Genomic DNA, 42,604 nt, shown 5'->3' on the forward strand with positions numbered 1-42,604 from the left:
CGGGGCCGCCGTTTTTATTTGCCCCTTTTTCGAGCCGGGTTGCCGGAACCACCCGGGCGGCGTCCGATTGCGCGGCCAACGGAATGTCGCTATAGTCTTCGGCATGACTGCATTTCCCCGCCTCTCCCTCCTTCTAGCCGGTGCGCCGCTACGCGCGCTAGCGTTGGCGCGCCTGCCGCGCTGACCGTTCTCGCCCCCCGTCAAGCTTCGTCTGTTGTTGAGCGTCGCCAGCGGTGGCGCGATCTCATTACGTTTGACTTCCGTATAAAGAGCCCTGGAGCCCCCCCATGACAGACAAGCTGATCATTTTCGATACGACGTTGCGTGACGGTGAACAATCGCCCGGCGCGTCGATGACGAAGGAAGAGAAAATCCGCATCGCGAAGCATCTCGAGCGGATGAAGGTCGACGTGATCGAAGCCGGCTTCGCGGCCAGCTCGAACGGCGACTTCGACGCGATCCACACGATCGCCGGTCTCGTGAAGGACAGCACGATCTGCTCGCTGGCCCGCGCCAACGACAAGGACATCCAGCGCGCGGCCGACGCGCTGAAGCCGGCCAACAGCTTCCGGATCCATACGTTCATCGCGACGTCGCCGCTGCACATGGAGAAGAAGCTTCGGATGACGCCCGACCAGGTGTTCGAGCAGGCGCGCCTCGCGGTGCGCTTCGCGCGCAAGTTCACCGACAACGTCGAATTCTCGCCGGAAGACGGCAGCCGCTCCGATCTGGATTTCCTCTGCCGCGTGCTGGAAGCCGTGATCGCCGAGGGCGCGACGACGATCAACATCGCCGACACCGTCGGTTATGGCGTGCCGGAGCTTTACGGCAACCTCGTGAAGACGCTGCGCGAACGCATTCCGAACTCGGACAAGGCGATTTTCTCGGTGCACTGCCATAACGACCTCGGGATGGCCGTCGCGAACTCGCTCGCCGGTGTGAAGATCGGCGGCGCGCGTCAGATCGAGTGCACGATCAACGGTCTCGGCGAGCGTGCAGGCAACACGTCGCTCGAGGAAATCGTGATGGCCGTGAAGACGCGCAAGGACTATTTCGGCCTCGACGTCGGCATCGACACGACGCAGATCGTGCCGACGTCGAAGCTCGTGTCGCAGATCACCGGTTTCGTCGTGCAGCCGAACAAGGCGGTGGTCGGCGCGAACGCGTTCGCGCATGCGTCGGGCATCCACCAGGACGGCGTGCTGAAGGCGCGCGACACCTACGAGATCATGCGTGCGGAAGATGTGGGCTGGACCGCAAACAAGATCGTGCTCGGCAAGCTGTCGGGCCGCAACGCGTTCAAGCAGCGCCTGCAGGAACTCGGTGTGTCGCTCGACAGCGAATCCGAACTGAACGCCGCGTTCATGCGCTTCAAGGATCTGGCCGACCGCAAGGCCGAGATCTTCGACGAGGACATCATCGCGATCGTGTCCGAGGAATCGGCGCTCGCGCACGAGCAGGAACATTTCAAGTTCGTGTCGCTGTCGCAGCGTTCGGAAACGGGCGAGCAGCCGCAGGCGAAGATCGTGTTCGCGGTCGAAGGCAAGGAAGTGACGGGCGAGGCACGTGGCAACGGGCCGGTCGACGCGACGTTCAATGCGATCGAAGGTGAAGTCGGCAGCGGCTCCGAGCTGCTGCTGTACTCGGTGAACGCCATCACGACGGGCACGCAGGCGCAGGGCGAAGTCACCGTCCGTCTGTCGAAGAGCGGGCGGATCGTCAATGGCGTCGGCACCGATCCGGACATCGTCGCCGCGTCGGCGAAGGCGTACATCTCCGCGCTGAACAAACTGCATTCGAAGGACGACAAGCTCAACCCGCAGCGCTCGTAAGCGCCGCGCGCTGCGCATCTCCGGAACGCCCCGTGCGGCCTTGCGCCGCCGGGGCGTTTTTTCATCCGCCGCTCATTCGGCAGCCGGTGCGCGGAACAGCCAGCGGCGCGTAGCGGGGCGTGTCGCCGGGCTGCGCCGGCGGAACTCGACGGCGATCCCGCGCCGCGGCGCATCGGCGACGAACGCGTCGAGCAGTTCGAGCACGTCGTGATCGATGTAGTCGGCGCGGGTCGCGTCGATGATCACCGCCGCGTGGTCCGGAATGTGCCGCAGGTGGTGCTTGACCTGAACCTTGCCGAGGAACGACACGTCCTTGCGGAACGACAGCAGGTAGTGGTCGTCGTGCTGCGCGAGCGTGACGGGGCTCTTCAGGTTCGCGACGGCGACTGCCAGTACGCTGCACGCCAGGCCGAGCGCGATCCCGAACAGCAGGTCGACCGCGAGCACGCCGATGATCGTCGCCGCGAACGGCACGAACGCGGCCGGCCCTTGCTTCATCACCGAACGGAACAGCGCCGGCTTCGCGAGCTTGAAGCCCGTATGGATCAGGATCGCGGCCAGGCTCGCGAGCGGGATCAGGTTGATGAGGCCGGTGAGCGCGAACACGCTCGCGAGCAGCAGCATCCCGTGGACGATGGCCGACATCCGGCTTTGCGCACCCGCGTTGACGTTCACCGAGCTGCGTACGATCACTGACGTGATCGGCAGCCCGCCGACCGCGCCCGCGACGAGATTGCCGACGCCCTGGGCCTTCAGTTCGCGGTCGGGCTGCGTCGGCCGGCGCTTCGGGTCGATCTGCTCGACCGCTTCGAGGCTCAGCAGCGTCTCCAGGCTCGCGACGACCGCGAGTGTGATCGCGACGCGCCACACGTCCGGATTGACGAGTTGCGCGAAGTTCGGGCCGAGCTCCGCATGCTTGAGCGATGCCGCGAACGCCGCGAACGATCCGAGCTCGGGCAGCGTCACGCGATGGGCGGCGCCCGGCGCAACGGCCGGTGCGACAAAGCCCAGCACGAGCGTCGCGCCGATCCCGAGCACGACGACCGCGAGCGGCGCCGGTACCGAGCGCACCAGCGCGAAGCGGCGCAGCGCGGGCGTGTCCCACGCGATCAGCAGCGCGAGCGACGCGAGCGCGATGGCCGTGGCGGCCCACGCGACCGGCAGGCCCGGCCAGTTCGCAAACGATTGCGCGGCCGAGCCGCCGATACCGAATGCGAACGGAATCTGCTTCACGATCAGCAGCAGGCCGATCGCGGCGAGCATGCCCTTGATGACGGGCGACGGTACGTAGGCGGCGAAGCGGCCGGCGCGCAGCATGCCGAACCCGAATTGCAGCACGCCGGACAGCAGCACCGCGAGCAGGAACGCGGAGAAGCTGCCGAGTTGTGCGATCCCTTCGACGACGATCACCACGAGGCCGGCTGCCGGCCCGCTGACGGACAGCGACGACCCGCTCAGCAGCGCGACGACGATACCGCCGACGATGCCGGACACGAGCCCGGCGAACGGCTCGACGCCGGAGGCGTTGGCGATGCCGAGACAGAGTGGCAGCGCGACGAGGAAAACGACGATGCCGGCGACGATGTCGCGCGGCAGGGTGGACAGGCGCTCGTTCAGTTTCATGGTTGGGGCGATTTCGTGGGCGTTGGGGCGGGGGATGAATCAGCCGAGCGCGGCGGCGGTCGTGGCCAGCGCGGGTTCGACGTCGACGGGCGGTGTCGCGTAGCCCGAATCGAGCTCCAGCAGGCGGCCGTCGGCGAGCGAGAAGATCCAGCCGTGCACGAGCGGCGGCCGTTCGCGGCCGCGCACGATCGGCGATGCGCGGAGCAGCCGCACCTGTTCGAGCACGTTCAGTTCGGCGAGGCGATCGGCGGCGGCCGTGTCGTCGAGCCCGTCGAGCGTGTCGCGATGGCGGCGTGCGAGCGCGCAGAGCGGCGCGATGCGGCGCGCGACGTGCGGCAGGTCGGCCGGCGGCGGCAGCAGCGACGCGCGCACGCCGCCACAGCCGTAGTGCCCGCACACGATCACGTGGTCGACCTTCAGCACGCGCACCGCGTACTCGAGCACGCTGGCGGAATTGTCGTCGTCGGGATGGAACAGGTTCGCGATGTTGCGATGAACGAACAGTTCGCCGGGCGCGCAGTGCGTGATGGTTTCGGCCGGCACGCGGCTGTCGGCGCAGCCGATCCACAGCACGCGCGGGTTCTGGCCGCGCGCAAGCGCGTCGAAGAAACCGGGCGTGTGTTCACGCGTCTCGCGGGCCCAGGCAATGTTGGCAACCAGCATGCTCTTTGGGCGATTCATGAGGACTCCTTTCTGATAAAGGCAAATAAATATCGGCGAAATGACGCAATTGCAATCTTTCTAAATTGAAAGGTTCGGTTTCGACTGATATTAGGGGTATGCCCTAGCACTCCGGGTGCATTGAAACAAATTGTTTCAAATTGATTTGGCGTAGTGCATTGCGTGCACCAACCCAACGCATGACATGCATCGGGTATGCCTGTTTCGGCGCAATGGCCCGCATGACGGGGCGTTCAGCGGATTGCCATCGGAATGTCATCGATCGGAAAAGTTTTCCGCCATATTTCCTGAATTAAATAAGGCAGCGGAAAAAAGGAAATGGCCATTCACGCAATAATTCGTGAATGGCCATTGCGAAAATTGCGCGTAAATGCGTAATCGGTCAGAACAGGTTGCGGCGGTCGGGATCGTGCAGCGGGTCCGGGGTTTTCTGCGTGATGCGCAGGATGCCCTGCGGATCGAAATAGAAGCTGTACATCATGTACCAGACGTTGTCCTCGAGGTACCGGTACGTCCACACCTCGCGCTTCATCAGCGGGAAGTAGGATGTCTCGACGGGGCGCCCGAAATTGACGAGCACGTCGGTCTTCGTCCACTTGCCGATTTCCGCACGATAGAACTCGTTCGGCTGCAGCACCTGGCGCACGTTGACGATCTTGTGGGCCGCGTCGACGTCGGCCGCGATCGTGATTTCGCCCATCGGCTGGGTCGGCCACATCAGCCGCTTGCCGCCGCCGGGCAGATCGTAGATCTCGCGCGGCGGGCCCATGCGCGCGACGATCGCCGACTCGTCCTGGCCGGCCTGGTATTGCTGCCACGGTTGCGCGCAACCGGCGAGCAGTGCGGCGGCACCGGCGACCAGCACCGGCAGGCGCGCGGGAATGCGAATGCGCATGGGATCCTCCAGAACACGGAAACAGGTCCCGTTGTATCACGGACGGCGCGCGACGGTGCATCGGGCGGAAAAAATCGGTGCGGATCGCCGGCATGGCCACGCTTGCGGGCGGCGGGTGCGCCGGCCTATGATCCGCGCTTCTCGAGCAGATTGAAGGGCAGGTGGCCGATGCAGGGGTGGAAGCGGTGCGCGCTCGCATTGAGCGCAGGGTGGATGCTGGTGTCGTCCGCGTTTGCCGGCGGCGAGCCGGTGCGGATCGCGCTGATCGAAGGGATGTCGGGCCCGTTCGCGAACGCAGGCGCGGCCGTCGAGCGCAACCTGCGCTTCGGCGTCGAGCAGGTCAACGCGGCGGGCGGCGTGAAGCTGCGCGACGGCGCGCACCCGCTCGAGCTCGTCGTGCTCGACAGCAAGGGGAGCCCGGAGGAGGCGCTCGTGCAACTGCGCGTGGCTGCGGACCGCCATATCGGCTTCGTTGCGCAGGGCAACAGTTCGGCCGTCGCGGCTGCGCTCGTCGCGGCGCTCGACAAGCTGAACGCGCGCGATCCGGACAACCGGATGCTGTTCCTGAACTATTCGGCCGATGATCCGGCGCTGACCGGCGCTCGCTGCAGCTTCTGGCATTTCCGCTTCGACGCGCACGCGGGCATGCGGATGGCCGCGCTCGCGGACGTGATGGCGCGCGATCGCGCACTGCGCAAGGTCTATCTGCTGAACCAGGACTACAGCTTCGGCCACGACGTCAGCACGCTTGCGCGTCAGGCACTGGCCGCGCGGCGCCCGGACGTGACGATCGCCGGCGACGAATTCCACCCGATCGGCCGGATCAAGGATTTCGCGCCGTATATCGCGAAGATCCGGGCGAGCGGCGCGGACGCCGTCGTGACCGGCAACTGGGGCAACGACCTGACGCTGCTCGTGAAGGCGGCGCGCGAGCAGGGGCTGAACGCGAAGTTCTATACGTTCTACGGCAACAGCCTCGGCGCGCCGGCTGCCCTCGGCGATGCCGGTGTCGGGCGCGTCGTGGCCGTGGCCGACTGGCACCCGAACGCGGGCGGCGCGAAGTCGGACGCGTTCTACCGCGCGTTCCGAACCCGTTTCCCGGCCGCGCAGGACGACTATCCGGTGCGGCGGATGAGCCTGATGATCGAGATGCTGGCCGCGGCGATGAACCGCGCGGGCTCGGCCGACCCCGTCGCGGTCGCGCGGGCGCTCGAGGGCCTGTCGTTCGACGACGGCTTTCATGCGTCGCGGATGCGCGCGCAGGATCATCAGCTGATCCAGCCCCTTTACGTGATGGAGATGGACAAGGCCGGCACGCCGGGCGTGCGCTTCGACAACGAGGGGTCGGGGTACGGCTTCCGGACGGTGCTGGCGGTGCCGGCACAGCGCACGGAGATGCCGTCGACGTGTTCGATGACGCGTCCGTGACAGGGGGCGGTAAGAACGGCGCGGAGTTGTGCTACAATGCGCGCCGGTTGTAAGTCACGGCACGGCCATTCTTCCGTGTCCGCCTGTTCAGTTAGAAAGGAAATCACATGTCTGTTGCAGATATCAAGAAGTCGGAAGTCGTTGCTCAGTTCGCCCGCGGTACCAATGACACGGGGTCGCCCGAAGTCCAGGTCGCACTGCTGACCGCGCGTATCGTCGAACTGACGGGTCACTTCAAGTCCCACGCGAAGGATCACCACAGCCGCCGCGGCCTGCTGCGCATGGTGAGCCGCCGCCGCAAGCTGCTCGACTACCTCAAGGGCAAGGATGCCGACCGTTACCGCGCACTGATCGAGAAGCTGGGTCTGCGTAAGTAATCGAGGCGATTGCCGCCAGCAAGATGCCTGTGTCAGTCCGCTGATACAGGCATTTTGTTTTTGCGCGGTGCGTAGCGTCACGCGCATCGCAGGCTGTCCGGCACTTCGTGCGGGGCTGCCGCAACGACTGATACCGGGGCAGGATTTGTGTCATTCCAGCGCGTCGCTGCACGAGCGCCGCGCTGGAATGGCATAAAAAACACACCTTGCTCCGGGTGATTCGGTCGGGACGCCGCCGTGCCGGATGGCCGGCGCGGCGAATGAAATGCATGAATTCAAAGGAGCAACCATGTCCATGTTCAACAAGGTCGTGAAGGAATTCCAGTGGGGCCAGCACAAGGTGCGCCTCGAAACCGGTGAAGTCGCTCGCCAGGCGAGCGGTGCGGTGATCGTCGACGTCGAAGACACCGTCGTGCTGGCAACCGTCGTCGGCGCGAAGTCGGCGAAGCCGGGCCAGGATTTCTTCCCGCTGACCGTCGACTACCTCGAGAAGACCTACTCGGCCGGCAAGATCCCGGGCGGTTTCTTCCGCCGCGAAGGCCGTCCGTCGGAGCATGAGACGCTGACGTCGCGCCTGATCGACCGCCCGCTGCGTCCGCTGTTCCCGGAAGGCTTCTACAACGAAGTCCAGGTCGTGATCCACGTGCTGTCCGTGAACCCGGAAATCCCGGCGGACATCCCCGCGCTGATCGGCGCATCGGCTGCGCTCGCCGTGTCGGGCCTGCCGTTCAACGGCCCGGTCGGTGCCGCGCGCGTTGCCTACATCGACAACGCCTACGTGCTTAACCCGACGCGTGACCAGATCAAGGCATCGAGCCTCGACCTCGTCGTCGCGGGTACGGAACGCGCGGTGCTGATGGTCGAATCGGAAGCCGATCAACTGTCGGAAGAAGTGATGCTGGGCGCGGTCGTGTTCGGTCACGAGCAGATGCAAGTCGCGATCGACGCGATCCACGAACTGGTGCGCGAAGGCGGCAAGCCCGAGTGGGACTGGCAGCCGGCGCCGAAGAACGAGGCGCTGATTGCGCGTGTGACGGACCTGGCGCAGAACGACCTGCTCGCCGCTTACCAGCTCCGCGACAAGCAGGCTCGCTCGACGAAGCTGAAGGAAGTCTACTCGGCGACCTCGGCGAAGCTCGAGGAAGACGCGCAGGCAGCCGGTACGGCAGCGGCCGACAAGGCCACCGTCGGCAACGTCCTGTTCGACATCGAAGCAAAGATCGTCCGTTCGCAGATCCTGAACGGCGAGCCGCGTATCGACGGCCGCGACACGCGCACCGTGCGCCCGATCGAGATTCGCACCGGCGTGCTGCCGCGTACCCACGGCTCGGCGCTGTTCACGCGCGGCGAGACGCAGGCGCTGGTCGTCGCGACGCTCGGCACGAAGGGTGACGAGCAGATCATCGACGCGCTCGAAGGCGAGTACCGCGAGCGCTTCATGCTCCACTACAACATGCCCCCGTTCGCAACCGGCGAAACGGGCCGCGTCGGCTCGCCGAAGCGCCGCGAAATCGGCCACGGCCGCCTCGCGAAGCGCGCGCTGGTCAAGTGCCTGCCGAGCGCTGACGAATTCGGCTACTCGATCCGCGTCGTGTCGGAAATCACCGAGTCGAACGGTTCGTCGTCGATGGCATCGGTGTGCGGCGGCTGCCTCGCGCTGATGGACGCCGGCGTGCCGATGAAGGCACACGTCGCGGGTATCGCGATGGGCCTGATCCTCGAAGGCAACAAGTTCGCGGTGCTGACCGACATCCTCGGCGACGAAGATCACCTCGGCGACATGGACTTCAAGGTGGCCGGTACGGAACAGGGCGTGACCGCGCTGCAGATGGACATCAAGATCCAGGGCATCACGAAGGAAATCATGCAGGTCGCGCTCGCGCAGGCGAAGGAAGGCCGCATGCACATCCTCGGCAAGATGACGTCGGCGGTCGCGGGTGCGAACACGCAACTGTCGGAATTCGCGCCGCGCATGATCACGGTCAAGATCAACCCGGAAAAGATCCGCGACGTGATCGGCAAGGGCGGTTCGGTGATCCGCGCGCTGACGGAAGAAACGGGCACGACCATCGACATCTCGGATGACGGCGTCGTGACGATCGCGAGCACGAGCAGCGAAGGCATGGCCGAAGCGAAGAAGCGCATCGAGCAAATCACGGCTGAAATCGAAGTCGGCCAGGTGTACGAAGGTACGGTGCTCAAGCTGCTCGATTTCGGCGCGATCGTGAACCTGCTGCCGGGCAAGGATGGCCTGCTGCACATCTCGGAAATCGTCAACGAGCGTGTGAAGGACATCAACGACTACCTGAAGGAAGGCCAGCAAGTGAAGGTCAAGGTCATCCAGACGGACGAAAAGGGTCGCGTGCGTCTGTCGGCGAAGGCGCTGCTGAATGAAGCAGCGGCAGCGTCGCAGTCGGACACGCCGCCGCAGCAGTAAGCGGACAGGCGGACCAACGGCCGGCAGTGCGAAAGCGTGCCGGCCGTTTTTTCTGTAGCATCGTTGTGCGGCGCAGCAGCGCCGGCGAGGCGTCCGTGCCGCGTGCCCGGGCGCGCCATCCGATTCCGATCCTGGAGCCTCCCTCACCATGAAAGCCATCGAAATCACCGAATTCGGCGCCCCCGACGTGTTGAAGCTTGCGGAGCGTCCGCGCCCCGAACCGAAGCGCGGCGAGGTGCTGATCAAGGTGGCGGCTTCCGGTGTGAACCGGCCCGACGTGTTCCAGCGCAAGGGCGCTTATGCGCCGCCGCCGGGTGCGTCGGACCTGCCGGGCCTCGAGGTGGCGGGCGAGATCGTCGGCGGCGACCTGTCCGATGCCGCGCTGAACCCGTTCGGCCTGAAGCTGGGCGATCGCGTGTGCGCGCTGCTCGCGGGCGGCGGTTATGCCGAATATGCGGTCGCACCGTTGCCGCAGTGTCTGCCGGTGCCTGAAGGGCTCACCGATATCGAGGCTGCGTCGCTGCCCGAAACGTTCTTCACCGTGTGGAGCAATGTGTTCGACCGTGCGCAGCTCGGCGCGGGCGAGGGCGGCGAGCAGGAGACGCTGCTCGTGCAGGGTGGCTCGAGCGGTATCGGCGTGACGGCCATCCAGATCGCGCATGCGCTCGGCTTTCGTGTGTTCGCGACGGCCGGCACCGCCGACAAGTGCCGCGCGTGCGAGGCGCTCGGCGCCGAACGCGCGATCAACTACAAGACCGAGGATTTCGTCGAGGTCGTGAAGTCACTGACGCACGATCGCGGCGTCGACGTGATCCTCGACATGGTGGCGGGCTCGTACGTGCCGCGCGAACTGTCCGCGCTCGCGGACGGCGGCCGTCTCGTGCTGATCGCGCTGCTCGGGGGCGCGAAGGCCGACGTCAACCTGGGCGAGATCCTGCGCCGCCGGCTCACCATTACGGGTTCGACGCTGCGCCCGCGCCCGGTCGAGTTCAAGGCGCGCATCGCCGCGCAACTGAAGGCGCGCGTGTGGCCGCTGATCGCCGACGGGCGCATCAAGCCGGTGATCTACCGCGTGCTGCCGGCCGCGGATGCCGCGCAGGCGCATGCGCTGATGGAAAGCAGCGAGCACACCGGCAAGATCGTGCTCGATTGGGGTGCGAACGCCTGATGGCCCGTGTGGCCGGGCTTGACATGCGCGGTTTGACCGGTTCAAGCCGTGCGCAGTAAAATCGCGGGTTTGCTTCGCCAGATCAAACCTGACGGCCGGTTTCCGGCGCGTCGATGACGAGACAGACACGATGTCGAAACAGAGAACTAAGCGGGTGATCGGCAACTGGAAGATGCACGGCCGGCTGGCCGGCAACCAGGCGTTGCTGAACGAAGTGGTGCAGGGCGCGGGCGCGGTGGCGGCCGAAACCTCGGTCGGCGTGTGCGTGCCGTTCCCGTATCTCGCGCAGGTTCACGCGCAGCTCGACGGCGGCCGTGTCGCCTGGGGTGCGCAGGACGTGTCCGCGCACGAACAGGGCGCGTTCACCGGTGAAGTGGCGGCGGCGATGGTCGCGGAGTTCGGCGCACGCTATGCGATCGTCGGTCACTCGGAACGCCGCGCGTATCACGGCGAAAGCAACGAGACGGTCGCGGCGAAGACGCAGCGCGCGCTCGCAGCCGGCCTCACGCCGGTCGTGTGCGTCGGCGAGACGCTCGACGAGCGCGAGTCGGGTGCGACCGAGCAGGTTGTCGGTGCGCAGCTCGACGCGGTGCTGGCCGTGCTGACGGCCGAAGAGGCGGTGCGCATCGTTGTCGCGTACGAGCCGGTCTGGGCGATCGGCACGGGCAAGAGCGCGACGTCGGCGCAGGCACAGGACGTACACGCGTTCCTGCGCGCGCGCCTCGCGGCGAAGGGTGCGGCGGACGTATCCGTGCTGTACGGCGGCAGCGTGAAGCCGGACAACGCGGAAGAACTGTTCGCGCAGCCGGACATCGACGGCGGCCTGATCGGCGGCGCGTCGCTGAAGGCGGAAGATTTCCTGGCGATCTGCCGGGCCGCGCGATAAGCGGTCCGAGATCGAATTGAACCATGACGGCGGCCGGACGGTCCGGTCGCCCGATCCAATCGGGTGGGTGTGATGCTGTTATTCAAGACGCTGATTATTGTGGTGCAGGTGCTGTCTGCACTCGGTGTGATTGGTCTCGTGCTGCTGCAGCACGGCAAGGGTGCCGACATGGGCGCTGCGTTCGGCAGTGGCGCGTCGGGCAGCCTGTTCGGTGCAACGGGCTCCGCGAACTTCCTGTCGCGCACGACGGGCATTCTCGCGACGATCTTCTTCGTCGCGACGCTCGCACTGACGTACCTCGGTTCGTACAAGTCGACGCCGTCGGCCGGCGTGCTCGGCGCGGCCGCGACTGCGCCGGCTTCGGCACCTGCAGCATCGGCACCGGCAGTCGCGGCATCCGCCGCCGTTGCGGGTTCGGCTGCAAGCGCGCCGGGCCAGGATGTCCCGAAATAAAAAGTTAAATTTTTTGTGTTTGTGCGTTGAACAAATCTGGAACTCGGGTTAGAATTTAATTCTTGAAGCGATTCGCGGGAACAAGCAGCACAACCCGAGTTGCATGCAGTGCCGACGTGGTGAAATTGGTAGACACGCTATCTTGAGGGGGTAGTGGCGAAAGCTGTGCGAGTTCGAGTCTCGCCGTCGGCACCAAAGTTACTCAATGCCAGCCGCTTCTAGTGGCTGGCATTTTTCATTTCTGGGATGGGCTTGCGGTTGTCTTGCGATCGCCTGCACTCCGAAATGATTCCTTCCGCCGGAAGTGGTATTCTCCGGACGCTCAGAACCAACCGATAGAGGATTGCCTTGAACCTCGCAGCCTATTACCCCGTCTTGTTGTTCCTCCTCGTGGGCACTGGTTTAGGTATAGCGCTGGTCAGCATCGGCAAGCTCCTTGGTCCCAACAAGCCGGACGTCGAGAAGAACGCACCGTACGAGTGCGGCTTCGAAGCCTTTGAAGACGCCCGGATGAAATTCGACGTCCGGTATTATCTCGTCGCTATCCTGTTCATCATCTTCGATCTCGAAACCGCATTCCTGTTTCCGTGGGGCGTCGCGCTCCGGGACATCGGCTGGCCGGGTTTCATCGCAATGATGATTTTTCTGCTCGAATTCCTGCTGGGCTTTGCCTATATCTGGAAGAAGGGCGGGCTCGACTGGGAGTGATGGGTTAATCGCCGGTTTGCATGGGCGGCCACGCTCGGTCGCTCGTCTGGAGTGGAAAGCAAATGAGTATCGAAGGGGTCTTGAAGGAAGGGTTTGTCACCACGACGGCTGACAAGCTGATCAACTGGACGCGTACCGGCTCGCTGTGGCCGATGACGTTCGGGCTCGCGTGTTGCGCCGTCGAGATGATGCATGCGGGCGCGGCCCGTTATGACCTGGACCGGTTCGGCGTCGTGTTCCGTCCGAGTCCGCGTCAGTCGGACGTGATGATCGTCGCCGGCACGCTCTGCAACAAGATGGCACCCGCACTGCGCCGCGTGTACGACCAGATGGCCGAGCCGCGCTGGGTGATCTCGATGGGATCGTGCGCGAACGGCGGTGGTTACTACCACTACTCGTATTCGGTGGTCCGCGGCTGTGACCGGATCGTGCCCGTCGACGTCTACGTGCCGGGCTGTCCGCCCACGGCAGAGGCGCTGGTCTACGGCGTGATCCAGCTTCAGGCGAAGATCCGCCGCACCAATACCATCGCCCGTCAATAAAGCCCCGAGCGTCCCCTCAATATGGCAAGCAAAATCGAGACCCTCAAGGCAAACCTCGAAGCCGCGCTCGGCGCGCGCGTGGTGAGCCTCACCGAAGCGATCGGTGAACTGACGCTCGTCGTGAAGGCGAGCGATTACCTCGAAGTCGCAAAGACGCTGCGCGACGATCCGAAGCTCCGTTTCGAGCAGCTGATCGACCTCTGCGGCGTCGACTACCAGACCTTCGGCGACGGCGCCTACGATGGCCCGCGCTTCGCGGCCGTGTCGCACCTGCTGTCGGTCACGAACAACTGGCGCCTGCGCCTGCGCGCATTCGCACCGGACGACGACCTGCCGATCGTGGCATCGCTGGTCGACATCTGGACCTCCGCGAACTGGTACGAGCGCGAAGCGTTCGACCTGTACGGCATCGTGTTCGAAGGCCACCCCGACCTGCGCCGCATCCTCACCGACTACGGCTTCATCGGTCACCCGTTCCGCAAGGACTTCCCGGTGTCGGGCTATGTCGAAATGCGTTACGACCCGGAAGAGAAGCGGGTCGTGTACCAGCCGGTGACGATCGAGCCGCGCGAAATCACGCCGCGCGTGATCCGCGAGGATCGCTATGGCGGTCTGAAACATTAAGGGGGCGTCATGGCAGAAATCAAGAACTACACGCTCAACTTCGGCCCGCAGCACCCGGCAGCGCACGGCGTGCTGCGCCTCGTGCTCGAGCTCGACGGCGAAGTCATCCAGCGTGCCGATCCGCACATCGGCCTGCTGCACCGCGCGACGGAAAAGCTCGCGGAATCCAAAACCTTCATCCAGTCCGTGCCGTACATGGACCGTCTCGACTACGTGTCGATGATGGTCAACGAGCACGGCTACGTGCTCGCGATCGAAAAGCTGCTCGGCATCGAAGTGCCGGAGCGCGCGCAGTACATCCGCGTGCTGTTCGACGAGATCACGCGCGTGCTGAACCACCTGATGTGGATCGGCGCACACGCACTCGACGTCGGCGCGATGGCCGTGTTCCTGTACGCATTCCGCGAACGCGAAGACCTGATGGACGTGTACGAAGCGGTGTCCGGCGCCCGGATGCACGCGGCGTACTACCGTCCGGGCGGCGTCTATCGCGATCTGCCTGACGCAATGCCGCAATACAAGGCGTCGAAGATTCGCAACGAGAAGGCGCTCGCGAAGATGAACGAAGCGCGCAGCGGCTCGGTGCTCGACTTCATCGACGACTTCTTCACGCGCTTCCCGAAGTGCGTCGACGAATACGAAACGCTGCTCACCGACAACCGGATCTGGAAACAGCGTCTGGTCGGGATCGGCGTGGTCAGCCCGGAACGTGCGCTGCAGATGGGCCTGACGGGCCCGATGCTGCGCGGCTCGGGCATCGCGTGGGATCTGCGCAAGAAGCAGCCGTACGAAGTGTACGATCGCATGGATTTCGACGTGCCGGTCGGCGTGAACGGCGATTGCTACGACCGCTATCTGGTGCGCGTCGAAGAAATGCGCCAGTCGATCCGCATCGCGAAACAGTGTATTGAGTGGCTCCGCAAGAATCCGGGCCCGGTGATGGCGGACAATCACAAGGTTGCACCGCCGTCGCGCGTCGGCATGAAGACCAACATGGAAGACTTGATTCACCACTTCAAGCTCTTCACCGAAGGTTTCCATGTGCCGGAAGGCGAAGCGTACGCGGCGGTCGAGCACCCGAAGGGTGAATTCGGCATCTACCTCGTGTCGGACGGTGCCAACAAGCCGTATCGCCTCAAGATTCGCGCGCCGGGTTTCGCTCACCTGGCGTCGCTCGACGAAATGGCGCGCGGTCACATGATCGCCGACGCCGTCACGATCATCGGTACGCAGGACATCGTGTTCGGCGAGATCGATCGCTAATGGTTGCGCCGTCCGCACGTGCGGGCGGCGAGCAGTAAGTCACATGCGATGCGCGCTGAACCGGCGCGGCTTCGCAAGCTGTCAACAGAGTGAGCGCCAGGTCTGCCGTCCATGCACCCCAGTGTGCGGCAGGTTGTTCGTTCGGTAGGAATTGAAAGAGTCGTGTCTGAAAATGATCTCAGCTGAAGGCCTGAAGGAAATCGATCGAGCGTTGACGAAGTATCCCGCCGATCAGAAACAGTCCGCCGTGATGTCGGCGTTGGCCGTTGCTCAGGAAGAGCACGGCTGGCTGTCGCCCGAACTGATGCAGTTCGTTGCGGACTATCTCGGCATGCCGGCCGTTGCCGTGCAGGAAGTCGCGACGTTCTACACGATGTACGAGCTCAACCCGGTCGGCAAGCACAAGATCACGCTCTGTACGAACCTGCCGTGCCAGCTTGGCCCGCACGGTGGCGCGGAAGCGACTGCCGACTACCTGAAACAGAAGCTCGGCATCGGCTTCGGCGAGACCACGCCCGACGGCAAGTTCACGCTGAAGGAAGGCGAATGCATGGGCTCGTGCGGCGATGCGCCGGTGCTGCTGGTGAACAATCACAGAATGTGCAGCTTCATGAGCCGCGAGAAGATCGACCAGCTGCTTGAGGAGCTCTCGAAATGACGTCCCTCCACGACCGTCACATCAAACCGCTGATCCTCGCTGGTCTGAACGGCGAGAACTGGCATCTCGAAGATTACGTTGCGCGCGGCGGCTACAAGCAGCTGCGCCGCATTCTCGAAGAAAAGATTCCGCCCGAGCAGGTGATCGCCGACGTGAAGGCGTCGGGCCTGCGTGGCCGTGGCGGTGCGGGCTTCCCGACCGGCCTGAAGTGGAGCTTCATGCCGCGCCAGTTCCCGGGGCAGAAGTACCTCGTCTGCAACTCGGACGAAGGCGAGCCGGGCACGTTCAAGGATCGCGACATCCTGCGCTGGAACCCGCACGCGCTGATCGAAGGCATGGCCATCGGCGCGTACGCGATGGGCATCACCGTCGGCTACAACTACATCCACGGCGAAATCTTCGAAGTGTATCGACGCTTCGAAGCCGCGCTCGATGAAGCGCGCGCAGCCGGGTTCCTCGGCGACCACATCATGGGCTCGGAATTCTCGTTCGAGCTGCACGCGCACCACGGTTACGGCGCGTACATCTGCGGCGAGGAAACGGCGCTGCTCGAGTCGCTCGAAGGCAAGAAGGGCCAGCCGCGCTTCAAGCCGCCGTTCCCGGCGAGCTTCGGCGTGTACGGCAAGCCGACCACGATCAACAACACCGAGACGTTTGCCGCGGTGCCGTTCCTGCTGTCCATCGGGCCGCAGAATTACCTCGAGATCGGCAAGCCGAACAACGGCGGCACGAAGATCTTCTCGGTATCGGGCGACGTCGAGCGTCCGGGCAACTACGAAGTGCCGCTCGGCACGCCGTTCGCGACGCTCATGGAGCTCGCCGGCGGGATGCGCGGCGGCAAGAAGATCAAGGCCGTGATTCCGGGCGGTTCGTCGGCGCCGGTGATCCCGGGCGACATCATGATGCAGACGGATCTCGACTACGATTCGATCGCGAAGGCCGGCTCGATGCTCGGTTCCGGCGCGGTGATCGTGATGGACGAGACGCGTTGCATGGTGCGCTCGCTGCTGCGCCTGTCGTACTTCTATTACGAGGAATCGTGCGGCCAGTGCACGCCGTGCCGTGAAGGCACCGGCTGGCTGTATCGCGTCGTGAACCGTATCGAGCACGGCGAAGGGCGCCAGGAAGATCTGGACCTGCTGAACTCGGTTGCCGAGAACATCATGGGCCGCACGATCTGTGCACTCGGCGATGCGGCGGCGATGCCGGTACGCGGGATGCTCAAGCACTACTGGGACGAATTCGCGTACCACGTCGAACACAAGCACTGCATGGTCGGCGGCCACGCGCACGCGGCGGCAGCCTGAAGCGAACCCGGTTGCGGAATTTGAGCGCACGGTCGGGCGAAGGCGCGAACGGGCGGAAATAGGTTAAGGACCATTCACCATCATGGTTGAACTTGAAATAGACGGCAAGAAGGTCGAGGTGCCCGAAGGCAGCATGGTGATCCAGGCTGCGCACAAGGCGGATACGTACATTCCTCACTTCTGCTATCACAAGAAACTGTCGGTCGCGGCCAACTGCCGGATGTGTCTCGTCGAAGTCGAGAAGATGCCGAAGGCCGTGCCTGCCTGCGCGACCCCCGTGTCGGCCGGCATGATCGTCCACACGCAGTCCGACAAGGCCGTGAAGGCGCAGCAGTCGGTGATGGAATTCCTCCTCATCAATCACCCGCTCGATTGCCCGATCTGCGATCAGGGCGGCGAATGCCAGCTGCAGGATCTGGCGGTCGGCTACGGCAAGTCGTCGTCGCGCTACTCGGAAGAAAAGCGCGTGGTGTTCCACAAGAACGTGGGCCCGCTGATCTCGATGGAAGAAATGTCGCGTTGCATCCACTGCACGCGCTGCGTCCGCTTCGGCCAGGAAATCGCCGGCGTGATGGAGTTCGGCATGCTGGGCCGCGGCGAGCACTCGGAAATCACGACGTTCGTCGGCAAGACGGTCGATTCCGAAATGTCGGGCAACATGATCGACCTGTGCCCGGTCGGCGCACTGACCAGCAAGCCGTTCCGCTACAGCGCCCGTACGTGGGAACTGTCGCGCCGCAAGTCGGTGAGCCCGCACGATTCCGTCGGCGCGAACCTCGTCGTGCAGGTGAAGAACAACCGCGTGATGCGCGTGCTGCCGTTCGAGAACGAAGCAATCAACGAATGCTGGATCTCGGACAAGGACCGCTTCTCGTATGAAGGCCTCAACAGCGAAGAGCGCCTGACGAAGCCGATGCTGAAGCAGGGCGGCCAGTGGATCGAAACCGACTGGCAGACCGCGCTCGAATACGTCGCGAAGGGCCTGAAGGGCATCGCCGCGGATCACGGCGCGAACGCGCTGGCGATGCTCGCGAGCGCGCACAGCACCGCTGAAGAGCTGTTCCTCGTGAAGCAGCTCGCCAACGAACTGAAGACGCCGAACGTCGACTTCCGTCTGCGTCAGCAGGATTTCTCGGCGCCGGTCCAGGGCGCACCGTGGCTCGGCATGCCGATCGCCGACCTGTCGAACGTGGACGCCGCGTTCGTCGTCGGGTCGTTCCTGCGCCGCGACCACCCGCTGTTCGCCTCGCGCCTGCGTCAGGCCGCGAAGAACGGCGCGAAGCTGCATTTCCTGCACGCGACCGGTGACGACGCACTGATCCCGACCGCACAACGCATCGTGGCTGCACCGTCCGCATGGCTCGACGAGCTGGCCGGCATCGCCGCGGCCGTCGCGCAACTGCGCGGCGTCGCGCTGCCCGACGCGCTGGCAGGCGTCACCGCATCGCCGGCCGCGCAGGCTGTCGCGCAGTCGCTCGCGAACGGCGAACGCCGCGCGGTGCTGCTCGGCAACGTTGCGGTCCGTCATACGGAATTCGCTAAGCTGCATGCCGTCGCCAAGTGGATCGCCGACAACACCGGCGCCACGTTCGGCTTCCTGACGGAAGCGGCGAACACGGTCGGCGCGCACGTCGTCGGCGCACTGCCGGGCGAAGGCGGCCTGAACGCACGTGAAGCGTTCGCGCAGCCGCGCAAGGGCTACGTGCTGCTGAACGTCGAGCCGGAGTTCGACACCGCTGATCCGGCGCAGGCACTGGCCGCGCTGAACCAGGCGGAAATGGTCGTCGTGATGTCGCCGTTCAAGCACGGCCTCGACTACGCCGACGTGCTGCTGCCGGTCGCACCGTTCACCGAAACGGCCGGCACGTTCGTCAACGCGGAAGGCACCGTGCAGAGCTTCACCGGCGTCGTGCGCCCGCTCGGCGACACGCGTCCGGGCTGGAAGGTGCTGCGCGTGCTCGGCAGCCTGCTCGGCCTGCCGAACTTCGAATACGAGACCGCGGAAGAAGTGCGTCTCGCGGCGCTCGGCGACGCCGGCGTCGCAGGCCGCCTGTCGAACCAGACGTCGGTCGCGCCGGTGCGCGCCGCGGCAAACGCCGCGAATGGCGGTTTCGAGCGTCTGGCCGATGTGCCGATCTATCACGCCGACGCGCTCGTGCGCCGCGCAGGTGCGCTGCACCTGACGGTCGCTGCGAAGGCGGCGAACGCCGCAGCCCTGCCGGCCGCGCTGTTCGACAAGCTGGGCTTGAAGGAAGGCGACGCCGTGCGCGTGCGCCAGGGCGAGCGTGCGGTGCAGTTGCCGGCTGTGCGCGACGCGAATCTTGCGGAGACGGTCGTTCGCGTGTCGGCGGCAACGCCTGCCGGCGCAGCGCTCGGCAGCCTGTCCGGTGAACTGGTGGTGGAGAAGGCGTAAATGAGCTTGTTCGATACGATCAACGCGGGCGGGGCCGAGCTTCTCGGCTTCGCGTGGCCGACGGTGTGGGCAGTCGTGCGCATCCTCGTCGTCTCCGTCGTCATCCTGCTGTGCGTCGCGTACCTGATTCTGTGGGAACGCAAGCTGATCGGCTGGATGCACGTGCGTCTCGGCCCGAACCGCGTCGGCCCTGGCGGCCTGCTGCAGCCGATCGCCGACGTGCTGAAGCTGCTGCTGAAGGAAGTCATTCAGCCGAGCGCCGCCAGCCGCTGGCTGTACCTGATCGCGCCGGTCATGACCGTCGTGCCGGCGTTCGCCGTGTGGGCCGTGATCCCGTTCCAGGCGGAAGCCGTTCTCGCGAACGTGAACGCGGGCCTGCTGTACGCGATGGCGATTTCGTCGATCGGCGTGTACGCGGTGATTCTCGCGGGCTGGGCATCGAACTCGAAGTACGCGTTCCTCGGCGCGATGCGCGCTGCGGCACAGATGGTGTCGTACGAAATCTCGATGGGCTTCGCGCTGGTGCTGGTGCTGATGACGGCCGGCAGCCTGAACCTGTCGGAAATCGTCGGTTCGCAACAGCACGGCTTCTTCGCAGGCCACGGCGTGAACTTCCTGTCGTGGAACTGGCTGCCGCTGCTGCCGGCGTTCGTCGTGTACTTCATCTCGGGCATCGCCGAAACGAACCGCCACCCGTTCGACGTGGTGGAAGGGGAGTCGGAGATCGTCGCGGGTCACATGATCGATTACTCGGGTATGGCGTTCGCGCTGTTCTTCCTCGCCGAGTACATCAACATGATCGTGATCTCGGCGCTGGCTGCGACGCTGTTCCTCGGTGGCTGGGACGCACCGTTCGAATTCCTGTCGTTCATCCCGGGCATCTTCTGGCTGGTGCTGAAGGTCTTCGCACTGCTGTCGGTGTTCATCTGGGTCCGCGCGACGTTCCCGCGCTACCGTTACGACCAGATCATGCGTCTGGGCTGGAAGGTGTTCCTGCCCGTCACGGTGATCTGGGTGGTCGTGGTCGGCTGCTGGATGATGTCGCCGCTGAACATCTGGGTGAAGTAAGGACGAAATCATGACGGCTATCCAACACTTCTTTAAGACTTTCTTCCTGACCGAGTTGCTGAAGGGGCTCGCGCTGACCGGTCGTTACACGTTCAAGCGCAAGGTCACCGTGCAGTTCCCGGAAGAGAAGACCCCGATCTCGCCGCGTTTCCGCGGGCTGCATGCACTGCGCCGCTATGAAAACGGCGAAGAGCGCTGCATCGCGTGCAAGCTGTGCGAGGCCGTGTGCCCCGCGATGGCGATCACGATCGAATCGGAAACGCGCGCGGACAACACGCGCCGCACGACGCGCTACGACATCGACCTGACGAAATGCATCTTCTGCGGTTTCTGCGAAGAGAGCTGCCCGGTCGATTCGATCGTCGAGACGCAGATTCTCGAGTACCACGGCGAAAAGCGCGGCGACCTGTATTTCACGAAGGAAATGCTGCTCGCGGTGGGCGATCGCTACGAGAAGGACATCGCCGCGGCGAAGGCCGCCGACGCGCCGTATCGTTGATTGTGTTTGCAGTGCCGGCCCGAAGCCAGGGCCGAGCCGCCGCGACGGGTGCGGCACGCGAGAGCGTCCCGCAAGCCGCGCCTGACTATGGCCTAACGATGAACCGGTAATCATGGAATTCACGACCGTACTGTTCTACATCTTCGCGCTGCTCCTGGTGGTATCAGGGCTGAAGGTGATCACTTCGCGCAACCCGGTGGCGTCTGCGCTTTTCCTTGTGCTGGCGTTCTTCAACGCCGCCGCGATCTGGATGCTGCTGGAAGCGGAATTCCTCGCGATCCTGCTGGTGCTGGTCTACGTGGGCGCCGTGATGGTGCTGTTCCTGTTCGTCGTGATGATGCTGGACATCAACATCGACTACCTGCGTCGCGACTTCAAGCGCTTCGTCCCGATGGCGACCGTGGTCGGCGCGATCATCGTGATCGAGACCGCGCTGATCCTGTGGCGCGGCTACGGCGACACGCACACGGTGCACGCGATGGCGACGGGCGAGATGGCCAACTGGTCGAACACGCGCCTGATCGGCAAGGTCATCTACACCGACTACATCTTCGCGTTTGAAATCGCCGGCCTCGTGCTGCTGGTCGCGATCATTGCCGCAATCGGGCTGACCGAGCGCAAGGGCAAGGACAGCAAGCGCCAGCGCGTGTCGGATCAGGTCAAGGTGCAACGCAACGACCGCGTGCGCCTCGTGAAGATGGAAGCGGAAAAGCCGCAGCCGGAAGCGGCGCAAAGCGAAGCCGGTTCGGGCACCAACGGCTAAGCGGAGGAAAAGAAAATCATGCTGACTCTTGCTCACTACCTTGTGCTCGGCGCGATCCTGTTTGCGATCGCGATCGTCGGGATCTTCCTGAACCGCCGCAACGTCATCATCATCCTGATGTCGATCGAACTGATGCTGCTGGCGGTGAACACCAACTTCGTCGCGTTCTCGCATTACCTCGGCGATGTGCACGGCCAGATCTTCGTGTTCTTCGTGCTGACCGTCGCTGCAGCAGAAGCCGCGATCGGTCTCGCGATTCTGGTGACCCTGTTCCGTAAGCTCGACACGATCAATGTCGAGGATCTCGATCAGCTCAAAGGTTAATTTCAGGCAACGCTGTTATGTCAACGACACTCAATGAAAACCTGCTGCTGGCGATTCCGCTCGCTCCGCTGGCCGGCTCGCTGATTGCGGGGCTGTTCGGGAACGCAGTCGGGCGCAAGGGCGCACACCGGATCACGATCCTCGGCGTAATGATCGCGTTCCTCCTGTCGGCGAAAGTCTTCTTCGACGTGATGGGCGGCGCAAGCTTCAACGCGACCGTCTACGAATGGATGAACGTCGGCTCGCTGAAACTCGAAGTCGGCTTCCTCGTCGATTCGCTGACCGCGATGATGATGGTCGTCGTGACCTTCGTCTCGCTGATGGTGCACATCTACACGATCGGCTACATGGCGGAAGAAGACGGCTACCAGCGCTTCTTCTCGTACATCTCGCTGTTCACGTTCTCGATGCTGATGCTCGTGATGAGCAACAACTTCCTGCAGCTGTTCTTCGGCTGGGAAGCGGTGGGTCTGGTGTCGTACCTGCTGATCGGCTTCTACTTCACGCGTGAGAGCGCGATCTACGCGAACATGAAGGCGTTCCTCGTGAACCGCGTGGGCGACTTCGGCTTCCTGCTCGGCATCGGCCTGCTGCTCGCATTCGCCGGCTCGATGAACTACGGCGAAGTGTTCGCGAAGCGCGCTGAGCTCGCGAGCCTGCACTTCCCGGGCACCGACTGGGGCCTGCTGACCGTTGCCTGTATCTGCCTGTTCATCGGCGCGATGGGCAAGTCGGCACAGTTCCCGCTGCACGTGTGGCTGCCTGACTCGATGGAAGGCCCGACCCCGATCTCGGCGCTGATTCACGCGGCGACGATGGTGACGGCCGGCATCTTCATGGTGTCGCGTATGTCGCCGCTGTTCGAGCTGTCGGACACCGCGCTGTCGTTCGTCACGGTGATCGGCGCGATCACGGCGCTCTTCATGGGCTTCCTCGGCATCATCCAGAACGACATCAAGCGGGTGGTCGCCTATTCGACGCTCTCGCAGCTCGGTTACATGACGGTCGCGCTCGGCGTGTCCGCGTATCCGGTCGCGTTGTTCCACCTGATGACGCACGCGTTCTTCAAGGCGCTGCTGTTCCTCGGCGCCGGCTCGGTCATCATGGGCATGCACCACGACCAGGACATCCGCAACATGGGCGGCCTGCGCAAGTACATGCCGATCACGTGGATCACGTCGCTCGTCGGCTCGCTTGCGCTGATCGGTACGCCGTTCTTCTCGGGCTTCTACTCGAAGGACTCGATCATCGACGCGGTGAAGCTGTCGCACCTGCCGGGCTCGGGCTTCGCGTACTTCGCGGTCGTCGCGAGCGTGTTCGTGACGGCGCTGTATTCGTTCCGCATGTACTTCCTGGTGTTCCACGGCGAAGAGCGCTTCCGCAAGCCGAAGCATCCGGAATCGCCGATGGGCATGGCGGCCGCGCACGGCCACGATGACCACGGCCATGGCCACGGTCATGACGACCACGCGCACGAGCCGCACGAGACCCCGTGGGTCGTGTGGGTGCCGCTGGTCCTGCTGGCGATCCCGTCGGTGATCATCGGTGCGATCGCGGTCGGCCCGATGCTGTTCGGCGACTTCTTCCAGCACGGCGTTGCATTCGACAAGGTGATCTTCATCGGCGAAAACCACCCGGCGCTGGCCGAGATGGCCGAGGAGTTCCACGGCTGGGTGGGCATGGGCCTGCACTCGGTGTCGGGCCTGCCGGTCTGGCTCGCGCTGGCCGGTGTCGTCGTCGCCTGGTTCCTGTACCTGAAGCGTCCGGATCTGCCGGCGTCGATCCGCCGCGCGTTCGGCCCGATCTACACGCTGCTGGACAACAAGTACTACATGGACAAGATCAACGAAGTGGTGTTCGCCCGTGGTTCGGTGGCGATCGGCCGCGGCCTGTGGAAGGAGGGTGACGTCGTGGTGATCGACGGCCTCGTCAACGGCAGCGCCCGGTTCATCGGCTGGTTCGCCAGCGTGATCCGCTTCCTCCAATCCGGTTACATCTATCACTACGCGTTCGCCATGATCATCGGCATGCTGGGGCTCCTGACCCTGTTTGTAACGCTCGGCGGCAAATAAGGCGGGGGACAACTTAATGCACGCTTTTCCGATTCTCAGTACCGCGATCTGGCTGCCGATCGTTTTCGGCCTCCTCGTGCTTGCGGTAGGTAACGACAAAAATCCGGGGACGGCCCGCTGGGTCGCGCTGATCGGCTCGCTGCTCGGTCTCGCGGTCACGATCCCGCTGATCACGGGCTTCGACTCGAGCACGGCTGCGCTGCAGTTCGTCGAGAAGTCGACCTGGATCGAACGCTTCGACATCGCGTATCACCTTGGCGTCGACGGCATCTCGATGTGGTTCGTCGTGCTGACCGCGCTGATCACGGTGATCGTCGTGATCGCCGCGTGGGAAGTGATCACCGAGAACGTCGCGCAGTACCTCGCGGCCTTCCTGATCCTGTCCGGGATCATGATCGGCGTGTTCTCGTCGGCCGACGGCCTGCTGTTCTACGTGTTCTTCGAAGCGACCCTGATCCCGATGTACATCATCATCGGCGTGTGGGGCGGCCCGAACCGCGTGTATGCGGCGTTCAAGTTCTTCCTGTACACGCTGGCCGGCTCGCTGCTGATGCTGGTCGCACTGATTTACCTGTACACGGAAACGCACTCGTTCGACCTCGCGACGTGGCAGAACGCGAAGATCGCGATGACGCCGCAGATCCTGCTGTTCATTGCGTTCTTCCTCGCCTTCGCGGTGAAGGTGCCGATGTGGCCGGTGCATACGTGGCTGCCGGACGCGCACGTGGAAGCGCCGACGGGCGGCTCGGTCGTGCTGGCCGCGATCATGCTGAAGCTCGGCGCGTACGGTTTCCTGCGCTTCTCGCTGCCGATCACGCCTGACGCGAGCCACTTCCTGGCACCGGTCGTGATCACGCTGTCGCTGATCGCGGTGATCTACATCGGCCTCGTCGCGATGGTGCAGGCCGACATGAAGAAGCTGGTCGCGTATTCGTCGATCGCGCACATGGGCTTCGTCACGCTCGGCTTCTTCATCTTCAACCAGCTCGGCGTCGAAGGCGCGATCATCCAGATGATCTCGCACGGCTTCGTGTCGGGCGCGATGTTCCTCTGCATCGGCGTGCTGTACGACCGCGTGCACTCGCGCCAGATCGCCGATTACGGTGGCGTCGTCAACGTGATGCCGAAGTTCGCGGCATTCGCGATGCTGTTCTCGATGGCCAACTGCGGCCTGCCGGGTACGTCGGGTTTCGTCGGCGAGTTCATGGTGATTCTCGCGGCCGTCCAGTACAACTTCTGGATCGCATTCGGCGCGGCATTCACGCTGATCCTCGGTGCTGCCTACACGCTGTGGATGTACAAGCGCGTGTACTTCGGCGCGGTGGCGAACGATCACGTCGCCAAGCTGAAGGACATCGGCCGTCGCGAATTCCTGATGCTGGCCGTGCTTGCCGCGTTCACGCTGCTGATGGGCCTGTACCCGAAGCCTTTCACGGACGTGATGCACGTTTCCGTGGAAAACCTCCTCTCCCACGTCGCGCAGTCGAAGCTGCCGCTGGCCCAGTAATCGCGAGCGGAGGAACTCTAGATCATGAACGCTCCTATGAATGTCCTGTTGCCTGACGCGCTGGTGATGGCCGCCATCGTCGTCGCATGGCTGAACGACACCTTTACCGGTGCTTCCGGCCGCCGCCTGACCTATCTGATCGCGGTTGTTTCGTCGGTCGTCGCCGGCGTGTGGTTCGCGGTGCAGGCACTCGACCCGCAGCAGTACTACTTCTTCTCGAAGATGGTCGTCGTCGACTCGTTCGCGAGCATGATGAAGGCTGTCGTGTCGTTCGGTTTCGCGGTCTCGCTCGTCTATTCGCGCAAGTACCTCGAAGATCGCGACATGTTCCGCGGCGACGTGTTCCTGCTCGGCATGTTCTCGCTGCTTGGCCAGCTGGTCATGGTGTCGGGCAACAACTTCCTGACGCTGTACCTCGGTCTCGAACTGATGTCGCTGTCGCTGTACGCAGTCATCGCGCTGCGCCGCGACGCCGCACAGTCGAGCGAAGCCGCGATGAAGTACTACGTGCTGGGCGCGCTTGCGTCGGGCTTCGTGCTGTACGGCATCTCGATGCTGTACGGCGCGACCGGCTCGCTCGAGCTGGGCGAGGTGTACAAGGCGGTCAGCGGCAACACCGATGCAGCCGTGCTGATGTTCGGCGTGGTCTTCATCGTCGCCGGTATCGCGTTCAAGCTCGGCGCCGTGCCGTTCCACATGTGGGTGCCGGACGTCTACCAAGGCGCACCGACCGCGATGACGCTGTTCGTCGGTGGCGGCCCGAAGGTTGCCGCGTTCGCGTGGGGCCTGCGCTTCCTGGTGATGGGCCTGCTGCCGCTCGCACAGAACTGGCAGACCGCGCTCGTGATCCTCGCCGCGCTGTCGCTGATCGTCGGCAACATCACCGGTATCGTCCAGCGCAACATCAAGCGGATGCTCGCGTACTCGGCGATCTCGAACATGGGCTTCGTGCTGCTCGGCCTGCTCGCGGGCATCGTGAAGGGCGACGCAGCGGCGCCGGCGAACGCCTACAGCTCGGCGATGTTCTACGCGATCGTCTACCTGATCACGACGCTCGGCTCGTTCGGCGTGGTGATGCTGCTCGCGCGCCGCGATTTCGAAGCCGATACGATCGACGACTTCAAGGGCCTCAACAAGCGCAGCCCGGTGTTCGCGTTCGTGATGATGGTCATGATGTTCTCGCTGGCGGGCATTCCGCCGACCGTCGGTTTCTACGCGAAGCTGGCCGTGCTCGAGGCGACCGTCAACGCGGGCCTCACGTGGCTGGCCGTGCTGGCCGTGATCACGTCGCTGTTCGGCGCGTTCTTCTACCTGCGCATCGTGAAGCTGATGTACTTCGATGCACCGCAGGATTCGACGCCGATCTCGGGTGATTTCTGCAAGCGCACGATTCTCGTGCTGAACGGCCTGGCGGTCGTCGTGCTCGGCCTGATCCCGAGCCCGCTGCTGACGGCCTGCCTGCAGGCAATCCGTCACACGTTGCCGCTGTAATGTCGGCAGCCGGCTGGTTTATCGTGCTGTTGGCGCTCGTGTGCGCCAACCTGCCGTTCCTGAACCAACGCCTCTTCGCCGTCGTGCCGTTCGGCGCGGCGAAGAAGAGTGCGTGGGTGCGGATCGGCGAGCTGATCGTGCTGTACTTCATCGTCGGCGCGCTCGGCTTCTGGCTCGAGTCGCGCGCCGGCAACCGCTTCGAACAAGGCTGGCAGTTTTACGCGATCACGTTCAGTCTCTTCGTCGTGTTCGCGTTCCCCGGCTTCACGTTCCAGTATCTCGTCAAACGACGCTGACGGCTTCGGCCGTCGCGTGCTCATCCCTCCGGAGCCCGCCGATGGCCGAACTACCCAATCACGACGCCGCACTGACCGAAACCTGCCTCGAGAGCGAGGCGATTTTCGAAGGCTCGTTCCTCAAGCTCAAGCGCGATACCGTCCGCCTGCCGGACGGCAAGAAGGCCACGCGCGAATACGTCCAGCATCCGGGCGCGGTGATGGTGATCCCGCTGTTCGACGACGGCCGCGTGCTGATGGAAAGCCAGTATCGCTATCCGATCGGCAAGGTGATGGCCGAATTCCCGGCCGGCAAGCTCGATCCGAACGAAGGCGCGCTCGCGTGCGCCGTGCGCGAACTGCGCGAGGAAACGGGTTACACGGCACGCGAATACGTGTTCCTGGCCCGCATTCACCCGATCATTTCCTATTCGACCGAATTCATCGACCTGTACCTTGCGCGCGGGCTGACGGCCGGCGAACGCAAGCTCGACGAAGGCGAATTCCTCGAAACCTTTACGGCGACGCAAGCCGACCTGCAGGAATGGGTGCGCACCGGCCAGATCACCGACGTGAAGACGATCATCGGCACGATGTGGCTCGACAAGGTGCTGTCCGGCACCTGGCCGCTCGGGCCGGTCGTGACCCCCTGAGCGTGGCGTCAGCGGCGGGTGGGGCGCCGCGTTACAATCCGGTGACGCGGTGCGCTCGTGCCGCGCGATCGGGATTTAGCACGATCGTTCACAAAATCACTTTTTGCGCTACACTCGTCACACGCCCTGATTCAGCATGAAGGTCCTCGATTTACAGTGCCCGCACGGTCATCGGTTCGAAGGCTGGTTCGCTTCCGCCGATGAATTCGAAGCGCAGTTGTCCCGCAAGCTGGTCGAATGTCCGGTGTGCGGGACGACCGAGGTCAACCGCCTGCCGTCGGCGCCGCGCCTGAACCTGTCGGGCGCGACGCAGGCCCAGCCGGCCGATCCGCGTGCGCTGCAGGCGCAGGTGATGCGCGCACTGCGCGAGGTGCTGGAGAAGACCGAGAACGTGGGCGAGCGCTTCGCCGAGGAAGCGCGGCGCATCCATTACAACGAGGCGCCCGCACGCAGCATTCGTGGCGTCACGACGCCCGAAGATGCGCAATCCTTGGCCGAAGAAGGCATCGACGTGATGCCGCTGCCGATTCCTGCCGCGCTGAAAGAACCGCTGCAATGACGTACGCAGTGGGTCCTGGCCGGGCTGGACGGCCGCGGACAGGAGACACTGCGCATGGATCTGGATTATTCCCCCGCCGACGACGCGTTCCGCGTTGACGTCCGCGCCTGGCTCGAGGCCAACCTGCCTCATGCACTGCGCGCCAAGGTACTCGATCACAAACGACTCGACCGCGAGGATTTCGCGAGCTGGCACCGGATTCTCGGCCAGCGCGGCTGGTCCGCGCCTGCCTGGCCCGTCGAATACGGCGGCCCGGGCTGGAACGCGACGCAGCGGCACATCTGGGACGAGGAGTGCGCACGGATCGGTGCGCCGACCGTGCTGCCGTTCGGCGTATCGATGGTCGCGCCGGTGCTGATGAAGTACGGTAGCGAAGCACAGAAACGCCACTATCTGCCACGCATACTCGACGGTTCCGACTGGTGGTGCCAGGGTTACTCGGAGCCCGGTTCGGGATCCGACCTCGCCTCGTTGCGCACGCGCGCCGAGCGCCACGGCGACCACTATGTCGTCAACGGCCAGAAGACCTGGACGACGCTCGGCCAGTACGCCGACATGATGTTCTGCCTCGTGCGCACCGATCCTGCCGCGAAGAAGCAAGAGGGCATCTCGTTCCTGCTGATCGACATGAAGACGCCCGGCATCACGGTGCGGCCAATCGTCATGCTCGACGAGGACCACGAGGTCAACGAAGTGTTCTTCGAGGACGTGAAGGTGCCGGTCGAGAACCTCGTCGGCGACGAGAACCGCGGCTGGACCTATGCGAAATACCTGCTCGGCCATGAGCGAACCGGCATCGCGCGCGTCGGTGCATCGAAGCGCGAACTCGCGTTCCTGAAGCGCGTGGCGTCGAACCAGCGCAAGAACGGCAAGCCTTTGCTCGCCGATCCGGTGTTCGCCGCGAAGGTCGCGGCGCTCGAAGTCGAGCTGATGGCGCTCGAGGTGACGGTGCTGCGCGTCGTCAGCCGCGAGACGAGCGGCAAGGGGCCCGGCCCCGAGGCATCGATGCTGAAGATCAAGGGCACCGAGGTGCAGCAGGCGCTTACCGAACTGATGGTCGACGCGATCGGCCCGCTCGCCGCGCCGTTCGACGTGCCGTTCCTCGACGGCGAGCGCGAGCACAGCATCGCGGGTGACGACGATGCGGCGCCGCTCGCCGCGTACTACTTCAATTACCGGAAGACGTCGATCTACGGCGGTTCGAACGAGATCCAGAAGAACATCATCGCGCAGATGATTCTGGGGCTGTGATCAGGGAACGGAGACAACCATGGATTTCAGCTTTACCGATGAGCAGCAGCAGTTCGCTGATGCGCTGCGCCGTTATCTCGGCGAGCAATACGGCTTCGACGCGCGCCAGGCGATCGTGCGCAGCGACACGGGCGTATCGGACACGCAATGGGGTGCGTTCACGGAACTGGGGCTGACCGCGCTGCCCGTGCCGGACGCACAGGGCGGCTTCGGCGGCGGCCCCGTCGACATGCTGGTCGTGATGCAGGAGCTCGGCCGCGCGCTCGTGATCGAGCCGTACTGGGCCACGGCGGTCGGCGTCGAGGCATTGCGTATCGCCGGCTCCGGCGCGGGCGAGGATGCGGCGCTGCTGGAGGCCGTCGCACAGGGGCAGAAGCGGCTGGCGGTCGCGTTCCATGAACCGCATGCGCGCTACGACCTGTACGAACTCGACACGCACGCGCGCGAACAGGGCGGCACGTACCGGCTGACTGGCGCCAAGTCGGTCGTACAACACGGCGCACAGGCGCATGCGTGGATCGTGCCTGCGCGCGTCGATGGTGGCGGCATCGGCCTTTTCGTCGTCGAACGCGATGCGGCGAACGCGAAGGTGGCCGACTACCGGACGATCGACGGCCAGCGTGCCGCGACGATCGAATTCAACGAAACGCCGGCCCGATTGCTGACGGGCGGTGCGCGCGACGCGGCGGCGCTCGAGCAGATTGCCGACTACGCGACGTTCCTGCTGTGCGCGGAAGCGGTCGGCGCGCTCGACGAACTGAATCGTGCGACGGTCGAATATACGAAGACGCGCGAGCAGTTCGGCGTGCCGATCGCGCGTTTCCAGGCGCTGCAGCACCGGATGGTCGACATGCTGATCCATGCGGAGCAGGCACGTTCGCTGACCTATCTGGCGGCAGTGCGCTATGCGAGCGGCGACCCCGATGCGCGGCGCAAGGCCGTATCGGCCGCGAAGGCGCGTGTCGGTGCGGCCGCACGCTTCGTCGGCCAGCAGGCCGTCCAGTTGCACGGTGGCATGGGCGTGACCAACGAGGTCGCCGCCGCGCATTTGTTCAAGCGGCTGACGATCATCGAGACGACGCTTGGCGACACCGATCATCATCTTGCCCGCATCGCGGCGCTGCCCGATTTCGCGCAGACCGACGCGGCATGACGGCGACGCGCGAGCGCGCCAGACAAGGAGACTTGCAAGTGGGTATCAGTTACGAAGACCTGGTGGTCGGCAGCACCACCGAAGTGGGCCGCTACACGTTCGAGCCCGACGACATCAAGGCGTTCGCGAAACGCTATGACCCGCAGCCGTTCCACCTCGACGAGGAAGCCGGGAAGGCATCGCATTTCGGCGGGCTCGTCGCGAGCGGCTGGCATACGTGTTCGGTGTTCATGAGCCTGCTCATCAAGAAGCTCGGGCCGGATTCGACCAGCATGGGCTCGCCGGGCATCGACTCGATCCGCTGGCTCAAGCCGGTGCGGGCCGGCGACACGATCACGATGTACCAGAAGGTCCACGACAAGCGCGTGTCGGAGAGCAAGCCCGACCGCGGCATCGTGTCGACGGAGTGGGTCGGCACGAACGAAGCCGGCGAGACGGTGATCAGCGTGCACACGAAGGTGCTCTTCGGGCTGCGCCATCCGGGACGGGCAAGCGCATGACGGACGTGACCTTGCCGCTGATCGCATCGGCGCAGGCGCTGCAGGCACGGGTCGGCGCGGAGCCGCTCGCGAGCGGCTGGATCGCGATCGACCAGCCTCGTGTCGACGGTTTCGCCGACGCGACCGGCGATCATCAATGGATCCACGTCGATCCCGAACGCGCACGACGCGAGTCGCCGTTCGGCGGGCCGATCGCGCACGGGTTCCTGACGCTGTCGTTGATTCCCGCGTTGATGACCGATGCGATGCGCTTCGAGCAGAAGATGGGCGTGAACTACGGACTGAATCGCGTGCGATTCCTGAAGCCGGTGCCGGTCGGTGCACGCGTGCGCGCGTTGTTTGCGGTGAAGGAAACCGCCGATGCCGCGCAGGGCGGCGCGCAGGTGACGTGGTCGGTGTCGATCCAGGCCGAGCGTCCCGATGCGCCGCTGCTGGTGTGCGCGGCGGAGTTCATCACGCTGCATTACTTCTGAAGCGCGGGGCGGCAGGCACGGATGCCGCCCTGCCTGTCACGTCACATGCGTGTCAGTGCTTCGCGTATTGCGTCGCGCCGAACAGCACTTCGCGTGCCTTGTCGTCCTGCAGTGCCTTGCGCATCGACGCGAGCACTTCGACGCCGCGCTGCACGGCCGGTCGCGCGGCGATCGCGTCGTACCAGCGCTTCACGTTCGGCAACGCGTCGAGCACGACGCCCTGGTTCTGCCACGAGCGCGTCCACGGGAACGTCGCAATGTCCGCGATCGTGTACGCGTCGCCCGCGAGATATTCGGATTCGCCGAGGCGCTTGTCCATCACGTTGTACAGGCGCTTCGCTTCGTTCGTGTAGCGGTTGACCGCGTACTCGATCTTCTCCGGTGCATACAGGCGGAAGTGGTGCGCCTGCCCGAGCATCGGGCCGACGCCGCCCATCTGGAACATCAGCCACTCAAGCGTCGCATAGCGCGCGGCCGGATCGGTCGGCAGGAACTTGCCGGTCTTCTCCGCGAGATAGATCAGGATCGCACCCGATTCGAACAGCGAGATCGGCTTGCCGCCGGGGCCGTCCGGATCGACGATGGCCGGAATCTTGTTGTTCGGGCTGATCTTCAGGAAATCGGGCTTGAACTGGTCGCCAGCGCCGATATCGACCGGATGTGCACGGTATGCGAGGCCCGTTTCCTCGAGCATGATGTGCACCTTGTGGCCGTTCGGGGTCGCCCAGCTATAGACGTCGATCATCGTCAACTCCTTGGTTGCATGCGCGAAAGCGACGCCGGGAGCGCCGCGACAGGCGGTCATTAGAGCATGGATCGACGCGGGCTGCTGGCGACGGAAACGTGCCTGCGGATGCGTGTGCGTGGGCGACGTGGCGTGCGTCGCCGACGTCGTGCATGGCGTGTGTCAGGGCATTTTTTGCGCGGTTTCGATCGCCTTGGCGACAGGGCGCCGCCGCGGCGTGTCGAGAGCGGACGGAGCGGATCAGCGCTTGTAGTGCGGCTGGCGTTTCTCGATAAATGCGGTGATACCTTCGAGCCCGTCCGCATGATGCAACGACGTGACGAAATGATCGCGCTCGGTACCGAGATGCGATTCGAGCGGTTGCGTCGTCGCATCGTCGAGCAGCGACTTGATGCGCGTGAGCGCATTCGGCGAGATGCTGGCGAGTGCGTCGGCCCAGGCGAGCGCGTCGGTCAGTGCCGCGCCGGGCACGGCGAGCCGGTTCACGACGCCGAGCGCATGCAGGCGCTCGGCGGTGATCGGTTTGCCTTCGAACAGGATCTCGGCCGCCATCGCGCGCGGCAGTGCGCGCGCGAGGAACCACGAACCGCCGCCGTCCGGTGTGAGCCCCACGCGTGCATACGACATCACGAATTTGGCGTCGTGCGCGGCGACGATCAGGTCGCACGCGAGCGCGAGCGAGAAGCCCGCGCCGGCCGCGGCGCCTTCGACGGCTGCGATCACCGGTTTCGTCGAGGCGCGGATCGCCGCGACCCATGCGGCGAGCTGGTCGATGCTGTCGGCCTGGTAGGACGGATCTTTCGAACGGTTCTCGAGTAACCGGTTCAGGTTGCCGCCTGCACAGAAGAAGCGATCGGCGCCCGTCAGTACGACTGCGCGAATCGCGGGATCGCGATCGGCGGTGGCAATTGCTTCGATGCCGGCCGCATACATGTCGGGATGCAGCGCGTTGCGCGCGCCCGGATTGGACAGCGTGAGGACGAGCGTCGAATCGCTCTCGGGCGGACGCGAGGCCAGCAGTTCAGCACTCATGCGTGTGTGTCTCCATCGGATGGCGTGGCGGCGGCGCCGCGCATGTTGCGCGGGCAGTCGGAACGGTTGCCGCAGCAGATGTAATGTTGTCGTGGCGAACGCAAAACTTGCTTTAGACTAGCACGAACGTGCTTTTCAGCGCGATGAATCCCGATGCGGCCGCCACCGTCGCGGCTGCGCTTCAGCAAGGAAGGAGACTCCGATGCTACAGCTGTGCGGTATTCCGTTGTCCAACTATTACAACAAGGTGAAGTTCGTGCTGCTCGAGCACGACATTCCGTTCGAGGAGTCGGTGTGCGGTTTGCCGATCAGCGATCCGGCCCAGCTCGTCGATTCGCCGCTCGGCAAGATTCCGTTCCTGAAGACCGAAGAAGGCGCGTTGTTCGAGTCGCAGGTGATCATCGAATACCTCGCCGCGCGCTATCCCGAGAAAGGCATTTTTCCGGCGAGCCCGTTCACGGCCGCGAAGGTGCGCGAACTGGTCGAGACGCTCGAGCTGTATCTCGAATGGATGGCGCGCGAGGTCTATACGGAAGCGTTTTTCGGCGGCAAGGTCAGTGACGGGATGAAGGCGCACGTCGAGAAGCGTCTGCCGCGTGCGATCGATGCGTTCAAGCAGATGACGCAGTTTTCGCCGTACGTGCTCGGCGAATCGTTCGGCCTCGCGGACATCGCCGCGTGGGTTCATCTGCCGGTCATCGGGATGGCGACGAAGGCCATATTCGGACGCGATTTCCTGCTCGACGCCGGCATCGACTGGAAGGCGCACGCGAAGCAGGTCGGCGATCGTCCGGCCGCGCAACGCGTGGCCGCCGAGCGCAAGGCGTACATCGAAGCGACGAGCGTCGCGCGCTCGTAAGCGCGGTTTCCGCAGGGCGGCGGGTGGCCGCCCGTGCGGAACTTACAGGCGGGCGAGTCGTTCGAGCGCGGACGCGAGCGTGCTTTCCTGCTTCGCGAAGCAGAAGCGAACGACACCCGATTCGTGCGGCTCGTGATAGAACGCCGACACCGGAATGGCCGCCACGCCGATCTCCGACGTGAGCCACTTCGAGAATTCCGCTTCGGGCAGGTCGCTGATCGCCGAGTAATCGACGCACTGGAAGTACGTGCCCGGGCACGGCAGCAGCTTGAAGCGCGTGCGCTCGAGGCCGGCGCGGAAGAAGTCGCGTTTCTTCTGGTAGAAGCCGGCCAGCGACAGGTACGGCGCCGGGTCGCGCAGGTAGTCGGCGAGCCCGATCTGCATCGGCGTATTCACCGTGAACACGTTGAACTGGTGGACCTTGCGGAATTCCGCGGTCAGCGCGGCAGGCGCTGCGACATAACCGACCTTCCAGCCCGTCACGTGATAGGTCTTGCCGAAGCTCGACACGATGAAGCTGCGCGCGGCGAGTTCCGGGTAGCGCGCGACGCTCTCGTGGCGCGCACCGTCATAGACCATGTGCTCGTACACTTCGTCCGACAGGATCAGCACATTGGTGCCGCGCACGATGTCCTCGAGCTTGCGCATGTCCGCCTCGCGCCACACGGTACCCGTCGGGTTATGCGGCGTGTTGATCAGGATCATCCGCGTCTTCGGCGTGATCGCGGCCGCGAGCCGGTCGAACGGGATCGTATAGTCGGGCGCCTCGAGCGTGACGAAGACGGGCGTGCCACCGGCGAGTTCGATCGACGGCAGGTAGCTGTCGTAGGTCGGTTCGACGACGATCACTTCGTCGCCCGGATGCACCGCGCACAGGATCGCCGTCAGCAGCGCCTGCGTTGCGCCGGCCGTCACGGTGATCTCGGTGGCGGGATCGTAGCGCCGGCCGTAGACCTGCGCGATCTTGTCGGCGATCGCGTCGCGCAGCGGCGCCACGCCGGCCATCGGCGGATACTGGTTGTGCCCGTTGCGCATCGCGGCCGCGACCGCGTCGACGATGCGCGGATCGCAATCGAAATCCGGGAAGCCCTGGCCGAGGTTCACCGCGCCTTTTTCGGCGGCAAGCGCGCTCATGACCGTGAAGATCGTCGTGCCGACGTTCGGCAGGCGCGAGGGGAAAACGGGAGTCATTGGCATGTCTGAAGGAGCGTTCATCGATACGGTCGAATTCGGGTGGTGCGGCGTAGGTCAGGCCGGCGTGGTCGTCGCGGCCGGCGCGGCGTCGAGCGCGCAGGCCTCGGTAAACGGCGCGGGTTGCGCGATCCGGAAGCCGAAGTCGCGTGCGGTGCGTTTCGCGAGCTTCAGCAGCGCGCGGTCTTTCGACACGAGCCACTCGGCCTGCGCGGCGCGGGCGAGTTCGAGAAACTTCTGGTCGTCGCGGTCCTTGCACTTCGGCAGTGGCGGCGCGTCGGCGTCGACGGGCGGCGGCTCGACGAGGCTGGCGAGGCGGGCGACGGTCGCGAGCGCGGCCGCCTTGTCGATGGCACGCGACTGGAACTGCGGATAGTCGAGCACGTATTCGAGCTCGGTCAGGCAGCGGCCGTCGATCACGGCGGCGAGCGCGCCGCTTTCGAGCGCGGCCCGGATCGGGCGCGTAGCGGGGTCGTCGAATACGAGGATGTCGATCCAGACGTTCGAGTCGAGCACGACGCGGTGTGCGGCATGCGGGGCGAGAGAGCGGGTCATTCGTTACAATCGGTGGTTTTCGTCTGACCGCAAGGCACGGCGTGCCAGCGAGCCTCTATGATAATCGTTCTCTCTCCAGCCAAATCCCTCGACTACGATACGCCCGCGCATGTCCAGTCTTACACGAAGCCTGCATTCGTCGACGACGCGTCCGAGCTGATCGACGGCCTGCGCAAACTGTCGCCGCAGGACATCGCGACGCTGATGGATATTTCCGACCCGCTCGCGCGCCTGAATTTCCAGCGCTACGCAGACTGGTCGCGAACCTTTACGCCGGCCAATGCGAAGCAGGCCGTGCTTGCGTTCAACGGCGACGTCTATGAAGGTTTCGACGCGAAATCGCTGTCGTCGGCCGATCTCGACTACGCGCAGCAGCACGTGCGCGTGCTGTCGGGCCTTTACGGGCTGCTGCGTCCGCTCGACCTGCTGCAGCCGTACCGGCTCGAGATGGGCACGCGTTTCGCGAACGCGCGCGGAAAGGATCTGTACGCGTTCTGGGGCGACCGCATCACGCGGGCGCTGAACGAGCAGCTCGAGACGCGCAGCGGCGCGGCACGTGTGCTGGTCAACTGCGCGTCGACCGAATACTTCAAGTCGGTCAAGCCGAAACTGCTGGCCGCGCCCGTCGTCACGCCGGTGTTCGAGGACTGGAAGGGCGGCCGCTACAAGATCATCAGCTTCCACGCGAAGCGTGCGCGCGGCCTGATGGCGCGCTTTATCGTCGAGAACCGGATTGCCGACCCGAAGACGCTGAAGGATTTCGCGACGGAAGGCTATGCGTTCGACGCGGCTGCATCGAACGATTCCACTTACGTATATCGCCGGCGAGTCGGCGAGTGACCCAGCCGGCCGTTCACGAGACGGCCGGCGCATGCATGAGGCCGGGCAAGCGCTACACCGCCTGTTCCGGTCGACCAAGGAGAGACAGATGGCCCTTTCGATCACCAGCAATTTCGACGCAGGCGCAATCGACGTCGTGTCGTGCGACAGTCCCGATGCGATCCGGCTGCGCGTGCGCGGCGACAACCGCTCGGAATTCGCGCAATGGTTCTACTACCGCTTGACGGGCGCGCGTGGCGAGCGGTGCGTGATGACGTTCGAGAATGCCGCTGAATGCGCGTATCCGTCGGGCTGGCGTAACTACCATGCGGTGGCGAGCTACGACCGGGTCGACTGGTTCCGCGTGCCGACGACGTTCGACGGCAAGACGATGACCATCGACCATACGCCCGAGTTCGACAGCATCTATTACGCGTATTTCGAACCGTACTCGGAAGAGCGCCACGCGGCGTTTCTCGGTGCGGTCCAGCAGTTGCCGCAGGCGAGCGTCGTCGAGCTTGGCCGCACGGTCGAAGGCCGTCCGATGTCGCTGCTGACGCTCGGCACGCCGGAAACCGACGACGCACCGAAGAAGAAGGTGTGGATCATCGCGCGCCAGCATCCGGGCGAGTCGATGGCCGAGTGGTTCGTCGAGGGGCTCGTCAAGCGGCTGGCAGGATGGGGTGACTGGGCCGGCGATCCGGTTGCGCGCAAGCTCTACGATCGCGTGACGTTCCACATCGTCCCGAACATGAACCCGGACGGCAGCGTGCATGGCAACCTGCGCACCAACGCGGCAGGCGCGAACCTGAATCGCGAGTGGATGGCTCCGGATGCCGAACGCAGCCCCGAGGTGCTGGCCGTGCGCGACGCGATCCATGCGATCGGCTGCGACATGTTCTTCGACATTCACGGCGACGAGGATCTGCCGTACGTGTTCGTCGCCGGTTCGGAGATGCTGCCGAGCTTTACCGAGCAGCAGGGCAAGGAACAGACCGCGTTCATCGACGCGTTCAAGGTCGCGAGCCCCGACTTCCAGACCGAGCACGGTTATGCGGCAAGCAAGTACAAGGAAGATGCACTCAAGCTCGCGTCGAAGTACATCGGCCATCAGTTCGGTTGCCTGTCGCTGACGCTCGAGATGCCGTTCAAGGACAACGCGAACCTGCCCGACGAGCGCGTCGGCTGGAATGGCGAGCGCAGCGCGGCGCTTGGCGCGGCGATGCTGGCCGCGATCCTGGTGCACGTCGACACGTTCGCGTAAGCGAATCGTCGTCGTATGAAAAAAGCCGGGGTATCTCAGGATGCCCCGGCTTTTTTGCGTCTGTGGTTGCCGCTCGGTCGTATCAGGACTTCTTCGCGGTCTTCTTCTTCACGACCTTCTTCTGGCCGCTCGATTTTTTCGTGGCGGCGGCCTTCTTGCCGGTACGGCCCGATGCCTTCGCCTTGCCTCGGTGCGTCTTGCCCTTGAACTTCTTCGTCGATGACGACGAGCGTTCGGCGCGCGGCTTCAGCGGCGGAACGGGGTCGTTCCAGCTGAACGCGAGCATTTGCTGGCCGACGTAGCCGCAACGGAATTTCAGCGGCGTCGGGTCGCTGCCGTCGCTGTGGATGCCTTGGCCGTCGACCGTGACGATGTTATCGACTTTCACGCGCTGCTTGCCCTGGTCGAACGAGTCGTTCCACGGTGTGATCGTCGCGTTGCCGTTGTCGAATGCGTTCGGTGCGAAGTCGACGCGGTCGAATGCCGTCGACGTACTGGCGATGAAGCTGCCGTGCGCCGCGCAATCGGCAGCGAGCGGATCGGCGTGCATTTCGTTGACGAATTTGTTGATCAGTTCGGAGCGCTGGTCGAGCAGGTCGGCGAATGCCGGTGCGGGAAGCGCAAGCGACAGGCCCGCGATACAGGCTGCCAGCTTGCCGAGCGCCCGGAAAAACCGGAGCGAGGCAGGAGAGCTGTCCATCTGGTTATTGGTGAGGAGCGAATGAGACATCGGGCACGTATAGATGCCCGATGAAGAACAGGAGTTCAATCTTAGCGTAAAAAAGTTGTGCGGCAGTAGGTGGCGTATTCTGCCGCGCCGCGGAAGGAGCCGACGGTATGGGTTGAAACGTGCGCGCGTCCGGAGGAAATTCAGGCGCGCGGGCCGCCGAGGCGATAGCGCCGGACGTCGAAGGTCGTGACCCACGCAGGGCGATAGACGGCGATGAGTGCCGTCGCCATGCCCGTGAACCACGCTTCGCCGAGCGCGAGCAGTGCGGTGTTCAGCAGATAGCCGGCAGGAATCACGACGGGTACGCCATCCGCGAGCGCGAGCTGGACGCCGGCTGCCGCGGCGGCGACCGCCACGATCGCGATGGCCGGCGACAGGAACCCCTGCCCGGTGATGAACGATGCGAGGTTGTGCGGCAGCCACGCGAGCGCGGCGCGCTGCAGCAACGCCGACACGGCGACAGGCAGCGCACCGTAGATCAGATAGGTCAGGCCAATGCCTTGCCATGGCGCGTCGAAGATGATCGCGGCAACCGCCGTGACGGCGCCCATCGCGATCAGTGCAAGCGTCCAGTCGAACAGTGTGACGAGCAGCGTGGCGCCAAGCAGATGCATGACGATGCCGTCTTCGAGCCAGGCATTCGACGCCCAGAGGACCGAAATCGCGGTGACGAGCGCGAGCCACACGTGCTGGAGCGTGGCGTCCTGCAGGCGCACGAACGGGCGCTTCCAGAGCGCGAGCGCGAGCAGGGCCACGGCGGCGATCCAGCCACCGATGCCAACCCAGAGCGGGAGCGGTGTGAAAAGAAAACCCATGCGTTCATATTACTCGTTGAGCATCAAAGGTGGGAATTCGCACATACCGACCGTCGCAATATCGAGACTGTTCGCCTAGCGCTCGCGCCGGAACCGTGCCGGCGGCTCGGCGGCGGTTGGCAGGTCCTGCGCGCCGGCGTTCGCGGCTGGCACCGGGTACGGATGGTCATTCCGTTGTGCGCGCAGCGGAACCGGACCGCGTTCGCCGATGTTCGGCTTGCGTGCGCGGTTGCGGTTCGCCAGCAGCACCTCGAGATGCGGTGACAGCCAACCGTTGTAGATTGCGACCGCGGCGGCGCGGTTCGCGGCACCGAGCTGCTGGAAGATACTGGCGAGGTGGATCTTCACGGTCCCTTCACTGATGCCGAGCGTCCGGGCGATCATCTTGTTCGTGCTGCCCATGTGGACGAAGCGCATGATCTGCGCTTGCCGCGGCGACAGCAGGCCGCTCGGTGGGCGGCGGGCAAGCGATCCGGCGAGCGTCTGGAAATGGGCATCGTGGCGTGCCGCAGTCACGGAGGGCAGCAGGCTGAGCGCGCTTGGCGGAATGTAGTGCCCACCCAGCAGCACGATCTCCAGTGCTCGCACGATCAGATGCGGCCGCGTGGAGTGCGGGATCACGCCCGCGACACCATGGTTGAAGAAGCGCTGGACGGCGTCGGGCGGCGCTTCGTCGACCAGCACCGCTGCTGGTGTCGGCGAGCATGCACTGCAGAGCGCCTGAAGCTCGCCGAGCCGGCCGACGTCGAGCCAGTCGATTGCGACGAGGTCGAAGCGCTGGGCACGCAGCAGGCGGCGCGCCTGGAAACCGTCCGGCGCATCGTTGATGCTGGCGTGACGGTCGATCTGCCGCAGCAGGGCCTTCAGTCCATCACGCCGCTCGGCGTCTGAATTGAGTATCAGGAACCGCATATTCAATCTCCGTAAGGGTGAGTCATTGATTGCTGTCGGGCATACGTTGGCCCCGATAATGACAAAGACCTTACACGATGTCTGCTAGGCTGAAAGGCTTAGGAATTGTCTGAAATTTCGGGCGGAAAACGATCGGACAAGAAAAAAGCCGCTCCGGCGGGAACCGGGAGCGGCTTCGGACCGGCAGGCCGGGAGGCCTGCGGCATCGGGTCAGTGGAAGTGCGGCTGGGCGGGCGATGCGTCTTCCGGCATTTCCGCATGGACGATTTCGCCGAGCGGATCCGCGTAGAGCGGCACGCCGCAGTCGTCGCAGTATTCCGGTTCGAAGCGGCCCGCGTGCCTGCGGACGTCGGTTACGCCGCATTCCTTCAGCAGGCTCACGATTTCCTCGAGCGGCCCGTCCATCGGCGCTTCGCCTTCGAGCGTCGCGTTGTCGATCGACACGTCGCCGTTTTCGCGGCCGTACAGCGGCCATACGACGCCGTAGATCACGTCATTGCTCGCACGCCGCGTGAAGCCGACACGATACTCGTCGATACGGCGTTCGCCGAAGCCGGCGACCACCGCGCGCAACTCCTGCGGCGCCGCACCAAGTGTGTCAAACAGATAACGAATGGCCGTTCGCACCGTGTGCGGACGAATGCGCTCGTCCGCATCGCGGCAGGCCGAGTAGTACGCGTCCGGAAGCAGGCATTCGAATTCGCAGCCGGGCAGGGCGATCGACAGGTTCGGACCGCCCTGGGCCGTCCACTGCTCGAGGCACTGGCCGCGTTCGATCCTGCTGCCGTTCTCTTCTTCTTGCCAGCGGAACAGCGGCGCGCCGGCAGGGGCGGCGACCACCGCAAGAAGGAAGCGCGGGTCGGCCAGGATCGGCGACGTTTCGGGCAGGTCGCCGAAGCTCAGCTTGGGCGTGTGCTGGCTGATCGCCGCGTGCGCGAGCTGCTGCGCAAGTCGGTAGGTCTCGACGTGGTGCCGCGGCAACTGGTCGATGCTGTAGAGGAACGGCGCGAGCCCGACGAGCGTGCCGTTCGCGAGGACATGCGCCTGCAGGTGCGTTCGCAGCGCGTCGGCAACGTCGCCCTTGAGCGGGCCCGACGGAATCATGTAGCGCGTCCATGCGAGCACCGGAACCGCGACCAGCAGCGCATCGTACGGTTGACCGTCGTGCTCGATCACCATCGACTCGCTGTGCGTCTCGGCCATGTCGGCCAGCGCGCCGTATGCATCGGGGTGATTCTGCTGAAGATGGTCGAGCGCTGCGTCGAGCGTGGTCTGGTTGCCGTTGCGGACAATCTTGGCGAGCAGCGCGTCGAGCTTCGCTTCCCAGAAGCGATCCTCGATGCGGCTGCCCGAGGCGAAGAGCGCAAGCGACAGACCGACCAGTTTGTCGGCATCGGGGGGGAGGCGTTTGGCGATTCGCTGGCGCATATTAAAGACGTATATAGAAAGAGGCGAAGAACCTCACATTCTAGTCCGTTCTTTGCACCATAAGCGGTCTCGTGCCCGGACATGCCTGGCCGGCCGAAATGCGGCTTTTGTAAAAAAGTTGCGCCAAACCCCTTGCGCAGTTCGAGGACGGTGCCTACAATCACGCCTCTTTCGCGCTAACGGAAACGCAGCGCGGGAGGGAAGGGAAGCGGTGCTGTTGAGGCTTGGTGGTACGGGCCTCGGCGGTGCAGGAAGTTGAGCCCCGCAGTCGCAACGATGTAGTGTAAAAAGTTGTTGACGAGCTGCGAAACACGGTTCATAATCTCGCTTCTCTGCTGCTGAAAACGCAGCGCTGCCGGGAACGCGAAGTT

43 protein-coding genes and 1 tRNA gene are annotated in these 42,604 nt (G+C 64.5%); 32 read left to right on the forward strand and 12 right to left on the reverse strand.

The genetic code is table 11. The features are described from left to right. Positions 1 to 287: 287 nt before the first annotated feature. A complete protein-coding gene (locus U5809_RS33315) occupies positions 288 to 1,832 on the forward strand; it encodes a 2-isopropylmalate synthase (RefSeq protein WP_322089673.1) in 1,545 nt (514 codons plus the stop codon). A gap of 72 nt (positions 1,833 to 1,904) precedes the next feature. Here the strand turns inward: U5809_RS33315 and U5809_RS33320 are convergent, their stop codons facing one another. From U5809_RS33320 to U5809_RS33330, 3 genes are all read right to left on the reverse strand, one after another. Beyond that, complete coding sequence (locus U5809_RS33320; RefSeq protein WP_322089674.1) at positions 1,905 to 3,455, reverse strand: SulP family inorganic anion transporter; 1,551 nt, start codon at positions 3,453 to 3,455, stop codon at positions 1,905 to 1,907. A 39-nt stretch (positions 3,456 to 3,494) separates the two neighbouring features. Beyond that, positions 3,495 to 4,136 carry a carbonic anhydrase gene (locus U5809_RS33325; protein WP_176050382.1) on the reverse strand — a complete coding sequence of 214 codons (642 nt, stop codon included), beginning with the start codon at positions 4,134 to 4,136 and terminating at the stop codon, positions 3,495 to 3,497. A gap of 382 nt (positions 4,137 to 4,518) precedes the next feature. Next, complete coding sequence (locus tag U5809_RS33330) at positions 4,519 to 5,031, reverse strand: hypothetical protein (RefSeq protein WP_322089675.1); 513 nt, start codon at positions 5,029 to 5,031, stop codon at positions 4,519 to 4,521. A gap of 168 nt (positions 5,032 to 5,199) precedes the next feature. On the opposite strand from U5809_RS33330, the gene U5809_RS33335 reads away from it, so the two are divergent. From U5809_RS33335 to U5809_RS33470, 28 genes are all read left to right on the forward strand, one after another. After that, a complete protein-coding gene (locus U5809_RS33335) occupies positions 5,200 to 6,459 on the forward strand; it encodes a branched-chain amino acid ABC transporter substrate-binding protein (protein WP_322089676.1) in 1,260 nt (419 codons plus the stop codon). A 107-nt stretch (positions 6,460 to 6,566) separates the two neighbouring features. Continuing rightward, positions 6,567 to 6,836 (forward strand): 30S ribosomal protein S15, encoded by a 270-nt coding sequence (gene rpsO / locus U5809_RS33340; protein WP_176050379.1) that lies wholly within the window; start codon positions 6,567 to 6,569, stop codon positions 6,834 to 6,836. 289 nt (positions 6,837 to 7,125) lie between these two features. After that, positions 7,126 to 9,273, forward strand: a complete 2,148-nt coding sequence (gene pnp / locus U5809_RS33345) for a polyribonucleotide nucleotidyltransferase (protein ID WP_176050378.1) — start codon at positions 7,126 to 7,128, stop codon at positions 9,271 to 9,273. Between the two features lie 148 nt (positions 9,274 to 9,421). After that, entirely contained in the window at positions 9,422 to 10,441 is a 1,020-nt protein-coding gene (locus U5809_RS33350) for an NAD(P)H-quinone oxidoreductase (RefSeq protein WP_322089677.1), read from the forward strand. Between the two features lie 130 nt (positions 10,442 to 10,571). Further along, positions 10,572 to 11,327 carry a triose-phosphate isomerase gene (gene tpiA, locus U5809_RS33355; protein WP_322089678.1) on the forward strand — a complete coding sequence of 252 codons (756 nt, stop codon included), beginning with the start codon at positions 10,572 to 10,574 and terminating at the stop codon, positions 11,325 to 11,327. Between the two features lie 72 nt (positions 11,328 to 11,399). Beyond that, positions 11,400 to 11,780: a preprotein translocase subunit SecG gene (gene secG / locus U5809_RS33360; RefSeq protein WP_282505630.1), complete on the forward strand. Its 381-nt coding sequence runs from the start codon at positions 11,400 to 11,402 to the stop codon at positions 11,778 to 11,780. 110 nt (positions 11,781 to 11,890) lie between these two features. Then, positions 11,891 to 11,975, forward strand: a tRNA-Leu gene (locus U5809_RS33365). Between the two features lie 153 nt (positions 11,976 to 12,128). After that, positions 12,129 to 12,488 carry an NADH-quinone oxidoreductase subunit A gene (locus tag U5809_RS33370; RefSeq protein ID WP_006398798.1) on the forward strand — a complete coding sequence of 120 codons (360 nt, stop codon included), beginning with the start codon at positions 12,129 to 12,131 and terminating at the stop codon, positions 12,486 to 12,488. Between the two features lie 62 nt (positions 12,489 to 12,550). Further along, entirely contained in the window at positions 12,551 to 13,030 is a 480-nt protein-coding gene (locus tag U5809_RS33375; RefSeq protein WP_006398799.1) for a NuoB/complex I 20 kDa subunit family protein, read from the forward strand. 21 nt (positions 13,031 to 13,051) lie between these two features. Next, positions 13,052 to 13,654, forward strand: a complete 603-nt coding sequence (locus tag U5809_RS33380; RefSeq protein ID WP_006478264.1) for an NADH-quinone oxidoreductase subunit C — start codon at positions 13,052 to 13,054, stop codon at positions 13,652 to 13,654. 9 nt (positions 13,655 to 13,663) lie between these two features. After that, the gene (locus tag U5809_RS33385; RefSeq protein ID WP_322089679.1) at positions 13,664 to 14,917 is read left to right on the forward strand and encodes an NADH-quinone oxidoreductase subunit D; all 1,254 of its coding nucleotides are present in this window, start codon (positions 13,664 to 13,666) and stop codon (positions 14,915 to 14,917) included. A 172-nt stretch (positions 14,918 to 15,089) separates the two neighbouring features. Then, positions 15,090 to 15,575, forward strand: a complete 486-nt coding sequence (gene nuoE, locus U5809_RS33390) for an NADH-quinone oxidoreductase subunit NuoE (protein ID WP_006756903.1) — start codon at positions 15,090 to 15,092, stop codon at positions 15,573 to 15,575. Further along, positions 15,572 to 16,882: an NADH-quinone oxidoreductase subunit NuoF gene (nuoF, locus tag U5809_RS33395; protein ID WP_176050374.1), complete on the forward strand. Its 1,311-nt coding sequence runs from the start codon at positions 15,572 to 15,574 to the stop codon at positions 16,880 to 16,882. The genes nuoE and nuoF overlap by 4 nt, the downstream gene beginning before the upstream one ends. A gap of 82 nt (positions 16,883 to 16,964) precedes the next feature. Further along, entirely contained in the window at positions 16,965 to 19,295 is a 2,331-nt protein-coding gene (gene nuoG / locus U5809_RS33400) for an NADH-quinone oxidoreductase subunit NuoG (protein WP_322089680.1), read from the forward strand. After that, complete coding sequence (gene nuoH, locus U5809_RS33405; protein ID WP_034190807.1) at positions 19,296 to 20,363, forward strand: NADH-quinone oxidoreductase subunit NuoH; 1,068 nt, start codon at positions 19,296 to 19,298, stop codon at positions 20,361 to 20,363. A gap of 10 nt (positions 20,364 to 20,373) precedes the next feature. Beyond that, positions 20,374 to 20,862 carry an NADH-quinone oxidoreductase subunit NuoI gene (nuoI, locus tag U5809_RS33410; protein WP_014896508.1) on the forward strand — a complete coding sequence of 163 codons (489 nt, stop codon included), beginning with the start codon at positions 20,374 to 20,376 and terminating at the stop codon, positions 20,860 to 20,862. A gap of 112 nt (positions 20,863 to 20,974) precedes the next feature. After that, entirely contained in the window at positions 20,975 to 21,625 is a 651-nt protein-coding gene (locus U5809_RS33415; RefSeq protein WP_059233606.1) for an NADH-quinone oxidoreductase subunit J, read from the forward strand. Between the two features lie 18 nt (positions 21,626 to 21,643). Beyond that, a complete protein-coding gene (gene nuoK, locus U5809_RS33420; RefSeq protein ID WP_006478272.1) occupies positions 21,644 to 21,949 on the forward strand; it encodes an NADH-quinone oxidoreductase subunit NuoK in 306 nt (101 codons plus the stop codon). A 17-nt stretch (positions 21,950 to 21,966) separates the two neighbouring features. Further along, positions 21,967 to 24,021 (forward strand): NADH-quinone oxidoreductase subunit L, encoded by a 2,055-nt coding sequence (gene nuoL / locus U5809_RS33425; protein WP_175999397.1) that lies wholly within the window; start codon positions 21,967 to 21,969, stop codon positions 24,019 to 24,021. A 16-nt stretch (positions 24,022 to 24,037) separates the two neighbouring features. After that, positions 24,038 to 25,528 carry an NADH-quinone oxidoreductase subunit M gene (locus U5809_RS33430; protein ID WP_069747468.1) on the forward strand — a complete coding sequence of 497 codons (1,491 nt, stop codon included), beginning with the start codon at positions 24,038 to 24,040 and terminating at the stop codon, positions 25,526 to 25,528. Between the two features lie 36 nt (positions 25,529 to 25,564). Further along, positions 25,565 to 27,019 carry an NADH-quinone oxidoreductase subunit NuoN gene (gene nuoN, locus U5809_RS33435; RefSeq protein ID WP_282507521.1) on the forward strand — a complete coding sequence of 485 codons (1,455 nt, stop codon included), beginning with the start codon at positions 25,565 to 25,567 and terminating at the stop codon, positions 27,017 to 27,019. Then, complete coding sequence (locus tag U5809_RS33440) at positions 27,019 to 27,315, forward strand: DUF2818 family protein (RefSeq protein ID WP_034190810.1); 297 nt, start codon at positions 27,019 to 27,021, stop codon at positions 27,313 to 27,315. Before nuoN ends, U5809_RS33440 begins: the two co-directional genes overlap by 1 nt. 41 nt (positions 27,316 to 27,356) lie before the next feature. After that, positions 27,357 to 27,947 carry an NUDIX domain-containing protein gene (locus U5809_RS33445; protein ID WP_124453087.1) on the forward strand — a complete coding sequence of 197 codons (591 nt, stop codon included), beginning with the start codon at positions 27,357 to 27,359 and terminating at the stop codon, positions 27,945 to 27,947. A 136-nt stretch (positions 27,948 to 28,083) separates the two neighbouring features. Next, positions 28,084 to 28,506 carry a DUF1178 family protein gene (locus U5809_RS33450; protein WP_043188814.1) on the forward strand — a complete coding sequence of 141 codons (423 nt, stop codon included), beginning with the start codon at positions 28,084 to 28,086 and terminating at the stop codon, positions 28,504 to 28,506. A gap of 54 nt (positions 28,507 to 28,560) precedes the next feature. Continuing rightward, positions 28,561 to 29,757, forward strand: a complete 1,197-nt coding sequence (locus tag U5809_RS33455) for an acyl-CoA dehydrogenase family protein (RefSeq protein ID WP_282505627.1) — start codon at positions 28,561 to 28,563, stop codon at positions 29,755 to 29,757. A 19-nt stretch (positions 29,758 to 29,776) separates the two neighbouring features. Further along, on the forward strand, positions 29,777 to 30,910 hold the full coding sequence (locus U5809_RS33460) for an acyl-CoA dehydrogenase family protein (RefSeq protein ID WP_322089681.1): 1,134 nt from the start codon (positions 29,777 to 29,779) through the stop codon (positions 30,908 to 30,910). Between the two features lie 38 nt (positions 30,911 to 30,948). Next, a complete protein-coding gene (locus U5809_RS33465; RefSeq protein ID WP_322089682.1) occupies positions 30,949 to 31,410 on the forward strand; it encodes a MaoC family dehydratase in 462 nt (153 codons plus the stop codon). Continuing rightward, entirely contained in the window at positions 31,407 to 31,883 is a 477-nt protein-coding gene (locus U5809_RS33470; protein ID WP_322089683.1) for a MaoC family dehydratase, read from the forward strand. Before U5809_RS33465 ends, U5809_RS33470 begins: the two co-directional genes overlap by 4 nt. 52 nt (positions 31,884 to 31,935) lie before the next feature. Here the strand turns inward: U5809_RS33470 and U5809_RS33475 are convergent, their stop codons facing one another. Together U5809_RS33475 and U5809_RS33480 are read right to left on the reverse strand one after the other, a co-directional pair. Beyond that, positions 31,936 to 32,628, reverse strand: a complete 693-nt coding sequence (locus tag U5809_RS33475) for a glutathione binding-like protein (protein ID WP_322089684.1) — start codon at positions 32,626 to 32,628, stop codon at positions 31,936 to 31,938. A gap of 240 nt (positions 32,629 to 32,868) precedes the next feature. Continuing rightward, positions 32,869 to 33,660 carry an oxepin-CoA hydrolase, alternative type gene (locus U5809_RS33480; RefSeq protein ID WP_322089685.1) on the reverse strand — a complete coding sequence of 264 codons (792 nt, stop codon included), beginning with the start codon at positions 33,658 to 33,660 and terminating at the stop codon, positions 32,869 to 32,871. A gap of 202 nt (positions 33,661 to 33,862) precedes the next feature. Here U5809_RS33480 and U5809_RS33485 point away from each other — a divergent pair, with 202 nt between their 5' ends. Beyond that, complete coding sequence (locus U5809_RS33485) at positions 33,863 to 34,519, forward strand: glutathione S-transferase (protein ID WP_322089686.1); 657 nt, start codon at positions 33,863 to 33,865, stop codon at positions 34,517 to 34,519. Positions 34,520 to 34,561: 42 nt separating this feature from the next. On the opposite strand, the gene U5809_RS33490 is transcribed toward U5809_RS33485, so the two are convergent. After that, positions 34,562 to 35,734, reverse strand: a complete 1,173-nt coding sequence (locus tag U5809_RS33490) for a pyridoxal phosphate-dependent aminotransferase (protein ID WP_322089687.1) — start codon at positions 35,732 to 35,734, stop codon at positions 34,562 to 34,564. A gap of 33 nt (positions 35,735 to 35,767) precedes the next feature. Then, on the reverse strand, positions 35,768 to 36,265 hold the full coding sequence (locus tag U5809_RS33495) for a putative toxin-antitoxin system toxin component, PIN family (protein WP_322089688.1): 498 nt from the start codon (positions 36,263 to 36,265) through the stop codon (positions 35,768 to 35,770). Positions 36,266 to 36,322: 57 nt separating this feature from the next. On the opposite strand from U5809_RS33495, the gene yaaA reads away from it, so the two are divergent. Then, positions 36,323 to 37,105 carry a peroxide stress protein YaaA gene (yaaA, locus tag U5809_RS33500; protein ID WP_322089689.1) on the forward strand — a complete coding sequence of 261 codons (783 nt, stop codon included), beginning with the start codon at positions 36,323 to 36,325 and terminating at the stop codon, positions 37,103 to 37,105. An 88-nt stretch (positions 37,106 to 37,193) separates the two neighbouring features. Beyond that, entirely contained in the window at positions 37,194 to 38,348 is a 1,155-nt protein-coding gene (locus U5809_RS33505; protein ID WP_322089690.1) for a M14-type cytosolic carboxypeptidase, read from the forward strand. An 82-nt stretch (positions 38,349 to 38,430) separates the two neighbouring features. Here the strand turns inward: U5809_RS33505 and U5809_RS33510 are convergent, their stop codons facing one another. The 5 genes from U5809_RS33510 to U5809_RS33530 form a co-directional block, all read right to left on the reverse strand. Continuing rightward, positions 38,431 to 39,078, reverse strand: a complete 648-nt coding sequence (locus U5809_RS33510) for a BspC domain-containing protein (protein ID WP_322089691.1) — start codon at positions 39,076 to 39,078, stop codon at positions 38,431 to 38,433. Positions 39,079 to 39,218: 140 nt separating this feature from the next. Continuing rightward, positions 39,219 to 39,893, reverse strand: a complete 675-nt coding sequence (locus U5809_RS33515; protein WP_322089692.1) for an energy-coupling factor ABC transporter permease — start codon at positions 39,891 to 39,893, stop codon at positions 39,219 to 39,221. A gap of 75 nt (positions 39,894 to 39,968) precedes the next feature. Next, positions 39,969 to 40,805: a response regulator transcription factor gene (locus tag U5809_RS33520; protein WP_322089693.1), complete on the reverse strand. Its 837-nt coding sequence runs from the start codon at positions 40,803 to 40,805 to the stop codon at positions 39,969 to 39,971. Positions 40,806 to 41,015: 210 nt separating this feature from the next. Beyond that, positions 41,016 to 42,233 (reverse strand): DUF2863 family protein, encoded by a 1,218-nt coding sequence (locus U5809_RS33525; protein ID WP_322089694.1) that lies wholly within the window; start codon positions 42,231 to 42,233, stop codon positions 41,016 to 41,018. A 176-nt stretch (positions 42,234 to 42,409) separates the two neighbouring features. After that, a partial coding sequence (locus U5809_RS33530; protein WP_322089695.1) for a hypothetical protein occupies positions 42,410 to 42,604 on the reverse strand: 195 nt, incomplete at its 5' end.

It is taken from the genome of Burkholderia sp. BCC1999, from assembly GCF_905339975.1.
Taxonomy (GTDB): Bacteria; Pseudomonadota; Gammaproteobacteria; order Burkholderiales; family Burkholderiaceae; genus Burkholderia.

What these genes read in the sequence shown, in the direction of transcription:
- U5809_RS33315 (WP_322089673.1), top strand. Translation starts at nt 288, where the DNA reads ATGACAGACAAGCTGATCATTTTCGATACGACGTTGCGTGACGGTGAA.
- U5809_RS33320 (WP_322089674.1), bottom strand. Translation starts at nt 3,455, where the DNA reads ATGAAACTGAACGAGCGCCTGTCCACCCTGCCGCGCGACATCGTCGCC.
- U5809_RS33325 (WP_176050382.1), bottom strand. Translation starts at nt 4,136, where the DNA reads ATGAATCGCCCAAAGAGCATGCTGGTTGCCAACATTGCCTGGGCCCGC.
- U5809_RS33330 (WP_322089675.1), bottom strand. Translation starts at nt 5,031, where the DNA reads ATGCGCATTCGCATTCCCGCGCGCCTGCCGGTGCTGGTCGCCGGTGCC.
- U5809_RS33335 (WP_322089676.1), top strand. Translation starts at nt 5,200, where the DNA reads ATGCAGGGGTGGAAGCGGTGCGCGCTCGCATTGAGCGCAGGGTGGATG.
- rpsO (WP_176050379.1), top strand. Translation starts at nt 6,567, where the DNA reads ATGTCTGTTGCAGATATCAAGAAGTCGGAAGTCGTTGCTCAGTTCGCC.
- pnp (WP_176050378.1), top strand. Translation starts at nt 7,126, where the DNA reads ATGTCCATGTTCAACAAGGTCGTGAAGGAATTCCAGTGGGGCCAGCAC.
- U5809_RS33350 (WP_322089677.1), top strand. Translation starts at nt 9,422, where the DNA reads ATGAAAGCCATCGAAATCACCGAATTCGGCGCCCCCGACGTGTTGAAG.
- tpiA (WP_322089678.1), top strand. Translation starts at nt 10,572, where the DNA reads ATGTCGAAACAGAGAACTAAGCGGGTGATCGGCAACTGGAAGATGCAC.
- secG (WP_282505630.1), top strand. Translation starts at nt 11,400, where the DNA reads ATGCTGTTATTCAAGACGCTGATTATTGTGGTGCAGGTGCTGTCTGCA.
- U5809_RS33375 (WP_006398799.1), top strand. Translation starts at nt 12,551, where the DNA reads ATGAGTATCGAAGGGGTCTTGAAGGAAGGGTTTGTCACCACGACGGCT.
- U5809_RS33380 (WP_006478264.1), top strand. Translation starts at nt 13,052, where the DNA reads ATGGCAAGCAAAATCGAGACCCTCAAGGCAAACCTCGAAGCCGCGCTC.
- U5809_RS33385 (WP_322089679.1), top strand. Translation starts at nt 13,664, where the DNA reads ATGGCAGAAATCAAGAACTACACGCTCAACTTCGGCCCGCAGCACCCG.
- nuoE (WP_006756903.1), top strand. Translation starts at nt 15,090, where the DNA reads ATGATCTCAGCTGAAGGCCTGAAGGAAATCGATCGAGCGTTGACGAAG.
- nuoF (WP_176050374.1), top strand. Translation starts at nt 15,572, where the DNA reads ATGACGTCCCTCCACGACCGTCACATCAAACCGCTGATCCTCGCTGGT.
- nuoG (WP_322089680.1), top strand. Translation starts at nt 16,965, where the DNA reads ATGGTTGAACTTGAAATAGACGGCAAGAAGGTCGAGGTGCCCGAAGGC.
- nuoH (WP_034190807.1), top strand. Translation starts at nt 19,296, where the DNA reads ATGAGCTTGTTCGATACGATCAACGCGGGCGGGGCCGAGCTTCTCGGC.
- nuoI (WP_014896508.1), top strand. Translation starts at nt 20,374, where the DNA reads ATGACGGCTATCCAACACTTCTTTAAGACTTTCTTCCTGACCGAGTTG.
- U5809_RS33415 (WP_059233606.1), top strand. Translation starts at nt 20,975, where the DNA reads ATGGAATTCACGACCGTACTGTTCTACATCTTCGCGCTGCTCCTGGTG.
- nuoK (WP_006478272.1), top strand. Translation starts at nt 21,644, where the DNA reads ATGCTGACTCTTGCTCACTACCTTGTGCTCGGCGCGATCCTGTTTGCG.
- nuoL (WP_175999397.1), top strand. Translation starts at nt 21,967, where the DNA reads ATGTCAACGACACTCAATGAAAACCTGCTGCTGGCGATTCCGCTCGCT.
- U5809_RS33430 (WP_069747468.1), top strand. Translation starts at nt 24,038, where the DNA reads ATGCACGCTTTTCCGATTCTCAGTACCGCGATCTGGCTGCCGATCGTT.
- nuoN (WP_282507521.1), top strand. Translation starts at nt 25,565, where the DNA reads ATGAATGTCCTGTTGCCTGACGCGCTGGTGATGGCCGCCATCGTCGTC.
- U5809_RS33440 (WP_034190810.1), top strand. Translation starts at nt 27,019, where the DNA reads ATGTCGGCAGCCGGCTGGTTTATCGTGCTGTTGGCGCTCGTGTGCGCC.
- U5809_RS33445 (WP_124453087.1), top strand. Translation starts at nt 27,357, where the DNA reads ATGGCCGAACTACCCAATCACGACGCCGCACTGACCGAAACCTGCCTC.
- U5809_RS33450 (WP_043188814.1), top strand. Translation starts at nt 28,084, where the DNA reads ATGAAGGTCCTCGATTTACAGTGCCCGCACGGTCATCGGTTCGAAGGC.
- U5809_RS33455 (WP_282505627.1), top strand. Translation starts at nt 28,561, where the DNA reads ATGGATCTGGATTATTCCCCCGCCGACGACGCGTTCCGCGTTGACGTC.
- U5809_RS33460 (WP_322089681.1), top strand. Translation starts at nt 29,777, where the DNA reads ATGGATTTCAGCTTTACCGATGAGCAGCAGCAGTTCGCTGATGCGCTG.
- U5809_RS33470 (WP_322089683.1), top strand. Translation starts at nt 31,407, where the DNA reads ATGACGGACGTGACCTTGCCGCTGATCGCATCGGCGCAGGCGCTGCAG.
- U5809_RS33475 (WP_322089684.1), bottom strand. Translation starts at nt 32,628, where the DNA reads ATGATCGACGTCTATAGCTGGGCGACCCCGAACGGCCACAAGGTGCAC.
- U5809_RS33480 (WP_322089685.1), bottom strand. Translation starts at nt 33,660, where the DNA reads ATGAGTGCTGAACTGCTGGCCTCGCGTCCGCCCGAGAGCGATTCGACG.
- U5809_RS33485 (WP_322089686.1), top strand. Translation starts at nt 33,863, where the DNA reads ATGCTACAGCTGTGCGGTATTCCGTTGTCCAACTATTACAACAAGGTG.
- U5809_RS33490 (WP_322089687.1), bottom strand. Translation starts at nt 35,734, where the DNA reads ATGAACGCTCCTTCAGACATGCCAATGACTCCCGTTTTCCCCTCGCGC.
- U5809_RS33495 (WP_322089688.1), bottom strand. Translation starts at nt 36,265, where the DNA reads ATGACCCGCTCTCTCGCCCCGCATGCCGCACACCGCGTCGTGCTCGAC.
- yaaA (WP_322089689.1), top strand. Translation starts at nt 36,323, where the DNA reads ATGATAATCGTTCTCTCTCCAGCCAAATCCCTCGACTACGATACGCCC.
- U5809_RS33505 (WP_322089690.1), top strand. Translation starts at nt 37,194, where the DNA reads ATGGCCCTTTCGATCACCAGCAATTTCGACGCAGGCGCAATCGACGTC.
- U5809_RS33510 (WP_322089691.1), bottom strand. Translation starts at nt 39,078, where the DNA reads ATGTCTCATTCGCTCCTCACCAATAACCAGATGGACAGCTCTCCTGCC.
- U5809_RS33515 (WP_322089692.1), bottom strand. Translation starts at nt 39,893, where the DNA reads ATGGGTTTTCTTTTCACACCGCTCCCGCTCTGGGTTGGCATCGGTGGC.
- U5809_RS33520 (WP_322089693.1), bottom strand. Translation starts at nt 40,805, where the DNA reads ATGCGGTTCCTGATACTCAATTCAGACGCCGAGCGGCGTGATGGACTG.
- U5809_RS33525 (WP_322089694.1), bottom strand. Translation starts at nt 42,233, where the DNA reads ATGCGCCAGCGAATCGCCAAACGCCTCCCCCCCGATGCCGACAAACTG.